Genomic DNA, 54,080 nt, shown 5'->3' with positions numbered 1-54,080 from the left:
GATCCTGCACGAGTGGACGGGCCTCGACACGGTCGACATGCGTACGTGCGCAAGGACCAGGCCGAAACGAGCGTGCTGTTCGAGCTGATTGCCGAGCGGTACGAGCGTCGCAGTCTGCTGATCACGGCCAATCAGCCGTTCTCGGGCTGGAACGACGTGTTCCCCGATCCGTCGATGACGGTCGCCGCGATTGACCGGCTGGTGCATCACTCCACCATCTTTGAACTGAACGTCGAAAGCTACCGCCGTCGCAATGCCAGCGACAACAAGCGTCCGCGGCGGCGACAATTACCCGAAACCGAACAGGAGGAAACGACAATTACAGAAACCTGACTAACGACAATTACCCCATCCAACCGGCCAAGGTAATTGACGCTCGACCGGCCAAAGTAGTTGACGATCTACAGCGATCGAACCGCGCTGCAGCAGCGGGGGATTTGCGCTACGCTTGCCGCTTGATCAACGTTCCAACAAGCACGCCGTTCAGGCGTCATCCCGCCATGAAATTTTCCGTTCCCCTTGCCGCGGCAGCGTTGACCGCGGGGCTGCTGGTCGTCGCTTCTCCGTTGGCGTTCGCGCAGAATTCTCCGGGTGTGCCCGGCGGCATCCTGAGCGAACAGTTCCGCCTGAACGAACATCCGCAGATGCCGTTCGCGGCGTCGGCGCCGTCGGAGAAATACCAGAGCGGCAAGAAGTCCGCATTGCGCCGCAAGGGTGACCTGGGCGACCCGAACGGCTGCAACCTGAAGTGCCCGATGGATACCCGGTAACGCGCAGGCAGCGTGTCGGCGCTCCGAGCGGGGCGTCTGTCTTCTGCGCCGCGACCTGATCAACTGACAGACGCTGCGTACGTTTCCTCCCCATCCCGCTCGATTCGAGCCCCGCGAAGCCCGTCGCTTCGCGGGGCTCGTGCTTTTCGGCGAGCGTTCGTGCCATGCAAGCATGGAGGAGGCCGCCGTTTGCCGACGCCGCGCCGAAAGCAATTCAGGGTTAACCCGTAAATCAGGAAGGCTGTCTTCCTGAAACCTGCCTTATTCTTAAGCATCCACCTACATAAACTTCGGTTTGTCGGCGCTGATCAAGGTGTTCACCGCCGAATCAGACAAATCTGGAGGTAGGTCATCATGAAATCGCTCGTTCAAGCCGTCGTCGTTGCTGCAGCTCTCGTTGCTCCGGTCGTGTCGTTCGCCCAGTCGGGTTCGACGATCACCCGTGCGCAGGTCCGTGCCGAACTGGTTCAACTCCAGCAGGCCGGTTACAACACCGCCCGCGGCGAGGATCCGCATTATCCGGAAGCCATCCAGGCCGCAACGGCGCGTATCGCGGAGCAGCAGCGCGGTGCGCTCGCACAAGCGCAAGGCGCCGACGCCAGTGGCTACGGTGCGCAGGCACAGGGCGCATCGGCGTCGGGTTCGCGAGCAATGGGCGTACGCCCGGCCAGCGCGGAAGAAATGAAGTCGCTGTATCGCGGCAGCTAAGCCGCACATCGCCCGGTATGGGCGGCGCGGGCGCGGCGACGCGTCGTGCGTTGCCCGAAGCCTGGCCGCCGGGCCGGCCGCCGCCCGCGCAATCGATGATGGCCCGGGCGCGGCAGAAACATCGGTCACCTCCGGCCGCCGATACCGGCGGCATTCCGCCCGGCCCATCCGCGGCTGGGCGCTTTTTCGGAAGGGGAGGAGGCAGGCGTGCGCGTTTCGCCGGCAACAAAAAACCCCGCAGACTGGCGTCATGCGGGGTTCGTGCGACGAGCGCGGAATTTGGTGGAGGCGGCGGGAATCGAACCCGCGTCCAGAAGCGCTCCACGACTAGTTCTACATGTTTAGTCCAGTCTTTTGATTTAACCGCAGCGACGCGGACGAACACGCTGCACTACGGCGATTCGCTAGATTTTCGACCCTGGCGTCGCGACGCCGACAGGGCTTAACTGACGTAAATGACCTCTGGCGGTATTGCTACCGGTCTTGCGACACTAGCCCGTCAGTGAACTAGGCAGAGGACGGCGGCCCTTAGGCTGCCAGTGCGAACGTATCGTCGTTTGCAGTTACGATTTTCCCATTGATTAACGAGGTGACGGGTCCTCGACATGCCCTAGCCGCTTCACAACCCCTGTCGAAACCAGGTCGCCCCCGCGGATAAGATCGATCATTATAGCCCAACATCGCGCAGCAGGGCCTGCAGTTCCTGCGTCGTGTCGACGAGGTGCTGGGCCTGCCAGTCGGCCGGCGCGACGCCGTCGCCGCAATAGCCGTACGCGGCCGCGACGGTGGCCATCCCGGCGGCGCTGCCGGCCTGAATGTCGCGCAGGTCGTCGCCGACGTAGACGATGCGCGCGGGCGCGAGCGTCAGCTGGTCGGCCGCATGCAGCAGCGGGGCCGGATGCGGCTTCGGGTGCGGCGTTGTGTCGCCCCCGACGATGCAGGCCGCGCGCGGCGCGAGGCCGAGCAGTTCGACGAGCGGCGCCGTGAGCCGCATTGCCTTGTTCGTGACGATGCCCCAGCGCACCGCGCGCGCATCGAGTTCGTCGAGCACGTCGCCGATGCCGGGAAACAGCGTCGTATGCACGCAGAGGTCGGCCGCGTAGTTGGCCAGGAACTCGTCGCGCATCGCCTCGTAGCCGGGCGTGTGCGGATCGATGCCGAACGCGCCGCCGAGCAGCCCGCGCGCGCCGGCCGAGGCCAGCGGCCGCAGCACGTCGATCGACGTTTCGGGCAGGCCGCGCTCGCGCTGCATCTTGTTGACGGCTGCCGCGAGATCGGGCGCCGTGTCGGCGAGCGTGCCGTCCAGATCGAACAGGACCGCATCGCAGTGCAACAGGCGCGGTTCGTCTGCGATCCGCGCGGTCGAAAGGGGAGTCGTCATGCCGGTCAAAAGGTCATGCGCCGCGTCGGCATGCGACGAGGTAGTTGATGTCGGTGTCGTTGGACAGCGCAAAGCGCTTGCCGATCGGGTGATACGTGATGCCCTTGATCTCGGCGATGTGCAGATCCGTCGCGCGCACGAAGCCGGCCAGTTCCGACGGGCGGATGAAGCGTGCGTAATCGTGCGTGCCCTTCGGCAGCATTTGTGCGATGTATTCCGCGCCGATCACCGCGAACAGGTAGGACTTCAGGTTGCGGTTCAGCGTCGAGAAGAACACCCAGCCACCCGGCTTCACGAGCGTCGCGCACGCGGCCACGATGTCGCCGGGCGACGGCACGTGCTCGAGCATCTCCATGCACGTGACGACGTCGTAGGTGCCCGGTTCGCGCGCGGCGATCGCTTCGGCGGCGATCGCCTCGTAATCGACCGAAATGCCGCTTTCGAGGCTGTGCAGGTCGGCTACGCCGAGCGCTTCGGTCGACAGGTCGATGCCTTTCACCTGGGCGCCGAGTCCGGCCATCGATTCGGACAGGATGCCGCCGCCGCAGCCGATGTCGAGCACGCGCTTGCCGACCAGGTGCGCATGCGCGTCGATCCAGCCGAGCCGGACCGGGTTCAGGTCGTGCAGCGGTTTGAATTCGGCATTCGGATCCCACCACCGGTGGGCGAGGTCGCTGAATTTCTGGAGTTCGTGCGGATCGGCGTTGGTCATGTCGGCAAACGGGCTACGAGAGGAGGGCGGTGCTTCGGTGCGTCAGCCCCGAGTATATAAGCGGGCGGACGACGAGGCCAGCGAGCGCCTGGACGGGCGTCAATGAAAAAGCCCCGCCGGAGCGGGGCTTTGAAGCAGTCGAAAACCGCGGCTTAGTTTGCCGGAACGGTCGTCTTCTGCACTTGCTGCGTACCAACCACTTCGACTTCCACGCGGCGATCCGGTGCGAGGCAGGCGATGAGTTGCTTGCGGTTCTTCTGGTTGCAGCCAGTCGTAACCGGGTTGCGCTTGCCCTTGCCTTCCGTGTAGATCTTGTTGGCCGGCACACCCTTGCTGACCAGGTACGACTTCACGGCTTGCGCACGGCGCAGCGACAGACGGTCGTTGTACTTGTCCGAACCGATGCGGTCCGTGTAGCCCGTTGCGACGACCACTTCCGTGTTCATGCCTTCGATCTTCGAAGCCAGTTCGTCCAGCTTTTGCTTGCCCAGCGGCTTGAGCGTTGCCTTGTCGAAGTCGAACAGTGCATCAGCTTGATACGTGATCTTCTGGCTCGTGATGGCCGGAGCGACCGGAGCGACCGGCGGCTGCGGTGCCTGGGCGACCAGTGCGCCATCGCACTTCGCGTTGGCGGTGGCCGGCGTCCAGAACGCATCGCGCCAGCAGAGCTCGTTCGTGCCGTTCATCCACACCCATTCGCCCGTGCCGTTCACCCAGTTGTCATTGACGGCTTGACGCGACGCCGGCACCGACTGTGCCGAAGCGGATGCAGCCATAACTGCGGTAGCTGCAATGAACGCGAGCTTTGAAAGTTTATTCATATTTCTCCTCTCGAAATTGAGATTACCGCAGGTTTACTGCGAGCCTGTTGACGGTGACAAGTCATACATTGCTCGAAGTATAACATTGGTGCGGCACAAAAAACGCGGCACCGCTCTGTGTAGACTTCGAGCAGCGTCTAACTTTCAGTGCGTTGGCATTTTGCCATATCGTTCCCTTCCTACGAAAAAAAATCCTCCCCACCCCAAGATCGCTTCAACTTTGTGGTGCATGCGCAACACCGGCCTGCCGTAACTTTTAGAGATTGTCAAGAGCAGGGCGGCGAAATCGCGCGATCGCGTGCAGTTGTTTACTCGTGCGCGGGAAACATGGCGGATGCGATCGCCTTCGACGTCGCGTCGCGTGCCATTTCGCCGGTGCGGATTCCGACCGATGATGTCGGCCGATTCGTCGCGGCCGCGATTTTTGCTGTTTACATATAGAGGGGGAGGCGGATTGGCGGCTGATGGGCGCATGTTAGAATCTCGCGTTGCGTTGCGCATGCAGCGCCCACGCGAAAGGCGTTCGCCGTCTTCGCTCCGAAACGATACGGATACATGGATCAATTCGCCAAAGAGACCCTGCCCACCTCCCTAGAGGAGGAAATGCGCCGTTCGTATCTCGATTACGCGATGAGCGTGATCGTCGGACGTGCCCTCCCGGATGTCCGCGATGGCCTCAAGCCCGTGCACCGGCGCGTGTTGTTCGCGATGCATGAACTGAACAACGACTGGAACCGCGCGTACAAGAAGTCGGCGCGTATCGTCGGCGACGTGATCGGTAAATACCACCCGCACGGCGATACCGCGGTCTACGACACGATCGTGCGGATGGCGCAGGATTTCTCGCTGCGCTACATGCTGATCGACGGGCAGGGCAACTTCGGCTCGATCGACGGCGACAATGCCGCGGCGATGCGTTACACCGAAATTCGCATGGCGAAGATCGGTCACGAGCTGCTCGCCGACATCGACAAGGAAACGGTCGATTTCGAGCCGAACTACGACGGCAACGAAATGCAGCCGTCGGTCCTGCCGTCGCGCATTCCGAACCTGCTGATCAACGGCTCGTCGGGCATCGCGGTCGGCATGGCGACCAACATCCCGCCGCACAACCTGAACGAAGTCGTCGACGCGTGCCAGCATCTGCTCGGCAACCCGGAGGCGACGATCGACGAGCTGATCGAGATCATCCCCGCGCCGGACTTCCCGACGGCCGGCATCATCTACGGCGTCGCCGGCGTGCGCGACGGCTATCGCACCGGGCGCGGCCGCGTCGTGATGCGGGCGGCCACGCACTTCGAGGAGATCGACCGCGGTCAGCGGATGGCGATCATCGTCGACGAGCTGCCGTACCAGGTGAACAAGCGCTCGCTGCTCGAGCGGATCGCCGAGCTCGTCAACGAAAAGAAGCTCGAAGGCATTTCCGACATCCGCGACGAGTCCGACAAGAGCGGCATGCGCGTGGTGATCGAGCTCAAGCGCGGCGAAGTGCCGGAAGTGGTGCTGAACAACCTGTACAAGGCGACGCAGCTGCAGGACACGTTCGGCATGAACATGGTCGCGCTGGTCGACGGCCAGCCGAAGCTGCTGAACCTGAAGGAAATCCTGCAGTGCTTCCTGTCGCACCGACGCGAAGTGCTGACGCGCCGCACGATCTACGAACTGCGCAAGGCCCGCGAACGCGGCCACGTGCTCGAAGGTCTCGCGGTCGCGCTCGCGAACATCGACGAGTTCATCGCGATCATCAAGGCTGCGCCGACGCCGCCGATCGCGAAGCAGGAGTTGATGGCCAAGCCGTGGGATTCGTCGCTCGTGCGCGAGATGCTGACGCGCGCCGAGAGTGAGAACGCGGCGGCCGGCGGCCGTTCCGCGTACCGTCCGGAAGGCCTGAACCCGGCGTTCGGGATGCAGACCGACGGGCTGTATCGCCTGTCCGACACGCAGGCGCAGGAAATCCTGCAGATGCGTCTGCAGCGCCTGACCGGCCTCGAGCAGGACAAGATCATCGGCGAGTACCGCGACGTGATGGCACAGATCGCCGACCTGCTGGACATCCTCGCGCGCCCCGAGCGGATCACGACGATGATCGGCGACGAGCTGACCTCGGTGAAGGCCGAATTCGGCGACGCGCGCCGCTCGAGGATCGAGCTGAACGCGACCGAGCTGAACACCGAGGATCTGATCACGCCGCAGGACATGGTCGTCACGATGTCGCACGCGGGCTACGTGAAGTCGCAGCCGCTGTCCGAGTACCGTGCGCAGAAGCGCGGCGGCCGCGGCAAGCAGGCGACGCAGATGAAGGAAGACGACTGGATCGAGACGCTCTTCATCGCGAACACGCACGACTACATCCTCTGCTTCTCGAATCGCGGCCGCGTGTACTGGGTCAAGGTCTACGAAGTGCCGCAGGGTTCGCGCAACTCGCGCGGTCGCCCGATCGTCAACATGTTCCCGCTGCAGGAAGGCGAGAAGATCAACGTCGTGCTGCCGGTCAAGGAATTCTCGGCCGACAAGTTCATCTTCATGGCGACGTCGCTCGGCACCGTGAAGAAGACGCCGCTCGAAGCGTTCAGCCGCCCGATGAAGAAAGGCATCATCGCGGTCGGCCTCGACGACGGCGACTACCTGATCGGTGCGTCGATCACCGACGGCGCGCACGACGTGATGCTGTTCTCGGACTCCGGCAAGGCCGTGCGTTTCGACGAGAACGACGTGCGTCCGATGGGGCGCGAGGCGCGCGGCGTGCGCGGCATGCAGCTCGAGGACGGGCAGCAGGTCATCGCGATGCTGGTCGCGGGCAGCGAGGAGCAGACCGTGCTCACCGCCACCGAAAACGGCTACGGCAAGCGCACGCCGATCACCGAGTACACGCGCCATGGCCGCGGCACCAAGGGTATGATCGCGATCCAGACGTCCGAGCGCAACGGCAAGGTCGTGGCCGCTACGCTCGTTGACGCCGAGGATCAGATCATGCTGATCACGACGGCCGGCGTGTTGATTCGCACCCGTGTTTCCGAGATACGCGAGATGGGTCGCGCCACGCAAGGTGTTACACTCATCAGTCTCGATGAGGGTACGAAGCTCTCTGGCCTGCAGCAGATCGCGGAGGCCGAAGAGGGAGAGGGCGAGGCCGACGAGGCGTCGGACGGCGAAGCCTGAAGAACGGATGAGACTCTGGCCGCCGCGGGCGCAAAGCGCCGCGGCCGGCGAGCAACCATTCATATTTCCAAAAGGGAGTGATGATGCAAAAGCAATTCAAGCAACTGGTTCTGCTGGCTGCACTGGTGCCGACGTTTGCGATGGCGCAAGCGCTGTCGAATTCCGCACCGGCTGCTCCGGCGGCAGCTGCGCCGATCGACGCCGACAAGAAGGCAGCGATCAAGGATCTGCTCGACGCGATCGACGCGCCGAAGCTCGTGTCGGCAATCGGCAACAGCGCCGAAATGCAGGCGAAGCAGCTCGTGCCGGCCATCTTGTCGGACGCGCTGTCGGAAAACAAGACGCTGAACGACAAGCAGAAGCAGGCTGCCGTTCCGACGCTGCAGAAGAACGCGGTGCCGAAGCTGGTCGACGGCGCGGGCAAGGTGTTCGGCACGCAGCAGTTCCAGAGCGACGCGATGTCGGCTCAGTACGACGCATACGCGAAGTACTACAGCACGTCGGAGATCAAGGATCTGACGACGTTCTACAAGAGCCCGACGGGCCGCAAGTTCATCCAGGTTCAGGATCAGGTCGGTCGCGACGTGGTCAACGGCCTGATGCAGAAGTACATGCCGCAAGCGATCCAGGCAACGCGTACGCAGGCTGACAAGGAAGTCGCAGCAGTCAAGCCGGGCAAGTAAGCTGTCCGGGCGCGCCCCCGGCCGTTCGGCCGGGTTTGGCGGGAGCCTGACGACAGTGCGATAATGGCCGTTTGCGCGCGAGCGCAAGCGGCCGTTTCTTTTCTGGCGCGGTCTGCCGGCGCAAGCCGGTCGCGTCCCTCCCGAGGTTTTCACGATGCGCGTCTTTAATTTCTCCGCCGGCCCTGCGGCGATGCCCGAGGAAGTGCTGCGGCAGGCCGCCGACGAAATGCTCGACTGGCACGGCAGCGGCATGAGCGTGATGGAGATGAGCCATCGCGGCAAGGAATTCATGTCGATCCACGAGGCCGCGCTGACCGACCTGCGCGACCTGCTCGACGTGCCGGCGAGCCACCGGATCCTGTTCCTGCAGGGCGGCGGCATCGCGGAAAACGCGATCGTGCCGATGAACCTGCTCGGCGCGCGCAAGACGGCCGACTTCGTCGTGACGGGTTCGTGGTCGCAGAAATCGTTCAACGAGGCGAAGAAGTTCTGCACGCCGCATCTGGCCGCGAGCGGCAAGACGGAAGACGGCTTCACGCGTGCGCCCGCGCGCGCCGAGTGGCAGCTGTCGGACGATCCGGCCTACGTGCATCTGTGCACCAACGAGACGATCGATGGCGTCGAGACGTTCGAGATCCCCGATCTCGGCGACGTGCCGCTGGTCGCGGACGTCTCGTCGCACATCCTGTCGCGCCCGATGGACGTCGCGAAGTACGGCGTGCTGTTCGGCGGCGCGCAGAAGAACATCGGGATGGCCGGCGTGACGGTCGTAATCGTGCGCGAGGATCTGCTCGATCGCGCGCTGTCGATCTGCCCGTCCGCGTTCGAATGGAAGACCATCGCCGCGAACAATTCGCTGTACAACACGCCGCCCACCTACGCGATCTACATCGCGGGCCTCGTGTTCCAGTGGCTGAAGCGGCAGGGCGGCCTCGAAGCGATCGAGGCTCGCAACATCGAAAAATCGAAGCTGCTCTACGACACGATCGACGCGAGCAGCTTCTATCTGAACAAGGTCGAGCCGGCAGCGCGTTCGCGGATGAACGTGCCGTTTTTCCTGGCCGACGAAACGCGCAACGAAGACTTCCTTGCCGGCGCAAAGGCGCGCGGGCTGCTGCAGCTGAAGGGCCACAAGTCCGTCGGCGGCATGCGGGCGTCGATCTACAACGCGGTGCCGCTCGAGGGCGTGAAGGCGCTCGTCGAGTACATGAAGGACTTCGAGCAGCGCGGCGCCTGACGGCGGCGCGGTTCAAACAGCACGGCAAAACGCATGGACGACGAACTGAATTCCCGCCTGAAACCGCTGCGCGACCGCATCGACGCGATCGACGCGCAGCTGATCGCGCTCCTGAACCAGCGCGCCGCGGTGGCGCTCGAGGTGGGCGAGGTCAAGAAGCATTTCAACGCGCCGGTGTTCCGGCCGGAGCGCGAGCTGCAGGTGATCGCGCGGCTGCAGGACATGAGCGCCGGGCCGCTCGCGAGCGAGCACATCAGCGCCATCTGGCGCGAGATCATGGCGGCGAGCCGCGCGCTCGAGCAGACGATCCACGTCGCGTTCCTCGGGCCGGTCGGCACGTACAGCGAACAGGCGATGCTCGAGTATTTCGGGCAGTCGATCGAAGGGCTGCCGTGCCCGTCGATCGACGAGGTGTTCCGCTCGGTCGAGGCCGGTGCGTCCGCGTTCGGTATCGCGCCGGTCGAGAATTCGACCGAAGGCGCCGTATCGCGCACGCTCGACCTGCTGCTGCAGACCCAACTGGTGATCAGCGGCGAACTCGCGCTGCCGATCCATCACAACCTGCTCACGCAGAGCGGCACGCTCGACGGCGTGAAGCGCGTCTGCGCGCATGCGCAGGCACTCGCGCAATGCCAGCAGTGGCTCGCGGCGAATGCGCCGCAGCTCGAGCGGCAGGCCGTGGCGAGCAACGCGGAGGCCGCGCGCCTCGCGGCGGCCGACCCGACCGTCGCGGCGATCGCCGGCGATCGCGCGGCCGCACACTATGGATTGCAGATCGCGTTCTCGCTGATTCAGGACGATCCGCACAACCGCACGCGCTTCGTGATCGTCGGCAAGCAGCCGGCCGGCCAGAGCGGTCACGACCAGACGTCGTTGATCGTGTCCGTGAAGAACGAGCCGGGCGCCGTGTTCAAGCTGCTCGAGCCGCTCGCGCGGCACGGCGTGTCGATGACGCGCTTCGAGTCGCGTCCGGCCCGCGTCGGCACGTGGGAGTACTACTTCTACATCGACATCGAAGGGCATCGCGACGATGCGGCGGTGGCGGCCGCGCTCGCGGAACTCGGCCAGAAGGCCGCGTTCCTGAAGATACTCGGTTCGTATCCTCGCGCACGCTGACGCGCGGCGGCCGTCGCATGCTTGGCGCAGGCGGGGCGGCCGGGCGGGCAGGGCAGGCCGATCGGCGCTGTCGAAGGCGGGTTCGGGCGGTATCTGGCGCAAGTTGCGCCGGGTGCGGGCCCGTTGCCCGGAATCTGGAATTCCGCGTGCGGGGCGTCGTTTCGCGCGCGTAACTTGGCTCTTGTCGTGTCAGGCTTTGCATTCAACAAACTGGTCATCTTCGGCGTCGGCCTGATCGGCGGATCGCTGGCCCGCGCGCTGCGCGAGCGCGCGCCGGGCGGCGCGGGCGAGATCGCCGGCGTCGGTCGTTCGCGTGCGTCGGTCGAGCGCGCGCTGTCGCTCGGCGTGATCGACCGCGCGGCGGCGCTCGACGACGACGCGCAGTTGCGCGACGCGCTCGCCGGCGCCGATTTCGTCCTGCTGGCCGCGCCCGTCGCGCAGACGGGCCCGTTGCTCGCGCGCATCGCGCCGTGGCTCGACGGCGCGACGATCGTCACCGATGCGGGCAGCACCAAGTCCGACGTCGTCGCGGCCGCGCGCGACGCGCTCGGCGAGCGGATCGCGCAGTTCGTGCCCGGTCATCCGATCGCGGGGCGCGAATCGAGCGGTGTCGAGGCAGCGTTGCCGGATCTCTACGTCGGCCGCAACGTCGTGCTGTGTCCGCTGCCGGAGAACGCGCCCGACGCGGTGGCCCGGATCGACGCGATGTGGCGCGCGACCGGCGCCGACGTGCGCATGATGAGCACCGAGCAGCACGATCGCGTATTTGCATCGATCAGCCATCTGCCGCACGTGCTGTCGTTCGCGCTCGTCGAGCAGATTCTCGGCGAGGCCGACGCGGAACTGAAATTCTCGTACGCGGCCGGCGGTTTCCGCGATTTCACGCGCATCGCGGCGTCGAACCCGGAAATGTGGCGCGACGTGTGCGTTGCGAACCGCGCGGCGCTGCTCGACGAACTCGACGGCTATACGCGCGTGCTCACGCGGCTGCGCGCGGCGATCGACGCCGGCGACGGCGCGGCGCTCGAAGCCGTATTCACGCGCTCGCGCGCCGCACGCAAGGCATGGCAGGAGCGCGGCGGCGCGCCCGCCGCCGAACCGGTCAAGAAATAACAGGACGATTCCCATGGACTACCTCGATCTCGGCCCGTACTCCAGCGCTTCGGGCACCGTGCGCCTGCCCGGCTCGAAGAGCATTTCGAACCGCGTGCTGCTGCTCGCGGCGCTCGCCGAAGGCGAAACGACGATCACCAACCTGCTCGACTCCGACGACACGCGCGTGATGCTCGACGCACTCGGAAAGCTCGGCGTGAAGCTCGCGCGCGACGGCGACACCTGTGTGGTCGCCGGCACGCGCGGCGCATTCACCGCGAAGACGGCCGACCTGTTTCTCGGCAACGCGGGCACGGCCGTCCGGCCGCTGACCGCCGCGCTCGCGGTAAACGGCGGCGACTATCGCGTGCACGGCGTGCCGCGCATGCATGAACGGCCGATCGGCGATCTCGTCGACGGCTTGCGCCAGATCGGCGCGCAGATCGACTACGAGCTGAACGAAGGCTACCCGCCGCTGCGGATCAAGCCCGCGACGATTTCGGTCGATGCGCCGATCCGCGTGCGCGGCGACGTGTCGAGCCAGTTCCTCACCGCGCTGCTGATGACGTTGCCGCTCGTGAAGGCGAAGGACGGCAGGACCGTCGTCGAAGTCGACGGCGAGCTGATCTCGAAGCCGTACATCGACATCACGATCCGGTTGATGGCGCGCTTCGGCGTGACCGTCGAGCGCGACGGCTGGCAGCGTTTCGTCGTGCCGGCCGGCGTTCGCTACCGCTCGCCGGGGCGGATCATGGTCGAGGGCGACGCGTCGTCCGCGTCGTACTTCCTCGCGGCCGGCGCGCTGGGCGGTGGCCCGCTGCGGGTCGAGGGCGTCGGGCGGGCGAGCATCCAGGGCGACGTCGGTTTCGCGAACGCGCTGATGCAGATGGGCGCGAACGTGACGATGGGCGACGACTGGATCGACGTGCGCGGCATCGGCCACGATCACGGCAAGCTCGAGCCGATCGACATGGACTTCAACCTGATTCCCGACGCGGCGATGACCATCGCGGTCGCGGCGCTGTTCGCGAACGGCACGAGCACGCTGCGCAACATCGCGAGCTGGCGCGTGAAGGAGACGGACCGCATCGCCGCGATGGCGACCGAGTTGCGCAAGGTCGGCGCGATCGTCGAGGAAGGCCCCGACTATCTCGTCGTCACGCCGCCGGAAAAGCTCACGCCGAACGCGGCGATCGATACGTACGACGATCACCGGATGGCGATGTGCTTCTCGCTCGTCAGCCTGGGCGGCGTGCCCGTGCGGATCAACGATCCGAAGTGCGTCGGCAAGACGTTCCCCGACTATTTCGACCGCTTCGCCGCGCTCGCCAAGGCCTGACCCGACTGACCCGATGAAATCGACCCGACCCTTTCACCCGACCCCCGTCATCACGATCGACGGCCCGACCGCTTCCGGCAAGGGGACCGTCGCGGCGCTCGTCGCCGCGCACCTCGGCTTCCACCTGCTCGACAGCGGCGCGCTGTACCGGCTCGCCGCGCTCGCGAGCGTGCGCTACGGGATCGCCGCGGAAGACATCGACGCGCTGGTGAAGCTGATCGACGATCTGCACATCACGTTCCGTGAAGGTTGCGCGCAGCTCGACGGCGTCGACGTGTCGAACGACATTCGTGCCGAAGCGGTCGGCAACCGCGCGTCGGCGATCGCCGTGCACGGCCCCGTGCGCACCGCGCTCGTCGCGCGCCAGCGCGCGTTCCGCAAGACGCCGGGCCTCGTCGCGGACGGGCGCGACATGGGCACGGTGATCTTCCCGGACGCCGTGCTGAAGGTGTTCCTGACGGCCAGCGCCGAGGCGCGCGCGGCCAGGCGGCATAAGCAATTGATGCAAAAAGGTTTTTCTGCTAATATAGATGACTTGCTCCGGGATCTTCGTGAACGTGACGCGCGCGACAGCAATCGCGCAGCCGCGCCGCTGAAGCCTGCGGCAGATGCCAAGCTGCTCGATACGTCGGCGCTTTCGGTCGATGAAGCCGTCGACCAGGTGCTGCAGTGGTACCGGGCGCTCGGCCAGCCCGCCTGAGAAGGCGGGCAGCGGTAGGTGCTCCGCGTCGCAAGCGCGGAGCGTGTTTCGAACCCTTAACCCCGTGTGGTCCTCGATCTGGCCCTTTCAGCCTGCCATTCCGGCCGGCGTGGCACAGCGAGCCATGCACAATCAGATTTTTATGTCCGACCTGCAAACCTCCACCCCGAATACCGAATCCTTTGCGGCTCTGTTCGAAGAGTCGCTGACCCGCCAAGACATGCGCGCCGGCGAAGTGATTTCCGCCGAAGTCGTGCGCGTCGACCACAACTTCGTGGTCGTCAATGCAGGCCTGAAGTCCGAGGCTTACATTCCGATCGAGGAATTCCTGAACGATCAGGGCGAGGTTGAGGTGCAGTCGGGCGATTTCGTGTCCGTCGCGATCGACGCACTCGAAAACGGCTACGGCGACACGATCCTGTCGCGCGACAAGGCAAAGCGCCTTGCATCGTGGCTGTCGCTGGAAAAGGCGCTCGACAACAACGAACTCGTCACCGGCACGATCACCGGCAAGGTGAAGGGCGGCATGACCGTGATGGTCAACGGCATCCGCGCGTTCCTGCCGGGTTCGCTGGTCGACACGCGTCCGGTCAAGGACACGACGCCGTACGAAGGCAAGACGCTCGAGTTCCGCGTGATCAAGCTCGATCGCAAGCGTAACAACGTCGTGCTGTCGCGTCGTGCAGTGATCGAGGCAACCCAAGGCGAAGAGCGCGCGAAGCTGCTCGAGACGCTGAAGGAAGGCGCGATCGTCAACGGCGTGGTCAAGAACATCACCGATTACGGCGCGTTCGTCGACCTCGGCGGCATCGACGGCCTGCTGCACATCACCGACATCGCATGGCGTCGCGTGCGTCACCCGAGCGAAGTCCTGTCGGTTGGCCAGGAAGTCACCGCGAAGATCCTCAAGTTCGACCAAGAGAAGAACCGCGTGTCGCTGGGCATCAAGCAACTGGGCGACGATCCGTGGGAAGGCATCTCGCGCCGTTACCCGTCGGGCACGCGCCTGTTCGGCAAGGTCACGAACATCACCGACTACGGCGCATTCGTCGAAGTGGAATCGGGCATCGAAGGCCTCGTCCACGTGTCGGAAATGGACTGGACCAACAAGAACGTTGCGCCGTCGAAGGTTGTCCAGCTGGGCGACGAAGTCGAAGTCATGGTCCTCGAGATCGACGAAGACCGTCGTCGTATCAGCCTCGGCATGAAGCAGTGCAAGCCGAATCCGTGGGATGACTTCAGCCGCAACTTCAAGAAGGGCGACAAGATCACGGGCGCAATCAAGTCGATCACCGACTTCGGCGTGTTCATCGGTCTGCCGGGCGGCATCGACGGCCTGGTCCACCTGTCGGACCTGTCGTGGAGCGAAGCCGGCGAAGAAGCCGTTCGCAAGTACAAGAAGGGCGACGAAGTCGAAGCGATCGTGCTCGGTATCGACGTCGAGAAGGAGCGCATTTCGCTCGGCATCAAGCAGCTCGAAGGCGACCCGTTCAGTAACTACGTTGCAATGAACGACAAGGGCTCGATCGTCGACGGCGTTGTGAAGACGGTCGATGCGAAGGGTGCGGTCGTCACGCTGACGGGCGACATCGAAGGCTACCTGCGCGCATCGGAAATCTCGCAGGATCGCGTCGAAGATGCACGCAACGTGCTGAAGGAAGGCGACAAGGTCAACGCGATGGTGATCAACATCGATCGCAAGTCGCGCGGCATCAACCTGTCAATCAAGGCGAAGGATTCGGCTGAACAACAGGAAGCGATCCGCGGCCTGCAGTCGGACTCCAGCGCTGCTGCGACCGGTACGACCAACCTCGGCGCGCTGCTGAAGGCGAAGCTCGACGGCCAGAACCAGTAAGCCTTACGAGGTCTGCTGAAGTATGACCAAATCCGAGTTGGTCGCGCAGCTGGCATCGCGATTTCCGCAACTTGTCCTCAAGGATGCGGATTTCGCGGTGAAAACGATGCTCGATGCGATGTCCGACGCCCTGGCGAAAGGGCATCGCATTGAAATTCGGGGTTTCGGCAGCTTCGGCCTCAATCGTCGCCCGGCGCGCGTCGGACGCAACCCGAAGTCGGGGGAGAAAGTGCAGGTGCCCGAGAAGTTCGTGCCGCACTTCAAACCGGGCAAGGAATTGCGTGAACGCGTCGACGGCCGCGCCGGTGAACCGCTGAAGGCTGACGATCCGGACGACGAGCATTGAGCGTCGTTCCGTGTGCCCGGAACCTGTCCGGCGAAGGCTGAAAAGAAAAGCGCCCCTTGCGGGCGCTTTTTTCATTTCCGGCGGCATGTCCGGCAACCGACCCGCAATGCTGCGCACAGGATGTGCGCAGCCGCGGAAACGCTTCCTTTACAATACGGGTCGATTCGGTGCGACGAAGGGGAGTCGCGCGCCGCGGCAAACCTCAACAAAGAGAGGGCTTCATGAAGTTTATCGTCTGGCTGATCCGGGTATTGGTGTTCGTCCTGCTGCTGGTGCTTGCGCTGGCCAATACACAAACCGCGACGCTGAATTTCGTTGCCGGCTACGCATGGCAAGCGCCGCTGATCCTGATCGGCCTGGCATTCTTCGCCGTGGGGCTGCTGGCCGGCCTGCTGTCCGCGCTGCCTTCGATCTTCCGTCTGCGTCTCGAGAACGGGCGTTTGAAGCGCGATTTGCGTGCGGCGCGCGAAACGCCTGCCGTTATCGATCAGCCGCCGATGCCGCCCGTCATTTAACCCGGACGCCGCGCGATCAATCGCGCGGTTTTCGTCTCTGCTTCGATATTTCGCATGGATCTGGATTTCTGGTGGTTGCTCGCGATTCCGGTCGCGTTCGCGCTCGGTTGGGCGGCGTCACGCTATGACCTGAAGAATCTCCTGTCGGAGAGCGCCAACCTGCCGCGCTCGTATTTTCGCGGCCTGAATTTTCTGTTGAACGAACAACCCGACAAGGCGATCGATGCGTTCATCGAGGTGGCCAAGCTCGACCCCGAAACGGTCGAACTGCACTTCGCGCTCGGCAACCTGTTTCGCCGCCGCGGCGAGACCGACCGCGCGATTCGCGTGCACCAGAACCTGCTGAGCCGTACCGATCTGCCGGTCAACGAGCGCGACCACGCGCTGTACGAACTGGGCCAGGATTTCCTGAAAGCCGGGCTGCTGGATCGCGCCGAAGAGGCGTTCCACAAGCTCGCGGACGGCGACTACGCGCTCGGCGCACAGCGGGCGCTGCTGACGATCTACGAAATCGAGAAGGACTGGAACAAGTCGATCGATACGGCGAAACGCATCGAATCGATGAGCGACAAGCCGCTTGGCATCGAAATTGCGCAGTTTCACTGCGAACTCGCGCAGGACGCGCTGCAGCGCAAGCATGCCGCGGCGGCGGCCGAGCAGTTGCGCCTTGCGCTGACCGTGAATCCGCAGAATGTCCGTGCGACGATCCTGTCGGGCGACGCGGCGCAAGCGGCGGGCGACCATGCGGCCGCGATCGAGCACTGGAAGCGCGTCGAAGCGCAGAACCCGGCGTATCTGCCGCTCGTTGCGGACAAGCTGATGAAGGCGTATGTCGCGCTCGGCAAGAACGTCGAAGGCGCCGAACTGCTGATGGGGTATGTCGATCGTTATCCGTCGAACGACCTGCTCGACATCGCCTATCAGCATATTGCCGGGTTGCGCGGCCAGGATGCGGCGCACACGCTCGCACGCACGCAGATGGAAAAGTCGCCGAACCTGTCGGGAATGCTGCACCTGCTCGATGCGCAGATCGCGGCGGCCGACGAACCGCGCCGTAAGGAGCTTGAAATGATGCGTGCGCTGATCAAGCAGCGCACGAAAAATCTGCCACGGTATACGTGCCAGAATTGCGGTTTCCGGGCACGCCTCTTCTACTGGCAGTGCCCCGGATGCAGCGGCTGGGAAACCTATGCGCCACGCCGCGTCGAACCCGCGATGCCGGGCTGATCCGGGCACGCGGAGCCAACGCGCTGCGGTTGCCGCCGGGTCCGGCCCGGCGGCCAAGTTAGTCAATTACCGGGAAGTCCGGAACATCTATGAAAATCACCATCATCGGCACCGGCTATGTCGGTCTCGTCACGGGCGCCTGCCTCGCGGAGATCGGTCACGACGTCTTCTGTCTCGACGTCGATCCGCGCAAGATCGACATCCTGAACAACGGCGGGATGCCGATTCACGAACCGGGGCTGCTGGACATCATTGCGCGCAACCGCACGGCGGGGCGCCTGCGTTTCTCGACCGACATCGAGGCGAGCGTCGCGCATGGCGAGATCCAGTTCATCGCGGTCGGCACGCCGCCCGACGAGGACGGCTCGGCCGACCTGCAATACGTGCTCGAGGCCGCGCGCAACATCGGCCGCCACATGACGGGCTTCAAGGTGATCGTCGACAAGTCGACGGTGCCGGTCGGCACCGCACGTCGCGTGCGCGGCGTGGTTGACGAGGCGCTGGCCGCCCGTGGGCTCGCGGGGAGCGTCGCGCATCGCTTCTCGGTCGTCTCGAACCCGGAATTCCTGAAGGAAGGCGCAGCGGTCGAGGATTTCATGCGCCCGGACCGGATCATCATCGGCGTCGACGACGACGAAACCGGCACGATCGCGCGCGAGAAGATGAAGAAGCTCTACGCGCCGTTCAACCGCAATCACGAGCGCACGATCTACATGGACGTGCGGTCGGCGGAGTTCGCGAAGTACGCGGCGAACGCGATGCTCGCGACGCGTATCTCGTTCATGAACGAGATGTCGAATCTCGCCGACAAGGTCGGCGCCGACATCGAGGCCGTGCGCCGCGGGATCGGCTCCGATCCGCGCATCGGCTACCACTTCCTGTACGCCGGCGTCGGCTACGGCGGCTCGTGCTTCCCGAAGGACGTGCAGGCGCTGATCCGCACCGCGGGCGAGAACGGCCAGCCGTTGCGCATCCTGGAGGCCGTCGAGGCCGCCAACCATGCGCAGAAGGACGTGCTGATCGGCAAGATCGAGCAGCGCTTCGGCGTCGACCTCACGGGCCGCGAGTTCGCGGTCTGGGGCCTGGCATTCAAGCCGAACACCGACGACATGCGCGAGGCGCCGAGCCGTCGCCTGATCGCCGCGCTGCTCGAGCGCGGCGCGACCGTGCGCGCCTACGATCCGGTGGCCGTCGACGAAGCGCGGCGCGTGTTCGCGCTGGATTTCGGCGACGATGCGACCGCGCTGGCGCGACTGCATCTCGTCGACACGCAGGACGCCGCGGTTACGGGTGCGGACGCCCTCGTGATCGTGACCGAGTGGAAGGAATTCCGCAGCCCCGATTTCACGCGCCTGAAGGCCGAGCTGAAGGCGCCGGTGATCTTCGACGGGCGCAACCTGTACGAGCCGGACGCGATGGCCGAACTCGGCATCGACTACTACGCGATCGGCCGGCCGTACGTCGATCCCCAGTCGTTTTCCCGTGGCTGAACGTACGATGAATACTCTTCGCGAAGTCGTTCCGGTGCCGCGCGAGCAACTCGCGCGTTCGCGTGTGCTCGTCGTCGGCGACGTGATGCTCGACCGCTACTGGTTCGGCAACGTCGATCGCATTTCGCCTGAAGCGCCGGTGCCGGTCGTGCACGTGCAGCGTCAGGAAGAACGGCTCGGCGGCGCGGCCAACGTCGCGCGCAATGCCGTGACGCTCGGCGGCCAGGCCGGGCTGCTTTGCGTCGTCGGTTGCGACGAACCCGGCGAGCGGATCGTCGAGCTGCTCGGCAGTAGCGGCGTGACGCCGCATCTCGAGCGCGATCCGGCGTTGCCGACCACGATCAAGCTGCGCGTGCTCGCGCGCCAGCAGCAACTGCTGCGCGTCGACTTCGAGGCGATGCCGACGCACGAGGTGCTGCTCGCGGGGCTCGCGCGCTTCGATGCGCTGCTGCCGCAGCACGACGTCGTGCTGATGTCGGATTACGCCAAAGGCGGCCTCACGCACGTCACGACGATGATCGAGAAGGCGCGTGCGGCCGGCAAGGCGGTGCTGGTCGATCCGAAGGGCGACGACTGGGCACGCTATCGCGGCGCCTCGCTGATCACGCCGAATCGCGCGGAATTGCGCGAGGTGGTCGGGCAGTGGAAATCGGAAGACGACCTGCGCGCACGCGTCGCGACTCTGCGTGCGGATCTCGGCATCGACGCGCTGCTGCTCACGCGTTCGGAAGAGGGCATGACGCTTTTTTCCGCGGGCGGCGAACTGCATGCGCCGGCGCTCGCACGCGAAGTGTTCGACGTGTCGGGCGCGGGCGACACCGTGATCGCGACGGTCGCGACGATGCTCGGCGCCGGTGTGCCGCTCGTCGACGCCGTGGTGCTCGCGAATCGCGCGGCAGGCATCGTGGTCGGCAAGCTCGGCACGGCCACGGTGGACTACGACGAACTGTTTCACTGAGCGCATTCGGCGGCGCGACGAGCGCGCCGCGCGAATGGCTCGCACTTTTCAGGCAGGACGATCATGACCCTCATCGTCACCGGCGCAGCCGGTTTTATCGGCGCGAACATCGTCAAGGCGCTCAACGCGCGCGGCGAGACGCGCATCATCGCGGTCGACAATCTGACGCGCGCGGACAAGTTCCGCAATCTCGTCGACTGCGAGATCGACGACTATCTCGACAAGACCGAATTCGTCGAACGCTTCGCGCGCGGCGATTTCGGCAAGGTACGCGCGGTATTTCATGAAGGCGCCTGTTCGGACACGATGGAAACCGACGGCCGCTACATGATGGACAACAACTTCCGCTACAGCCGCGCGGTGCTCGATACCTGCCTCGCGCAGGGCACGCAGTTCCTGTATGCATCGTCGGCCGCGATCTACGGCGGCTCGACACGCTTCGTCGAGGAGCGCGACGTCGAGGCGCCGCTGAACGTGTACGGCTACTCGAAGTTCCTGTTCGACCAGGTGATCCGACGCGTGCTGCCGAGCGCGACGAGCCAGATCGCGGGCTTCCGCTATTTCAACGTGTACGGCCCGCGCGAGACGCACAAGGGCCGCATGGCGTCGGTCGCGTTCCACAACTTCAACCAGTTCCGCGCGGAAGGCAAGGTGAAGCTGTTCGGCGAGTACAACGGATATGCGCCGGGCGAACAGACGCGCGATTTCGTGTCGGTCGAGGACGTGACCAAGGTGAACCTGTTCTTCTTCGATCATCCGGAGAAGTCGGGCATCTTCAACCTCGGCACGGGCCGGGCGCAGCCGTTCAACGATATCGCGTCGACGGTCGTGAACACGCTGCGCGCGCTCGACAACCAGCCGCCGCTGACGCTCGCGCAGCAGGTCGAGCAGGGCTTGATCGAGTACGTGCCGTTTCCCGATGCGCTGCGCGGCAAGTACCAGTGCTTCACGCAGGCGGACCAGACGAAACTGCGCGCGGCCGGCTACGACGCACCGTTCCTGACCGTGCAGGAAGGCGTCGACCGCTACGTGCGTTGGCTATCCGGCCAGGTTTAAACCGGCGCGTTGCATCGATAGACTGGGTCTCACGGTCGGCAGCCGCCGGCCGTTTTTCTTCGGAGATCCAGCACATGATCAGGAAATGGTTTGCCGCAGCGGTCATGCTCGGCGCAGTGGCGTCGGCGTGGGCGGCCGTCGACGTCAACACCGCGAACGAGGACGCGCTCGTCGGCATCAAGGGCATCGGCCCGGCGCGGGTGAAGGCGATTCTCGACGAGCGCGGCGCGCGCGGTCCGTTCAGGAATGCGGACGATCTCGCCGCGCGCGTGAAGGGCATGGGCGGGCATACCGTCGAGCGGCTTCAGCAGGAAGGGTTGACGATCGGTGCGGTGGCCAGTCCGGGTGCCACGCCGTCGACCGCAACCAAACCGGCGGCAGCGAAGCCTGCCGCCGCACCGGCCCGCACCGCGCAGAAATAACGGGTCGCGCGTACCCGACACAGGGCTCCTTCAGTCGCCGTCGTTGCGACGGCTTCCCGCGGCATGCCGCGGGTTTTTTGCGTGGGACCACGTGCGCGGCGAAACGCGAACCGCGAACCGCGCGGCACGCGTATTCCATCGTCGCAATGGGGTTGCCGGCGCGGGTGCCGGTGCTGGTTTACAATCGATCGATTGATCGGCCTCGCACTCACGGTATATCCATGGCTTACAAAACTATCGAAGACACGATCGGCAATACGCCGCTCGTGCAACTGGTCCGCCTGCCGGACGACGAGATTCGCGCGCGCAACAACGTGCTGCTCGCGAAGCTCGAGGGCAACAATCCGGCCGGTTCCGTGAAGGATCGCCCGGCGCTGTCGATGATCAGCAAGGCCGAGGCGCGTGGGCGCATCAAGCCGGGCGATACGCTGATCGAGGCGACGAGCGGCAACACGGGCATCGCGCTCGCGATGGCCGCGGCGATCCGCGGCTACAAGATGGTGCTGATCATGCCGGAGGATCTGTCGGTCGAGCGCCGCCAGAGCATGGCGGCGTACGGCGCCGAAATCATCCTGACGCCGGTGAAGGGCGGGATGGAGCTGGCGCGCGACCTCGCGGAGCAGATGCAGCGCGAAGGCAAGGGCGTGATCCTCGACCAGTTCGGCAACCCCGACAATCCCGTCGCGCACTACGAAGCAACGGGGCCGGAGATCTGGCGCGATACCGAAGGGCGTATCACGCACTTCGTGTCCGCGATGGGCACGACGGGTACGATCATGGGCACGTCGCGTTACCTGAAGGAACGGAATCCGGCGATCGAGATCGTCGGTGCGCAGCCGGAAGACGGCTCGCGTATCCCAGGCATCCGCAAGTGGCCGGAAGCGTACATGCCGACCATCTTCGATCGCAGCCGCGTCGACCGCGTCGAGAGCGTGAGCCAGGCAGCGTCGGAAACGATGACGCGCCGGCTCGCGGCGGTCGAAGGCATCTTCGCGGGCATTTCGTCGGGCGGCGCATGCGAAGTCGCGATGCGCATCGCGCGCCAGGTCGAGAACGCGACGATCGTGTTCATCGTCTGCGATCGCGGCGACCGCTACCTGTCCACGGGCGTGTTTCCCGCGTGAGCGACAGGGGTGCGCGATTCGCGCATCGATGAAAAAAGCGCCGCGTTCTATGAACTGCGGCGCTTTTGCTTTGGGCGTGGCCGGTGATTACTGCGGCTGCGCGTCGTCAACGGTGGGTTGCAGCGCGCCGCTCGCTTCCATCTGCGCTTTCACGGCTTCGCCGAGCTGGTACACGGTGAGTGCGTAGAAGAAACTGCGGTTGTAGCGCGTCAGCACGTAGAAGTTCTTCAGGCCGAGCATGTATTCGGTCGCGCGCCCCGGCGTCGGCAGGTCGACCACGGTCACCGGCGTGCCCGCTTCGGTCGTGATGTTGACCGTCGGCTCGTTCAGCGTCATGCCCGCGCGCAGCAGTTGCGACAGCGCCCAGTGCGGTTCGGGCTGGCCGTCGGCGGCGGCCTGTGCGATGCCCAGGCTGCCCGTGTCGGGCGTGATCTGCCAGACCACCGGGCGGTCGGTTTCCCAGCCGTGCTGTTTCAGGTAGTTCGCGACGCTGCCGATCGCATCGACCGGGCTGCTGCGCAGATCGACGTGGCCCGAGCCGTCGAAGTCGACCGCATATTCCCGGATGCTGCTCGGCAGGAACTGCGGAATCCCGATCGCGCCGGTGTACGAACCGAGCACGGTGGTCGGGTCGAGCTGGTTGTCGCGCGTCCAGACCAGGAAGTCTTCGAGGTTCTTGCGGAACGTGGCCTGGCGGCTGTCGCGGTTCGGCGTGTCCGGATAGTCGAACGTCAGTGTGGTCAGCGCGTCGAGCACACGGAAATTGCCCATGTAGCGGCCATAGATCGTCTCGACGCCGATGATGCCGACGATCACCTCGGGCGGCACGCCGAACTGCTCGGACGCGCGCTGCAGCGTCGCCTGGTTCGCCTTCCAGAACTTCACCCCCGCATTGATGCGGATCGGCTCGATGAAGCGCGAGCGATAGACGCGCCAGTTCTTCACCGAGGGCGTCGGGGCCGGCTTCACGAGCTTGACGGCCGTCGCCGAATAGCTGATGCGCGAAAACAGCGCATGCAGGCTCGCCGAATCGAAGCCGTTGCGGCTCACCATCTCGTCGATGAACGCGTCGACCTTCGCGTTGTTCGCGTAACGCTGCGGAACGATTTCCTCTTCGAAGGTCTGGCCTTGCGGGGTCGGCTGCTGCGGCTGCGACTGGGCGACGAGCATGCCGGCGGGCTTCGCCGGCTGCGTCTGCGCGACGGCAGGCGCGGTGCCGAGGGCAGCGGCGACGGCAGCGGCGACGAGCAGAGCGCGGACACGGAACAGCGCGGAGAGAAGGGCGGCAGGCTTGCTGGAATTCATGTCGAAGCGGGCGGACAGGGCGATGGTGTTCGGCGCAGTATACCCGACGCATCCGGCGCGCCGGGCCGAAGCCGGCCCCCGTTGTGGTAAGTTAGCGGCGAATTCGCGGCAGACGATGGACATCATTGAGGGAGACCTGCGACGCACCGCGCGCCGCGGATGACAGCTTATGGCAACCGCTTTCTATACGCACCCCGACTGCATGCTGCACGAAATGGGGGAATGGCATCCGGAATGTCCGGCCCGCCTGTCGGCGATCCAGGATCAACTGATCGCGAGCCGCATCGACGACCTGATCGTGCACGAAACCGCGCCGTTCGCGAGTGAGGTCGCGCTGGGCCGCGTGCATACGCAGGCGCACATCGACTACATCCGCAGCATGACGCCGGTCGACGGCTACGTCGAGATCGATCCCGATACGCTGATGAATCGCGACACGTGGCGCGCGGCACTGCGCGCGGCCGGCGCCGCGATCGCGGCGACCGACGCGGTGATCGAAGGCCGCTACGCGAATGCGTTCTGCGGCGTCCGCCCGCCCGGTCATCATGCGGAGCCGGCGCGTGCGATGGGCTTCTGCTTCTTCAACAACGTCGCGATCGCCGCGCGGCACGCACTCGACGTACACGGCATCGAGCGTGTCGCGATCATCGATTTCGACGTGCACCACGGCAACGGCACCGAGGCGGCGTTCGCGAACGACGAACGCGTGCTGATGTGCAGCTTCTTCCAGCATCCGCTGTATCCGTTCTCGGGCGTCGATCATCAGGCGCCGAACATGGTCAATCTGCCGATGCCCGCACGCAGCAACGGGATGGCGATCCGCGAAGCCGTCGACATGCTGTGGCTGCCGCGCCTCGACGCGTTCAAGCCGCAGATGCTGTTCGTGTCGGCCGGCTTCGACGCGCATCGCGAGGACGACATCGGCAATCTCGGTCTCGTCGAAGCCGACTTCGAATGGCTGACCGCGCGGATCGTCGACGTCGCGCGCCGACATGCGCAGGGCCGTATCGTCAGCTGCCTCGAGGGCGGTTACAACCTGTCCGCGCTCGGCCGCAGCGTCGTCGCGCACCTGCGCGTGCTCGCCGGGATCTGATTCCCGCTCGGCCGGCTGGGCCGGGTGCGCTCAGCGCGCCGGCGCGCGCGCGTGAATCCACGCGATCAGCGCGTCGATCACGCGGTCGCGTTCGAGATCGTTCATCGTTTCGTGGAAGCCGCCTTCGTACAGCGTCAGCGTACGATCGGGCGAGCCGACGTGCGCGCCGAACGCGCGGCTGCCGTCGGGTTCGGTCAGCTTGTCCTCGGTGCCGTGATAGACGAGCACCGGCACGCGCAGCGCGCCGCGGCCGGTTTCGATGCGCGCCATCGCGTCGAGAATCTCCGCGCCGGTGCGTGCGGGCACCGTGCCGTGATGCACGAGCGGATCGGCGCGATTGGCCGCGACGATGGCCGGATCGCGCGACAACAGGGCCGCATCGATCCTGATCGCGGGGAAAGTGGGCCACACACGGCTGATGACGCGGCTGAGCGCGAGCATCCAGCGCGGCACGTCGCGCCCGGGCGCAAGCGCCGGGCTCGACAGCACGAGGCCCGCCAGCGCGTGGCCGCGGGCCGTGGCGCGTTCGATCGCGTAGAGCGCCGCGACCGCGCCGCCCATGCTGTGCCCCATCAGGAACAGCGGCGCATCGCCGCGCGCGGCTTCGGCGACCAGCGCGTCCGCATCGTTCAGGTAGCCGTCGAAACGCTCGACCCACACGCGCTTGCCGGGCGACTGGCCATGCCCGCGCAGATCGATCGCCAGCACGTCGATGCCCGCTGCGTTCAGGCGGCCAGCGAGCGCGGCATAGCGGCCCGCGTGCTCGGCGAGGCCGTGCACCAGTGCGATCGTCGCGCGCGGCGGCGCGGTGCCGTCGCCCGCCGGCCAGCGGTACGACGCCAGTTCGAGCCCGTCCGCGGTACGCAGCCGGCCCATGCGCGGCGCGGGCGCCGAAGGCGCCGACCCGGTGGCGGCGGATGCGGTGGCCGGCGTGGTGGGGGTGCTCATCGGGCGTGTCTCCTGTTCGTTGGCATGTGCGTTTCGCGATCATAGTCGCGGCCTTCCGGCGCGAGCCCAGCCGCGCCCCTCTAATTTCGTCTGGTTATGAAAGGATCGAAATCGATTATTAAGGGGAATGAGGGGTTTGCGGTAAAATCGCCGGCTATTCCAGATGCATCGGCGGCCGACTGGCGGGCCCACTCGCCGGCCGGCCGCCGTTTTGTTTTTTACATGATCGAATTACGCAATCTCTCGCAGCGTTTCGCTGGCCCGGGCGGCTGGGTCGAAGCGTTGCACAACGTCAACCTGACGATCCCGCAAGGCGAGGTGTTCGGCATCATCGGCCGAAGCGGCGCCGGCAAGAGCACGCTCGTGCGCACCATCAACCTGCTGACGCGGCCGACCGAAGGCAATGTCGTCGTCGGCGGGCGCGATCTCACGCTGCTGTCGGCCGGCGCGCTGCGCGAAGCGCGCCGCGAGATCGGCATGATCTTCCAGCACTTCAACCTGCTGTCGTCGCGCACGGTGTTCGACAACGTCGCGCTGCCGCTCGAGCTGGCCGGCGCGAGCCGTGCCGACATCGAGGCCGCGGTGCTGCCGCTGCTCGACCTGGTCGGGCTGTCCGCGCAGAAGGACCGCTATCCGTCGCAGATCAGCGGCGGGCAGAAGCAGCGCGTCGGCATCGCCCGTGCGCTGGCGAGCCAGCCGAAGGTGCTGCTGTCGGACGAAGCGACGTCCGCGCTCGACCCCGAAACCACGCGTTCGATCCTCGATCTGTTGAAGCGCATCAACCGCGAGCTCGGCCTGACGATCGTGCTGATCACGCACCAGATGGAAGTGATCAAGCAGGTCTGCGATCGCGTCGCGGTGCTCGATGCGGGTCGCGTGGTCGAGGAAGGCCGCGTGATCGACGTGTTCCTGCAGCCGCATCACGAAGTGACGCGCGCGCTGATCGGCGACGTGATCGCGCAGGAACTGCCGCCCGCGCTGAAGGCGCGCGTGGCCGAGCGGCTGAAGACGGGCAGCGGGCATCTGCTGCGGCTCGCGTTCACGGGCTCGGGGGTCGACCAGCCGATCCTGTCGGAGACGATCCGCCGGTACGAACTCGATTTCAATATCCTGCACGGCCAGATCGACGAGATCCAGGGGCAGGCATTCGGTTCGCTCGCGGTGCTCGCGGGCGGCGAGCCGGGCAAGGTCGGGCAGGCGCTCGCGTTCCTGCGCGAGCAAGGTGTGGTGGTAGAGGAGCTTTCGTATGTTGAGTGAGATGTTCGATATGTTCGTGCAGTCGTTCTGGGAGACGCTGATCATGGTCGGCATCTCCGGGGCGGTCGGCGCGCTCGTCGGCCTGCCGCTCGGCGTGCTGCTCTACCTGACCGACCGCCAGGGCGTGCTGCAGAATCTCGCGGTGAACCGCGTGCTGGGCGGCATCGTGAATGCGGTCCGCTCGACGCCGTTCATCATCCTGCTGGTCGCGGTGATTCCGTTCACGCGGCTCGTCACGGGCTCGTCGATCGGCACGGCCGCGGCGGTCGTGCCGCTGACGCTCGCGTCCGCGCCGTTCATCGCGCGTCTCGTCGAGACGGCGCTGCGCGAAGTCGACCGCGGGCTGATCGAGGCCGCGCAATCGATGGGCGCGACCACGTCGCAAATCGTCTTCAAGGTGCTGTTGCCCGAATCGCTGCCGGGCATCGTCGCGGGCCTGACGATCACGTTCGTGTCGCTGGTCGGCTATTCGGCGATGGCGGGCGCGATCGGCGGCGGCGGGCTCGGCGATCTCGGGATCCGCTACGGTTACCAGCGCTATCTGCCGGAAGTGATGTGGACGGTCGTCGCGATCCTGATCGTGTTCGTGCAGATCGTGCAATCGTTCGGCGACTGGCTGGTGCGCCGGCTGAGCCACAAATAAGACCCAACCGATTCGACAGGGGAGAAACGATGCAACGACGCTTCATGCTGAAATTCGCGGCGGCGCTGGGCGCGGCCGCGCTGTTCGCGGGTGCGCATGCGCAGGCCGAAACCATCAAGGTCGGCGTGACGGGCGGCCCGCACGCGCAGATCATGGAAGTGGTGAAGAAGGTCGCGGCGAAGGACGGCCTGGAGATTCGCATCGTCGAATTCTCCGATTACGTGCAGCCGAACGCCGCGCTCGCGTCGGGCGATCTCGACGCGAACAGCTACCAGCACGATCCGTATCTGCAGGCGCAGGTGAAGGATCGCGGCTACAAGCTGATCAAGGTCGCGGACACCGTCACGTTCCCGATGGGCATCTATTCGAAGCGCGTGAAGTCGCTGGCCGAACTGAAGCCGGGCGCGCGCGTCGCGGTGCCGAACGATCCGACCAACGGCGGCCGCGCGCTGCTGTTGCTGCAGAAGCAGGGGCTGCTGAAGCTGCGCGCGGATGCCGGGCTGAAGGCGACGCCGCTCGATATCGTCGACAATCCACGCAAGCTGAAGATCGTCGAGCTCGACGCCGCGCAAATTCCGCGCTCGCTCGGCGACGTCGACGCGGCCGCGATCAACACCAATTACGCGATGGAAGCGGGGTTGAAACCGAAACAGGACGCGATCGCGATCGAGGGCCCGAACGGCCCGTACGCGAACGTCCTCGCGATCCGCGAGGCGGACCGGAACAAGCCGTGGGTCGCGAAGCTGATCGCGGCGTACCACTCGGCCGACGTGAAGCAGTTCATCGAAGGCAAGTTCGGCGGCGCGGTCATTGCCGCCTGGTAACGGGCAGAGCACGCACGTCCGGCGGGATTAGAGTCGATGATCGAAAACCCGGGCTTTGCGTCCGGGTTTTTTCTCTTTTAAAATAGAACGACCGTTCGCTATCATTGGCGCGTCGCCAAGAAGCGGTATCCTCGACAACCATCATGGTTGGGTCCGCCTGGCCGCGCAGTCATGAGGCCTCGCTTAAAATGGCCTCTGGTCGTATTCGTAACTTTGGAGCGTGTGCATGAAAATCCTGGTGCCAGTGAAAAGAGTGGTCGATTACAACGTGAAGGTCCGCGTGAAGTCGGACAACACGGGCGTCGACATCGCGAACGTGAAGATGTCGATGAACCCGTTCGACGAAATCGCGGTGGAAGAAGCGGTGCGCCTCAAGGAAGCGGGCGTGGCGACCGAAGTGATCGCGGTGTCGGTGGGCGTGACGCAAGCGCAGGAAACGCTGCGCACGGCGCTGGCGATCGGCGCGGATCGCGCGATCCTCGTCGAGTCGAACGACAGCGTGGAGCCGCTGGCCGTCGCGAAGATCCTGAAAGCACTGGTCGACAAGGAACAGCCGCAACTGGTGATCCTCGGCAAGCAGGCGATCGACGACGATTCGAATCAGACGGGCCAGATGCTGGCCGCGCTGGCAGGTCTGCCGCAAGCGACGTTCGCGTCGAAGGTGACGGTGGCCGACGGCAAGGCAACGGTCGCGCGCGAAGTCGACGGCGGCGCGGAAACGCTGTCGCTGACGCTGCCGGCGGTGGTCACGACCGACCTGCGCCTGAACGAGCCGCGCTACGTGACGCTGCCGAACATCATGAAGGCGAAGAAGAAGCCGCTGGAAACCGTGAAGCCGGAGGACCTCGGTGTGGACGTTGCGCCGCGCCTGAAGACGCTGAAGGTGGTCGAGCCGCCGAAGCGCGCGGCCGGCGTGAAGGTGCCGGACGTGAAGACGCTGGTCGAGAAGCTGAAGACCGAAGCCAAGGTGCTGTAAGAGGGAGCGGAAAGAAATGACGATTCTGGTGATTGCAGAACACGACAACGCGTCGATCAAGGCCGCGACGCTGAACACGGTGGCGGCGGCCGCGAAGATCGGCGGCGACATCCACGTGCTGGTCGCGGGCCACAACGCGCAGGCGGCGGCCGATGCAGCGGCAAAAATCGCAGGTGTCTCGAAGGTGCTGCTGGCCGACGCGCCGCAACTAGCCGAAGGCCTCGCGGAAAACGTCGAAGCGACCGCGCTGAACATCGCGAAGGACTACTCGCACATCCTCGCGCCGGCGACGGCCTACGGCAAGAACATCGCGCCGCGCATCGCCGCGAAGCTGGACGTCGCGCAGATCTCGGACATCACGGCAGTCGATTCGGCCGATACGTTCGAGCGCCCGATCTACGCGGGCAACGCGATCGCGACGGTGCAGTCGAGCGACCCGATCAAGGTCATCACGGTGCGTGCAACGGGTTTCGATCCGGTGGCGGCGGAAGGCGGCAGCGCATCGGTCGACAAGATCGAAGCAGCGGCGGACGCCGGCAAGTCGCAGTTCGTGAGCCGTGAAGTGACGAAGCTGGACCGTCCGGAACTGACGTCGGCGAGCATCATCGTGTCGGGCGGCCGCGGGCTGGGCAGCGGCGAGAACTACACGAAGGTGCTGGAGCCGCTGGCCGACAAGCTGTCGGCAGCGCTCGGCGCATCGCGCGCGGCAGTCGACGCCGGCTACGTGCCGAACGACTACCAGGTCGGCCAGACCGGCAAGATCGTCGCGCCGCAGCTGTACATCGCGGTCGGCATCTCGGGTGCGATCCAGCATCTGGCCGGCATGAAGGATTCGAAGGTGATCGTCGCGATCAACAAGGATCCGGAAGCGCCGATCTTCAGCGTGGCCGATTACGGCCTCGTCGGCGATCTGTTCTCGCTCGTGCCGGAGCTCGTGACCGAACTCGGCTGACGCGGCGTGACGCTTCAGCGGTAAGCACACGAGAAGAGGGGCGCGACGAGCGCCCCTTTTTCGTTGTGTCGTCGCCGAATGAGGAGCGGGTGTCGTTCGTCCAGACGATCCGCGCTCGTATCGTGGCGGGCGGAACATGTCGTCGCGTACGCGACCGGCAACGTCGATTCGTTCGACGGGCGATGAGCGCATGCGCCCGTCGCCCGAAGCCTCGTGCCGGGTCGCCACTCGCAGCCGCAGCCGCCGAAACGAGGAAAGCGCCCTCGGACACCTTTCTCGTTGATGCAACGGGCCCGCATCGCCGCGGGCCGTGCCGGTTTACGCATAGGCCGGGCGGGTCCGACCGGGCACGTCCTTCAGGTAACGATGCACCGACAGGTCGTCGGCCTGGATCGCGGGCATCTTGCCCGAGATCAGGTCCGCGAGCAGTTGACCCGAGCCGCACGACATCGTCCATCCGAGCGTGCCGTGGCCGGTGTTCAGGAACAGGTTCGACACCGGCGTGCGGCCGACGATCGGCGTGCCGTCCGGCGTCATCGGGCGCAGGCCCGTCCAGAACGTGGCCGTCGACGTGTCGCCGCCGCCCGGGAACAGGTCGTTCACGCACATCTCGAGCGTTTCGCGGCGCGCCGCGCGCAGCGTCTTGTCGAAGCCGACGATTTCCGCCATGCCGCCGACGCGGATGCGCTGGTCGAAGCGCGTGATCGCGATCTTGTAGGTCTCGTCGAGCACGGTCGATACGGGCGCGGCGGCTTCGTTGACGATCGGCGCGGTGATCGAATAACCCTTGAGCGGATAGACCGGAATCTTCATCAGGTTCGAGATGAAATTCGTCGAGTACGAGCCGAGCGCGACGACGTACGCGTCGGCACGCACCGTCTCGCTGCCGCACTGCACGCCGGCGATCTTGCCGCCCGCGATCGCGAGCGCGTCGATCGGCGTGTTGTAGCGGAACTTGACGCCGAGCGATTCGGCGAGCGCGGCGAGGCGCGTCGTGAACAGCTGGCAATCGCCGGTTTCGTCGCCCGGCAGGCGCAGGCCGCCCGTCAGCTTGTGCGAGACGGCCGCGAGCGCCGGTTCGGCATGCTTCAGTTCGGCCGGCGACAGCAGTTCGAACGGCACGTTCGCTTCCTGCAGCACGGCGATGTCCTTCGCCGCGCCGTCGAGCTGCTGCTGCGTGCGGAACAATTGCAGCGTGCCACCCGTGCGGCCTTCGTATTCGATGCCGGTATCGGCGCGCAGCGCCTGCAGGCAGTCGCGGCTGTATTCGGCGAGACGGACCATCCGGCCCTTGTTGACTGCATAGCGCTCGGCCGTGCAGTTGCGCAGCATCTGAACCATCCACTGGAGCTGGAAGCGCGTGCCGTCGAGGCGGATCGCGAGCGGCGCATGCTTTTCGAACATCCATTTGACGGCCTTCAGCGGCACGCCGGGCGCGGCCCACGGCGCCGCATAGCCGGGCGAGATCTGGCCTGCGTTCGCGAAGCTCGTCTCCAGCGCCGGGCCGGCTTCCCGGTCGATCACCGTGACTTCATGACCGGCGCGCGCAAGGTAATACGCGCTTGCCACGCCCACGACACCGCTGCCCAGAATGACGACTCGCATAGCTGCTCCAGATGGAAGGAACCAGGTCGAGGCCGGGCGCACCCGCGGCTCCGTGTAACCTCTAGCTGATCTAGTTTTTTGAGCTATGGTATTGTCGAATGTGCAGTTTTTGTTATTGTATTTTTCTGGTTTTCAGCATAAACAAATGAGAACGCAACGTCAGCCCGTACGCTCGCTCGACAAGCTCGACCGGCGCATCCTGAAACTGCTCCAGGACGACGGCCGGATGGCGATGAAAGACCTCGCGGAACAGGTCGGATTGACCGTCACGCCGTGCATCGAGCGCGTGCGGCGCATGGAGCGCGACGGCGTGATCACCGGCTATCACGCGCGAGTCGACCCGGGCCAATTGGGGGCCGCGCTGCTGGTTTTCGTCGAGATCACGCTCGGCCACAAGGGCGGCAACATGTTCGAGCAATTCCGCCGGGAAGTGATGAAGATCGACGAGGTGCTCGAATGCCACCTCGTCTCCGGCGATTTCGACTACCTGATCAAGGCGCGGATCGGCGAGATGGCCGACTACCGGAAGCTGCTCGGCGACATCCTGCTGCAGTTGCCGGGCGCCGTGCAGTCGAAGAGCTATGTCGTGATGGAAGAAATCAAGGAAACGCTGACGATCGCCGTCGGCGAGTGACGTGCCCGCGGCCCGTCGTCCGGCCCTTTATCCCGTGCTTGGCATGCTGCGCCCAATACTGTATAAATGTACAGTATTGGGCGCAGGCGAATGGGTGGGCACATGGACGATCGGTCCGACAACGAATTTCCGATAGCGCCGCCCGTGCCCCGCAAGGGGCGCGGTGCGGTCGACAACCTGCAGGGGCGGTATGAACTCGCGCAGCGCGAAGCGGTGGACGACGGCTGGACGCACGAGTCCGACGATGCCGATTTCCCCGCGCCGCTGCGCACGCAGGTCTTCGAGGAACGGGCGAAGAGCATCCTGACGCACAACCAGTCGCCCGATATTCCGTTCAGCGTGTCGCTCAATCCGTATCGCGGCTGCGAGCACGGCTGCATCTACTGCTTCGCGCGGCCGACGCACAGCTACCTCGGGCTGTCGCCGGGTCTCGATTTCGAAAGCCGCATCTACGCGAAGGTCAACGCAGCCGAACTGCTCGAGCGCGAGATTTCGCGCAAGCGCTACGTGCCGGAGCCGATCGCGCTCGGCGTCAACACCGACGCGTACCAGCCGGTCGAGCGCGACCTGCGCATCACGCGCAGCGTGATCCAGGTGATGCACGACCGCGGGCTGCCGTTCGCGGCGATCACGAAGTCATCGCTGATCGAGCGCGATCTCGACCTGCTCGCGCCGATGGCCGAACGCGGGCAGGTGATGGCGGCGGTCACGATCACGACGCTCGATGCCGAACTCGCGCGCACGCTCGAGCCGCGCGCGGCCACGCCGGCGCGGCGGTTGCGCACGATCCGTGCGCTGCGCGATGCGGGCGTGCCGGTCGGCGTGAGCATTGCGCCGGTGATTCCGTTCGTGACCGAGCCCGACATGGAGCGCGTGCTCGAAGCCTGCGCGGAAGCCGGTGCGACGCACGCGAGCTACATCATCCTGAGGTTGCCGTGGGAGGTCGCGCCGTTGTTCAAGCAGTGGCTTGCCGCGCATTTTCCCGATCGTGCGGAGCGCGTGATGAACCGTGTGCGCGACATGCGCGGCGGCAAGGATTACGACTCGGATTTCTCGAAACGGATGAAGGGCGAGGGGATCTGGGCCGACCTGTTGCGGCAGCGCTTCCGCCAGGCCGTCAAGCGGCTCGGGTTGAACGAGCGTACGAACGGCATCCTCGATCTGTCGCGGTTCCGCGCTGCGTCTGGCGCCGGGGTGCCGGCGCCGCGCGTCGCGGTTCGTGCAGCCGGCGCGAAGTCGCGCGACGACATGCAGTTGAACCTGTTCTGACCGGCGACCAACGCAGCCGTCGGTGGGCCGTATCGACCGTATTGGTCGTGCTTACTGCGAAATCTGCTTGGCTGCTTCGACCTGCGATTCGAAGTACGTCTGGAACGACAGCGCGAGGGCGGTCATCAACAGGAACGCGCCGATCAACAGCGAGAAGATCACGACGAAGATCACGGTCCAGCCCGACCGGCTGTGCTTGCCGGTGTCCGCGTTGAATTGCGCATCCCATTTTTCGTCGGGGCGCAGCCCGTAGACAAGTGCGGCGAGGAACGCCGCCAGCAGCGAGATGGCACCGGGTGCCGCGAGCCACCAGCCGAGGCCGGCGCTGCGTTGGGTTTCGGCGAGCAGGAGGAAGCCCGGGATGCCGACGATCGTCGCGAGCAGGTGCGCCCAGCCGTACACGTCGCGAAAGCCGTACAGATAGAAGCGGTGTGCGCCGAGCGATCCGAGCAGGAATGCGAGGGCGGCGGTGAGCGTCTTGGAGCGGAAGCGGCGGGGCGATGCGGTGCTGCTGGACATGGATGGCGGCGTATCGTCGTTGGCATGGGCGGGGCCGGCAGGCCGGCGCGGGCGCGCGGCCCGGCACGCATTCTACGATGCCCGGTCGGGGCCGGTCACCCCTCGCCTGCGTCAAGGTGCCGCATAAGTCACCCGGTAGATCGCGCCTGCGTAATCGTCGCTGATGAGCAGCGAGCCGTCTGGCAGCGGCAATACATCGGCCGGGCGTCCCCATGCCGTGCCGTCGGGCCGCAGCCAGCCCGTGACGAACGGCGTTTGATGAGCGTGGCCGCCGTCCGCGGAGGCGACCACGCGCGTCACGCGGTAACCGACCTTCGTGCTGCGGTTCCACGAGCCGTGTTCGGCAATGAAGACATTATTTCGATACGACGCGGGAAACATCGGCCCGGTGTAGAAGCGCATCCCGAGCGCCGCGACATGCGCGCCGAGTTTCAGGACGGGCGGCACATAACGTCGGCAGACGTCGGCGCTGCCGAATTCGGGGTCGGGCGTATCGCCGCCGTGGCAGTATGGAAAGCCGAAATCGAGGCCGGCGCGCGGCGCGCGGTTCAGCTTGTCGTCCGGTACGTCGTCGCCCATCATGTCGCGCCCGTTGTCGGTGAACCACAGCTCGCCCGAATCGGGGTGCCATGCAAAGCCGACCGTATTGCGTATGCCGCGAGCGAACACTTCGCGCCCGCTGCCGTCGGCGTTCATCCGCGCGATGATCGCGTAGCGGCCGCGATCCGCGAGGCACACGTTGCACGGCGCGCCGATCGGCACGTACAGCTTGCCGTCGGGGCCGAACGCGATGAATTTCCAGCCGTGATGGTGATCGGTCGGCAGGGCGTCGGTCACGACGACGGGCGCGGGCGGTTTCGCGAGCCGGTCGTCGATATGGTCGAGGCGCAGGATGCGCGACACGGCGGATATATAAAGGGAGCCGCCGCGGTAGGCCACGCCGACGGGTATGTCGAGTCCCGACGCGATGACGTAGCGTGCGCTGATCCGGCCCTCGTGCATCACCAGCGCATGGACGCGGCCCTCCCGCGAGCCGACATACAGGATGCCGCGCGGCGACCACGCCATTTCCCGTGCGGCCGGTACGGCGTCGGTCAGCACGTCCACATGGAAGCCGGGCGGAAGGACGAGTTCGTTCACCGGCAACGGCGCGGCAAACGCCGGGGCGCACGCGAGGCAGGCAAGGCCGGCAAGCAGCGCCGCGAACGGGTGCTGCACGCGGCGCATCGGGGTGGCGCGAAGGGATGGCATGACGGTCGGGAGCATCCTGGATACGACGATTGTATGCCCGGCGCACGGGCCGTCCGCGGATTTTTACGCGTAAGTGTTTGTTGTACCTCTGGTTTCCGGCTATAATCGCGTGTTTCAGTAGTTTCGAACCCGGTTTTCCCGAAGGACATCATATGGTTATCATCCGTCTGGCTCGTGGCGGCTCGAAGAAGCGCCCGTTCTACAACATCGTTGCTACCGATTCGCGCAACCGTCGTGACGGCCGCTTCATCGAGCGCGTCGGCTTCTACAACCCGGTCGCCACGAAGGGCGAATCGCTGCGTATCGCTCAGGATCGCCTGACGTACTGGCAAGGCGTTGGCGCGCAACTGTCGCCGACCGTCCAGCGTCTCGTGAAGGAAGCGCAAAAGGCGCAACCGGCTGCCTGACATGGCACGGTGTGCCGGTCGTGCCGGCTGTGAGGTGCATTGATGGCGGGTCACGATTCCGGTAATGCAAGGCGCGGGCGTGCGTCATTCGGCGCATTCGTCCGCAAGCCGGTCGAGCGCGACGCGGTCGCGAACGCCGGTCAGGCTGCCGAACGAGGCAGTCCCGAAGCGACGCAAGCCTGGCCCGACGATGCCGTCGAGGTCGGAGCGGTGGTCGACGCCTACGGCCTGAAGGGCTGGGTCAAGGTGGCGACGCATGCCGATGCCGGTCGCGGTGGCGACGCGCTGCTCAACGCGCGTCGCTGGTGGCTGGAACGCGGTGCGGAGCGGCTTTCCGTCCGCATCATGCAGTCGAAGACGCACAGCGACACTGTCGTTGCGCAACCCGCGGGCGTCAGCGACCGCGATGCTGCGCTGTCCATGCGCGGCTTTCGCGTGTTCGTGCGCCGGGAAGATTTCCCGGCACTGGCCGCGGACGAATTCTATTGGGTCGACCTGATCGGCCTCGAGGTCGTCAACGAGCAATCGGTGGCGCTCGGGAAGGTGAGCGGGATGATCGACAACGGCGTGCATTCGATCATGCGTGTCGAGTATCCGGCAACCGGCAAGGACGGTCAGCCGACCACCGACGAGCGGTTGATTCCGTTCGTCGGCGTCTACGTCAAAACGGTGGATCAGGCGGCGCGTCGCATCGTCGTCGACTGGGAAGCCGATTACTGAAATGAACCAGGTTACCGAGAGCGCGGTGCAGTTCGACGTCGTCACGCTCTTTCCCGAGATGTTCCGTGCACTGACCGACTGGGGGATCACCAGCCGGGCCGTGAAGCAGGGGCGCTTCGGGTTGCGCACCTGGAACCCGCGTGATTTCACGACGGACAACTACCGCACGGTCGACGATCGCCCGTACGGTGGCGGTCCGGGCATGGTGATGCTGGCCAGGCCGCTCGAAGCCGCGATCGACGCCGCGAAAGCGGCGCAGGCGGAGCAGGGCATCGCGAGCACGCGCGTCGTGATGATGTCGCCGCAAGGCGCGCCGCTCACGCACGATCGGGCGGTGCGGATGGCGCAGGAACCCGGCGTCGTCGTGCTGTGCGGTCGCTACGAAGCGATCGACCAGCGCCTGCTCGATCGTTGCGTCGACGAGGAAATCAGCCTCGGCGATTTCGTGCTGTCGGGCGGCGAATTGCCGGCGATGGCGATGATGGATGCCGTCGTGCGGTTGCTGCCCGGCGTGCTGAACGATTCGCTGTCGGCCGTGCAGGACAGCTTCGCGGACGGCCTGCTCGATTGTCCGCACTACACGCGTCCCGAGGAATACGACGGTGTGCGCGTGCCGGACGTGCTGCTCGGCGGGCATCATGCCGAGATCGAGAAGTGGCGGCGGCAGGAAGCATTGAGGAATACGTTGCGGAAGCGGCCGGACCTGATCGTCCGGGCGCGCCGCGAGAAGTTGCTGAGCCGCGCCGACGAGGCGTGGCTCGCGAACCTCGCACGCGAAGCGAAGGACGCCTCCTGAGGCGGCTGCGCGAGCGGGAATTGGCGGTGCCGCACATGCGTGTGCGGCGCCTGATGTGAATCCATCCTCTATCGGGGCCAGGCCTGGAAGCAGGCGGGTGTGAACGCCGACACGATGGCATAAGGAGTCAGTAATGAATCTGATCGCAAAACTTGAGCAGGAAGAAATCGAGCGCGCGCTCGCCGGCAAGACCATCCCCGATTTCGCCCCGGGCGACACGGTGATCGTGAACGTGAACGTGGTTGAAGGTAACCGCAAGCGCGTTCAGGCTTACGAAGGCGTCGTGATCGCGATTCGCAATCGTGGTCTGAACTCGAACTTCATCGTCCGCAAGATCTCGTCGGGCGAAGGCGTCGAGCGTACGTTCCAGACGTACTCGCCGCTGCTGGCAAGCATCGTCGTGAAGCGTCGCGGTGATGTGCGTCGTGCGAAGCTGTACTACCTGCGCGAGCGTTCGGGCAAGTCGGCTCGTATCAAGGAAAAGCTGGTGTCGAAGGATCGCGCCGCAGCAGCTTCCCAAGAGTAAGAGCTGTAAGGAAAAAGCACCCAACCGGGTGCTTTTTTCATTCTGGCGCGACAATATGCTCGATACGACACGAACCCGAGAGCCCCATTGAATCGCCGCCCCATCATCGATCCCGAAGTACTGCCGGTCGAAGGCACCGGTGCCGGCCTGCCTGTCATCGATTCCGGGCTGATGACGCCGTCCGGCCTGCGCGATCGCTTCGCGCGCACGCTCGAGTGGAGCGTCGAGCCCGGCGAAGCGAAGTTGCAGGAAGGCGTCGATCCACGCAGCGCCGCCGTCCTCATGCCGCTCGTCGTCCGCGAGTCGGGCCTCACCGTCCTGCTGACGCAGCGCGCCGATCACCTGAACGACCACGCCGGGCAAATCAGTTTTCCCGGCGGCCGTCGCGAGCCGTTCGACCGCGATGCGACCGCCACCGCTTTGCGCGAGGCGAAGGAGGAGATCGGGCTGGCCGCCGAACGCGTCGAGATTCTCGGTGCGTTGCCCGACTACCTGACCGGCACGGGTTTCTGCGTGACGCCGATCGTCGGCCTCGTGCATCCGCCGTTCACCGTGCAGGCCGACACGTTCGAAGTCGCCGAGATTTTCGAAGTGCCGCTCGCGTTCGTGATGAATCCCGCGAACCATCAGGTTCGCGTGTTCCGGTGGGAAGGCGGCGAGCGTCGTTTTTTTGCCATGCCCTATCCGAACGACGAATCGGAAGGGCATTACTTCATCTGGGGCGCAACTGCCGCCATGTTTCGCAATCTGTATCGCTTCTTGGTCGCCGGGTAGGCGGGCGCGCCGGCCGGTGCGCGCGAGCGCCCGCGCGGCGACCGCGCCGGCAGCCATGCGCGGCTGACGCTGTGCTATCGTTATGCAAAAAATGACATAACTCCGAAGACGGCGCCACGCATGACTTTCTTTTCGGTTCTCCTCGCTCTCATCATCGAACAGGTCCGCGCGTTGTCGCCGAGCAATCCGGTGTTCGCACTGTTCCAGTTTCATGCGGAAACCGTCGCGCATGGCCTCGACGCCGGCAAGCAGAAGCACGGGATCCTCGCATGGCTCGCGGTCGTGCTGCCGTGGGTGCTGATCGTCGCGCTGATCTATTTCCTGCTGTACAAGGTGAGTTTCGTGCTCGCGTTCCTGTGGAACGTCGCCGTCGTGTATTTCACGCTCGGCTTCCGCCAGTTCAGCCACTACTTCACCGATATCCATCTCGCGCTCAACAACGACGACGTGCCGCGCGCGCGCGAGATCCTGCACGAGTGGACGGGCCTCGACACGGTCGACATGCCGGTCGGCGAAATCGTCCGCCATACGCTGATCCACGCGGTCGTCGCGTCGCATCGGCACGTGTTCGGCGTGTTCTTCTGGTACGTGCTGCCGATCGGCCCGGCCGGCGCCGTGCTGTACCGGATTTCCGAATACCTCGCGCGTAGCTGGTCGACGCCGGGCGACGACCGCACGGCCGCGTTCTCGACGTTCGCGCAGCGCGCGTTCTTCGTGATCGACTGGATTCCGTCCCGACTGACGGCGCTCGGCTTCGCGATCGTCGGCAATTTCGAGGATGCGATCTATGCGTGGCGCAACCATACGCGCCAGTGGCCCGACCCGAACGACGGCGTATTGCTGGCTGCGGGCAGCGGTGCGCTCGGCGCGCGTCTCGCGGGGCCGCTCGCGGAACCGTCGAGCCTCGATCGGTCGGCGAAATCGTCCGCCATACGCTGATCCACGCGGTCGTCGCGTCGCATCGGCACGTGTTCGGCGTGTTCTTCTGGTACGTGCTGCCGATCGGCCCGGCCGGCGCCGTGCTGTACCGGATTTCCGAATACCTCGCGCGTAGCTGGTCGACGCCGGGCGACGACCGCACGGCCGCGTTCTCGACGTTCGCGCAGCGCGCGTTCTTCGTGATCGACTGGATTCCGTCCCGACTGACGGCGCTCGGCTTCGCGATCGTCGGCAATTTCGAGGATGCGATCTATGCGTGGCGCAACCATACGCGCCAGTGGCCCGACCCGAACGACGGCGTATTGCTGGCTGCGGGCAGCGGTGCGCTCGGCGCGCGTCTCGCGGGGCCGCTCGCGGAACCGTCGAGCCTCGATGCGCTGGCGGTCGGCGACAGCGGTCCGTTGACGGTCGGTGACGATTGCACGCCGCGCACGCTGCAGTCGGCGGTCGGCCTCGTGTGGCGCGCGGTGATCTTGTGGATGATCCTGCTGTTGATGCTGACGCTGGCCGTCTGGGTATCGTGACGTGCTAACCCAGCGCCCGATGAAATGAAAAGGCCGGCTCGATGCCGGCCTTTTCGCTGTGCGTCGGCGCGGTGCGTTCAGTCGTCGAGTGGATCGCGCACGGCGCCGCATTGCCAACACGCGGTGAATTGCGCTTCCAGCGCTTCGCCGCACTGCCGGCAGCGCCAAGGTGCCGCGCCGGCCGACGGGCCGTGCGACGCGGCGTCGAGGAGCCGACGGGCGAGCGCATCATCGCGTTCGTCGTTCAGCCACAGTTCGGGCGTGCACGCATCGGCGGGCAGGCCGCCGAGCGCGCCGGTCGCGTAGCAGTTGTGCAGCTCGCAGCCGATGCCGGCCACCTGGAGCACGTTGGCCCAATGCTGTGCGGTCGCGAGGTCGGGTGCCTTGAAACGCATCGCGGCTCCTGTCGATGAAGGCCGGCCCGGCTGGCGCCGGCCGGCCGTCGCACACGTCGCGCGATCAGCGCACGATCTGGTTTGCCTCGTGCACGAGCTGCGCGTACAGCGCGTGCCGGGACGGCGCGATGCGGCCGTCGGCGACGGCTTCGAGGATCGCGCAGCCGGGCTCGTGCAGATGATGGCAATTATAGAAACGGCAGTCCGCGAGCAGCGGCCGGAACTCCGGAAACGCGCGTTCGAGGCGGCCTTCGGTCAGGTGGTAGAGGCCGAATTCCTGGAAGCCCGGCGAATCGATCAGCGCACCGCCGCCTTCCAGCGGGTACAGGCGCGTGAACGTGGTCGTGTGACGGCCGCTGTTGAGCGCGGCCGAAATCTCGCGGGTCGCGGCTTCGGCGTCGGGCACGAGCAGGTTCACGAGCGTCGATTTGCCCATCCCGGACTGGCCGAGCAGGATCGTCGAATGCCCGGCGAGGTGCGGCATCAACTGCGCGCGCGCGTCGTCCGGCGCACCTTTCACGGAGAGCTCGAGCACGTCGTAGCCGAGCGCGCGGTACGGCGCGAGACGCTCGCGCGCAACCGGCAGCGCGGCCTCGACGTCGATCTTGTTGAGCACGACGAGCGGCTTCAGCTCGTTCGCCTCGGCCGCGATCAGCGCGCGGCCGAGCAGATCCTCGCTGAAATAGGGCTCGGTCGCGAGCACGATCAGCAACTGGTCGAGGTTCGCCGCGAACAGCTTCGACTTGAACTGGTCGGAGCGGTACAGCAGGTTGCGCCGTTCGCCGATTTCCACGATCACGCCCTGGTCGGCCGATGCGAGTTCGTACACGACGCGGTCGCCGACCGCGATGTCGCTCTTCTTGCCGCGCGGGAAGCATTGCAGCATCGGCCCGCCGTCGTCGGGCGCGACGATGTAGTGGCGGCCGTGCGCCGCGATCACGCGGCCTTCGGCCCGCTGCGCGCCCGAGGCGCGCGGGGCCGGCTGGCGGGAGGTCGGCCGGCTCATGCGTGCTGCAGCAGGCGGTCGATCCGCTGCGACGCAGGCGGATGCGAGTAGTAGAAGGCCGTGTAGACGGGGTCGGGCGTCAGCGTCGACGCGTTGTCCTCATAGAGTTTCACGAGCGCGCTGACGAGATCCTGCGCGTCGGTCTGGCTGGCCGCGAACGCGTCGGCCTCGAATTCGTGCTTGCGCGACGTGAGGCTGCTGAACGGTGTCGCGAAGAACAGGAACACCGGAATCGCGAGGAAGAACAGCACGAGTGCGGCGCCCGCGTTGCTGGTGTCGAGCGACGGCGTGACGCCGAGCCCCGTATAGAACCACGTGCGTTGCGCGAGCCAGCCGAGCAGCCCGAGCAGCACGAGGCTCAGCACGAACGACACGAGCATCCGCTTCATCACGTGGCGGCGCTTGAAGTGACCGAGTTCGTGCGCGAGCACGGCTTCGATCTCCTGGCCGGACAGACGCGCGAGCAGCGTGTCGAAGAACACGATCCGCTTCGATGCGCCGAAGCCCGTGAAGTACGCGTTGCCGTGCGCGGAGCGGCGGCTGCCGTCCATCACGAACAGCCCCTTGGCTGCGAAGCCGCAGCGCTTCATCAGGGACTCGATGCGCGAGCGCAGCGCGTCGTCCTTCAGCGGCTCGAACTTGTTGAAAAGCGGCGCGATGAAGGTCGGGTAGATCAACAGCACGAGCATCTGGAACGCGACCCACACGATCCAGGTCCACAGCCACCACAAGTTGCCGGCCTGGTTCATCAGCCACAGCACGACGAACAGCAGCGGCAGGCCGAGGACGGCGCCGAGCAACGTGTTTTTCAGCATGTCGGTGAAGAACAGCCGCTTCGTCATCCGGTTGAAGCCGAAGCGCTGCTCGATCCCGAACTGGCGGTAATACTCGAACGGGACGTCGATCACGCCCGTGATCGCGAGCACCGTGGCAACGAGCGCGACCTGCTGCCCGTAGCCGCGGCCGAGCCAGCCGGTCAGCAGCGTGTCGAGCGCGCCGACGCCGCCGAGCAGCGTGAGGCCGACCAGCACGGCCGCGCTGACGACGATCTCGAGCATCGTCAGCCGGGTGCGCTCGACCGTGTAATCGGCCGCGCGCTGGTGGGCGGTCAGCGGGATGGTGGCGCTGAACTGCGCGGGCACGCCGTTGCGGTGCGCGGCGACGAAGCGGATCTGCCGCGACGCGAGCCACAGCTTGGTGACGACCATCGCGAGTACGGCGATCGCGAACAGCAGGGTGAACGAAAAGGGTGACATCGAAGGCGCCAAAGGGTTCTATGCGAGAATTATATGTTCTTGCGGACCGGCCCCGCTGATGCGATGCCGGCCGCCCGGGCGGCGCCGCATCGGCGCGCCCGGTTCGCTATTTTCCAGGATGAATCATGACCGATACCGCCGCTTCCGCCAGCCAGCCCGCGCTCGTGCGCAACGAGTTGAACCTCGTCTGGCTCGACATGGAGATGACGGGCCTCGACCCGGATAACGACCGCATCATCGAAATCGCGGTCGTCGTGACCAATTCCACGCTCGACGTCGCCGTCGAGGGCCCGGTGTTCGCGATTCACCAGAGCGACGAGACGCTCGCGAAGATGGACGACTGGAACAAGTCGACGCACGGCCGCTCGGGGCTGATCGACCGCGTGCGCGGATCGACCGTGACCGAGGCGGAAGCCGCCGCGCAACTGCAGGCGTTCCTCGCGCAGTACGTGTCGCCGGGCAAGTCGCCGATGTGCGGCAACTCGATTTGCCAGGATCGCCGCTTCATGGCGCGCTGGATGCCGGAATTCGAGCGGTTCTTCCACTACCGCAACCTCGACGTCAGCACGCTCAAGGAGCTGTGCCGCCGCTGGCAGCCGGCCATCTACAAGGGTTTCCAGAAGCGGGCGATGCATACGGCCCTGGCCGACATCCACGAGTCGATCGACGAGCTGAAGTACTACCGCGAGCATTTCCTGATTCCGGCCGCGTCGGCGCCGACAGGCGATTCCGTGCCGGCGGCCTGAGCGGGCCGGCACGCGCGGGGCGCTCGGCAAACGCTCAGCGCCGCGCGCTTTTCGGCCGGAACGCCGCGACCACCGCGGCGTCGGTCTCGATATACGGGCCGCCGATCAGGTCGATGCAGTAGGGCACCGCGGCGAAGATGCCGGGCACGGTCGACTTGCCGTCGGCGTCGCGCAGCCCTTCCAGCGTTTCCCGGATCGACTTCGGCTGGCCGGGCAGGTTGATGATCAGCGCCGCATGGTCGGCCGTTTCGCGGATCACCGCGATCTGCCGCGACAGGATCGCGGTCGGCACGAAATTCAGGCTGATCTGCCGCATCTGTTCGCCGAATCCCGGCATTTCCTTCGTCGCCACGGCCAGCGTGGCTTCCGGCGTCACGTCGCGACGCGCGGGGCCCGTGCCGCCCGTCGTCAGCACGAGGTCGCAGCCGGCGACGTCGACGAGTTCGGTCAGCGTGGCCGAGATCGTCGGCGCGTCGTCCTGGATCAGGCGCGTTTCGGCACGCCACGGCGAAACCAGCGTGCCGGCGAGCCATTCCTGCAGCGCCGGAATGCCCTTGTCTTCGTAGACCCCCGTACTCGCGCGGTCGCTGATCGACACGAGGCCGACCACGAGCTCGTCCGGGTGGTTACGCTTCGTCGTCATGGTCGTCTCCGGCCTCGTCGGCCGCTTCGTCGTCGCTGTCGGACGCGCCGCCGGCCGCCTTGATCCACTGGAACAGCTCGCGGAAATAGCGCGGCGGCTTGCCTTGCTGCGCTTCCTTGCGGGCATTGCGGATCAGCGTGCGGCCTTCCTGGATGTCGGCGTCGGGGTGCTGGCGCAGGAATTCGGTCAGCGCGTCGTCGCTCGCGAGCAGCTGCTCGCGCGTGCGCTCGATCCAGTGCAGGCGGGCGGTGGCGGCCTTGTTCACGCCGCGTTGCGCGTCGAGGGCGGTGCGCAGCGCGGCCGTTTCGTCGTCGGTCAGCGAGCGCATCACGCGGCCGACGTACTGGAGCTGGCGGCGCTTGCCTTCGTGATCGGTGATCCGGCGCGCCTCGCGCACGGCGTCCGCGAGGCTTTCGGGCATCGGCATGCGCTTCAGTGCGTCTTTCGGCAGATCGACGAGCGCCTGGCCGAGCACCTGCAACTCGTGCATTTCGCGCTTCAACTGGGATTTGCTGGGGCGATCGTAGCCGTTGTCGTCTTCTTCGGCGACAGGCTCGATCGGCTGGATTCGGGTTTTGCGTGTCATGGGCCGCATTGTATCGCGGCGCGGACACCCCAAGCTTGTCTGTGCGCGGCCCCGGACCTTGCTATGATCGCGGGATACGCAACATTTTGACCATGCGGGCGCCCGCCCGCCACCGGATACCAAGACGATGGCAGCCAATCTCGACGTACAAGCGCGCTATTTCCCGCACACGCAGGACCAGCTCAAGGAAATCGCATCGGACATCCTTCGCCATGCGAAGGCGCTCGGCGCGACCGACGCCGCGACCGAAATCTCCGAGGGCGACGGCCTGTCGGTGTCGGTGCGCCGCGGCGAAGTCGAAACGATCGAGCACAACCGCGACAAGATGGTCGGCGTCACCGTGTTCATCGGCAAGAAGCGCGGCAACGCGAGCACGTCGGACTTCTCGCCGGCCGCGATCAAGGATACCGTCGCCGCCGCCTACAACATCGCGCGCTTCACGGCGGAGGATGAAGCGGCCGGCCTCGCCGAAGCCGAGCTGCTCGAAACCGATCCGCGCGACCTCGATCTGTACCACCCGTGGGCGCTGAGCGCGGACGAAGCCGTCGAGCTCGCCCGCCGCGCGGAGGACGCCGCGTTCGCGGTCAGCCCGCAGATCCGCAATTCGGAAGGCGCGAGCGTGTCGGCGCAGCATTCGCAGTTCGTGCTCGCGACGTCGCGCGGCTTCCTGGCCGGCTATCCGTACTCGCGCCACTACATCGCCTGCGCGCCGATCGCGGGCAGCGGCCGCCACATGCAGCGCGACGACTGGTATTCGTCGAAGCGCAGCGCGATCGATCTCGCCGCGCCCGAAGCGGTGGGCCGCTACGCGGCCGAACGCGCGCTCGCGCGGATGGGTGCGCGCCGTCTCGACACGCGCAAGGTGCCGGTGCTGTTCGAAGCGCCGCTCGCGGCCGGCCTGCTCGGCGCGTTCGTGCAGGCGGTGAGCGGCGGCGCGCTGTATCGCAAGACGTCGTTCCTCGTCGACAGCCTCGGCAAGCCGGTGTTCGCGCCGCACATCCAGGTGGTCGAGGATCCGCACGTGCCGCGCGCGATGGGCAGCGCGCCGTTCGACGAGGAGGGCGTGCGCACGCGTGCGCGCAGTGTCGTGAAGGACGGCGTCGTCGAAGGCTATTTCCTGTCGACCTATTCGGCACGCAAGCTCGGCACGCAAACCACGGGCAACGCGGGCGGCTCGCACAACCTCGCGCTGCGCAGCTCGAACACGCAGGCGGGCGACGACTTCGACGCAATGCTGAAGAAGCTCGGCACGGGCCTGCTGCTGACCGAGCTGATGGGGCAGGGCGTGAACTACGTGACGGGCGACTATTCTCGCGGCGCGGCGGGCTTCTGGGTGGAGAACGGCGTGATCCAGTATCCGGTCGAGGAAATCACCGTCGCCAGCACGCTGCAGGAGATGTTCCGCCATATCGTCGCGATCGGTGCGGATTCGATCGTGCGCGGTACGAAGGAAACCGGCTCGGTGCTGATCGAGCAGATGACGATCGCGGGGCAGTAAGCCGCGCGCGGCGCCGGCCGCCAGGAAGCGACAAAGCCCGACCGGCGCGAGCCGGTCGGGCTTTTTTCATCGTGCGAAGAAGATGTCAGCCGCGCTTGCGTTCGTAGACGACGAACGCATAGCCGAACGTGTTCGGCGCAGCAGCCTGATGCGCGTCGCGCGAGATCTCCTGCCAGTGCGCGGCGTCGGGCGCCGGGAACGACGCGTCGCCGTCGAAATCGGCATCGATCTCGGTGACGATCAGCTTGTCGGCGAGCGTGAGACCTTCCGCGTAGAGTTGCGCGCCGCCGATCAGGAATGCCTCGGGTACGCCGTCGTGCGCGGCCAGCGCCAGTGCGTCGGCGAGCGACGTGACGGTGTCGCAGCCGTCGAAACGGCGCGAGGCGTCGCGCGTGACGACGATATTGCGGCGGCCGGGCAGCGGCCGGCCGATCGATTCGTGGGTCTTGCGGCCCATCACGATCGGCGCGCCCATCGTCGTGCGCTTGAAGAACGCGAGATCCTCGGGAAGTTTCCAGGGCAACTGGTTGTCGCGGCCGATGATGCCGTTGCGGGCACGCGCGACGATCAGGGTCAACGTCGTCATGAAGGTCGGGGAAGAGGGAAGACGGAACGGGCCGATTTTACCGGAACGGCGGCGCGCGCCGGGTTCCGCGTGCCTGCACGGGCGCCCGCGTTGCTTGCGGCGTGCGCCGCGACGTGGGATGCTCGCGCGCCGCGGCGGCCGTCCGAATAAAAAGAGTGCCCGCCGGGGGACGGAGCACAAAAACTTTCGGTATCGCGAGATCGGCGATACCGGTTCCGCTCGATGGCGTCCCGTCCGACCGGATCGTCAGGTCGATACGCAATCCCGATCGAATCGAGGTGTCGAATGATCAGGGATGCGTATTGACTCGCGCGTCGCCTTCCATCGCATGTCGGATATCGCCCGGCAGCGGCAGCGGCAGCGGCACCGGCACCGGCAGCGGCGCCGGCAGCGGCAACTGGGGCGGCGGTGAAATCTCGTCCCACAGCGTCACGGAGGCTTGGCGTGCCGGCAGCGGTTGCGGCGCCGACACGGTCACGATGCCGAACCCGTTGTCGGGTTTGCCCGGCGTGTTTTCGGCAAGCAGCGTGGCGCGATGCGGCTGCATGCCTTCGTCCGCGCAGGCCGGTGCAGGCGGGCCGGCGGCCGACAGCACGAGCGTCATCGGCACGAAGGAAAGTAAAAAAAGTTTTCGCATGGCGACTGTCTCCGGTCGTCTCCGTATTCAGCGAAATACATGCCACCGTATCGGGACCGTTGCCGCCATTGCGATTCGTGCCCGAGCATTTCGAATGGCGGCCGAAAACGCCTGGGAATGTTTCAGGCCTGAAACGAGGCGGCTCGGGAATATTGCTGATTCAACCGATACGCTCGAAGGATGAAAATCGGCGCGTGTGTTGGTGACGAAGCTCTTCGTGCGCATCCATTATGTGCAGAGGATTGATCTGCATCGACCTCCTGAGCGATTTGGCCGCATCGCCATCGGTGCTGAAACGGGTTTGTCGTATTCAGCGCCTATAACCAAGTTGTCTTGTCAAAAATTATTGGACGCGAGATAAGCGCCATCATGCGAGGCTTTGTCGTTGCCGCGCATCGGCATGGCGAATCGAGCCACCTCTGGCTGACCCGATTCGATCCTTTTGCACGCGATTTGACGTGTGCGGCAATCGTTAGACGGTTGATGAACGGGGTGAGCATATGGGAGCCGATCAGCGGCACGTGATCTACTATTCGCGCGAACCGAACGACGCGTTGCGCGGCCATTTCGACGAACGCGGCTGGCGCGTCGATCTCGCCGAGACCGTGCGCGACGTACGGCGCGTCGTTCAGCACGGCGTGGCCACCGCCGGCCTGCTCGATTTCTCGCCGGGCTTCAAGCCGTCGGATTTGCGCGAACTCGAAGCCTGCCTGAGCATCCAGCACATCGGCTGGATCGCGGCGACGCGGCGCGGCCAGTTGCAGGACGCGATGCTGCGGCATCTCATCCGCGACTATTGCTTCGACTACGTGACGATGCCGTACGAAACGGCGCGGATCGTCGAGACCGTGGGCCATGCGCACGGCATGGTCGCCTTGACCGATCCTGTCGCGCCGCCGGTCGGCGCCGGGCGCAGCGAAGGCGAGATGGTCGGCACCTGCGATGCGATGCTCGGGCTCTTCAGGACGATTCGCCGGGTCGCGGCGACCGACGCACCGGTGTTCATCTCGGGCGAGTCGGGCACGGGCAAGGAACTGACGGCTGTCGCGATTCACGAGCGTTCGTCGCGCGCGCAGGCGCCGTTCATCGCGATCAATTGCGGTGCGATACCGTCGACGCTGCTGCAGGCCGAACTGTTCGGCTACGAACGCGGCGCGTTCACCGGTGCGAACCAGCGCAAGATCGGCCGCGTCGAGGCCGCCAACGGCGGCACGCTGTTTCTCGACGAGATCGGCGACCTGCCGCTCGAAAGCCAGGCGAGCCTGCTGCGTTTCCTGCAGGAAGGCAAGATCGAGCGGCTCGGCGCGCACGTGTCGATGCCGGTCGATGTCCGCGTGATCTGCGCGACGCACGTGGACATGGAAGCGGCGCTGCGCGAAGGGCGCTTCCGCGAGGATCTGTTTCACCGGCTGTGCGTGCTGAAGATCGAGGAGCCGCCGCTGCGCGCGCGCGGCAAGGACATCGAGGTGCTCGCGCGCCACATGCTCGAGCGCTTCAAGGGCGATGCGCATCGCCGCCTGCGCGGCTTTTCCCCGGACGCGGTCGCGTCGCTGTACGGCTATTCGTGGCCGGGCAACGTGCGCGAGCTGATCAACCGCGTGCGGCGCGCGATCGTGATGTCGGAAGGCCGGATGATCACCGCGGCCGATCTCGAGCTGAACGACTATGCGACGCTCGCGCCGGTGTCGCTGCTGGAGGCGCGCGAGGCGGCCGAACGGCAGGCGATCGAGCAGGCGCTGCTGCGCCATCGCGGCCGTTTTGCCGATGCCGCGCGGGAGCTCGGCGTGTCGCGCGTCACGCTCTACCGGCTGATGTGCGCGCACGGCATGCGCGATCGCGGCGACACGCTGGCAGGGTTTTCGGCGCCGTTGCCGGAGCTTCCGCGCCACGCTTGCTAAAATCGGCGGGTACGGCCGCCCCTCGCGGCCGAAGGAACCCGCATGAAACAGTATCTCGATCTCGTTCGTACCATTCTCGATACCGGCACCTGGCAGGAGAACCGCACGGGAATTCGCACCATCAGCATGCCGGGCGCGATGCTGCGCTTCGACCTGCAGCAAGGCTTTCCGGCCGTGACGACCAAGAAGCTCGCGTTCAAGTCCGCGATCGGCGAACTGGTCGGCTTCCTGCGTGCGTCGCGCAGCGCGGCCGATTTCCGCGCGCTCGGCTGCAAGGTGTGGGATGCGAACGCGAACGAGAACGCGCAGTGGCTCGCGAACCCGTATCGTCAGGGCGTCGACGATCTCGGCGACGTATACGGCGTGCAATGGCGCCAGTGGCCGGGCTACAAGGTGCTCGATGCGAGCGCCGACGCGCAGATCGCCGACGCGACGCGCCGTGGCTTCCGGATCGTCACGCGTTTCGACGAAGACGGCGCGCCGAAGGTGCTGCTGTACAAGGCGATCGACCAGTTGCGCCAGTGCCTGGACACGATCATGGAGAACCCGTCCGATCGCCGCATCCTGTTTCACGCGTGGAATCCAGCCGTGCTCGACCAGATCGCGCTGCCCGCGTGCCATCTGCTGTATCAGTTCCTGCCGAACGCGACGAAGCGCGAGATCTCGCTGTGCCTGTACATCCGCAGCAACGACGTCGGCCTCGGCACGCCGTTCAACCTGACGGAAGGGGCCGCGCTGCTGTCGCTCGTCGGCCGGCTGACGGGCTATACGCCGCGCTGGTTCACGTATTTCATCGGCGACGCGCACATCTTTGAGGAACCTAAAAAAGTACCAACCTACCACTGACATTAGGTTGCAGCCTAATTCCTCTCGGTACTTTCTCAAAAAGTACCAGCATGCGGGGCCTAGACGGCGGTCCGGTCGGTCCAGCACCTGTCCCCAGATATTTCTTCGACGCGATTGACGAAACTTCAGCTTTCAGGATGAGCCAGCTTACGTTCGGTCGGTAAACCCTTGAGGAGCGACGCGCGCCATAGTCGGTACCGAAGCCCCAAGCGCCACGCTGATGCTTAAGCGTCTATCTAAAATTTAAGCTCAGGCGCTAGATGTGGCATGCCAGATACCACCACTCCTGAGGCTTATCATTACCTCGACGCCATTGAGCTTGCAGACGTTCTCGGTATTTCCCTACGCGCGGTCGTCTTTCGAGCACGTCACCGCCCCTGGCTGCTTCCGCCGCGTGCTCAGCTGTACGACCGAGAGCTCTTGCGCTGGCGCGCAGATGTCGTTGACAGTTGGATGACTGGTACTCAGTTTTAGATGTTCCCTGTGACCTTAAGGCTCGCCCCTGACATCAGTTCTTTTCTTTCGGCCGGCCTTGATAGGTACCGGTTGCTCAGTAGGCTCGACAAGCAAGAGCGATTCTTGGACTCCGAGTGCATTGGCGAGCGAGACCAAATTGTCCAAAGTTACGTTCGCCGACCCTCGTTCAATCTGCCCCAGATGATTCCGGTGCAATCCCACGCGGTCAGCGAGCACCTCTTGCGAGAGCCCAAGTTTGCCTCGCAGCAGCTTTAGATTTGTAGCAAGCCGCAGCCGCGCGGCCTTCTGCTCTGGTGTTGTGGTGTCTTCCATATGCGACAGGAGCATCGCCTATCGCTTCCCGTGAATCCACCCTATATAAAGTGGCAATTTATAAATTGCCAATCTTTACAGTGCATATATTTCGTTTTAGACTTCACGTGATGAGCGCACACGTCTGAGTAGACGGCTTGCATGCGGGTCGGCTCAACAATCCCGGCGGGCGCTATGCCTTTGCGAGGCACGGCAGAGCGCGTTTTTGCGGGAGTGACGCGCCATCAACGTCACGCAATCGCCTGAGGATGCTGAAGATGCTAGTGAAGGTCCCGGATGCCGCCAATCTCATTGTGGCGGACACGACGGTGTCGCTCTGCGTCAGCGGCTGCCTCACTTTCGCGGTAGCAAGGTATGGGCGTTAGCAGTGAAAACACAGTCCGCGGCGAGCGAACGAGGCCACAAATGCAAGCGACGGAAAGCCTCCCCGACGACCAGACGAAGATTGATGCGACCCAACGACGTGGACAGTGCCTCGAATGCATACGTCCTCGGCTTCTTGCATGCGGGGCACTTCTGCGCGACGCCAAAACGGATTCGCTATCTCTGCACGCGCGCTTTTGCCTTGCCTTTGAGTGCATATATTTTTGTTGCCTTGAGCTAGCAGCCGCCAATGGGGTCATGCTCGAGACGCATCGGCATCCCAGTTTCGACGTTCTTGATGCCGCGGTTCCAACTTTGCCGGTCTCCGCTCAAGACAGCGTTACGGTGGATTTGCTGCTTTTTTGGATGGAGCGCGGGACGCCATTCTTGCCGGCAGTGCCGATAACCGAAGTTTGCGATGTGGCAGCACGGGTCCTCGATGCTACCTTCCGCCGGTTTGGGCACACGTAAGCAGATGGATTCGAGAGCGAATCGCCGCTCCCGGCTTATGAACAACCTACAGACCAGAGGACGGGCGATGAGCGAGGCTCTTGGCTTGTCGCCAGATGCCCCCTTCCTACAGACAGACGTTGCAGTGTATCTGGGCGACTGCACCGGTGACACCTTGTCCGTGGTGTGCGACGGCAGCTCAATCGAATCGCGAGGGTCGACGTGGCAGCGCGCGTTACTGGCTCTTGCCTGTCCAACGCCACGTGGCCCATATCCGGTGTGCGGGCGGTTCACAATTTTCGTTCACGAGACGTCCTACCATGCAACCATGGGCCCTCGCGCGGTGGTCACGTTTCGAATCGATGTTCGCTGCGAGGGCACATTGGCATACGCCAGCGTGCGAAGTGCTCAGTCCAGTGCGGACCTTCCGCCAATCCCGTATCTGATTGGCGACGACGTGGTCACTACTGCGCGTCGCGTGCTGGAGGCTTGGCAAGTGGCTCCCCAGACAGACGGCTATAGGCAATGCTAAAAGAACCTGCGGGGTCGACTATGAGATATCGCTCCGCTCGACCCGAGCCAGCCGGACACGGCGCTTGTTCTCAGCCTGCGCAATTGGGTGCGACACGTGGCGCCGCTTGAGCCGCTGTCAACTTCGCCGGAAGAGGCGATTGCTCCTGTGGAGCATGTTCACAAAGGTAACACGTCCACACGCCACTAACCAGAGGTCGCGGAAGAACATGAGTGAATTGTCAATCGCTTTCTACGACGGCGCCTTTGAGAAAGACCTCGCCGCAATGGTGCATCTGTGCGATGTAGAAGGCAGCGTGTTGCCCGATGACAGGCCTCCCTTTGCGCTCCTTGAGGAGGTGAGGCGCGTGCTCGAAATGTGTGGTGAAAAATATTCGGCGCCTCGTGCGTCCGGGGAGCACTTCACTGTATTCCTTGGTCGGAAGTCGGATGGGCCGGTTCAGCCGTTGGCAAGGTTTGACGTGGTGGCACATCGAACACAAGCTCGCGCAAGCTTGATGTACGCAGACGGCTCTCAGACTGACATCAACGGCGCAGTCTTTGAGGGTGACGACGACGTCGTCACAACACTCTTTAAGGTTCTGGAAGCGCAAACGGACGGCATGCGATAGGAACGTTGCCATGACGCGCATGCTGCATGTGCTATGGGAAAATAGGATGCTGCTAGCCGTACCAGCATGGTATGCGGTCTTTTAACGACGCCCATCAGAGGTTGGGAGTGGCAGGCATGCTCCATGGCATGAGGGCGGCATAGTCGTCGGCGGTTGCGGCGAGCGGCAACCTGGTGAACAGCCAGACCAGATAGCGATACGGCTCGACGCCGTTCGCCTTGCACGTCTCGACGAGGGAGTACAGGTTGGCGCTGGCCTGCGCGCCAGCGACAGTATCGGAGAACAGCCAGCCCTTGCGGCCGACGACGAACGGCCGGATCGCGTTCTCGCACAGGTTGTTCGAGATCGGCCAGTTGCCGTTACCGACGTATCGGACCAGCTTTGACCACTGCCCGCTCATGTACTGCAATGCCTTGCCGAGCAGACTCGACGGCACGACGCCTGGTAGATGCTCGACCAGCATGCGCTCGATGATGTCGAGCACGCGGGCGCTGTACCGGATGCGCAGTCGCTGCCGGCGTTCAGACTTCCACTTCGCGCTGCGCGCCTCGGCCGCGAACAGCTTG

General features: G+C 65.3%; 53 protein-coding genes, 1 other RNA gene and 3 pseudogenes. 39 read left to right on the top strand and 18 right to left on the bottom strand.

The window, feature by feature from the left end:
* From AC3IFE_RS26125 to AC3IFE_RS26115, 3 genes are all read left to right on the top strand, one after another.
* On the top strand, nt 1-333 hold a 333-nt coding region (locus AC3IFE_RS26125; protein ID WP_489192917.1), incomplete at its 5' end, for an ATP-binding protein.
* Between the two features lie 167 nt (nt 334-500).
* Nucleotides 501-770 (top strand): hypothetical protein, encoded by a 270-nt coding sequence (locus AC3IFE_RS26120; protein WP_011544877.1) that lies wholly within the window; start codon nt 501-503, stop codon nt 768-770.
* 354 nt (nt 771-1,124) lie between these two features.
* On the top strand, nt 1,125-1,478 hold the full coding sequence (locus AC3IFE_RS26115; RefSeq protein WP_489192915.1) for a DUF4148 domain-containing protein: 354 nt from the start codon (nt 1,125-1,127) through the stop codon (nt 1,476-1,478).
* A gap of 280 nt (nt 1,479-1,758) precedes the next feature.
* On the opposite strand, the gene ssrA is transcribed toward AC3IFE_RS26115, so the two are convergent.
* From ssrA to ompA, 4 genes are all read right to left on the bottom strand, one after another.
* Nucleotides 1,759-2,128: a transfer-messenger RNA gene (ssrA, locus tag AC3IFE_RS26110) on the bottom strand.
* 17 nt (nt 2,129-2,145) lie between these two features.
* Nucleotides 2,146-2,859, bottom strand: coding sequence for a phosphoglycolate phosphatase (gene gph / locus AC3IFE_RS26105; RefSeq protein ID WP_489192913.1), 714 nt, complete (start codon nt 2,857-2,859; stop codon nt 2,146-2,148).
* Between the two features lie 13 nt (nt 2,860-2,872).
* Nucleotides 2,873-3,571 carry a bifunctional 2-polyprenyl-6-hydroxyphenol methylase/3-demethylubiquinol 3-O-methyltransferase UbiG gene (gene ubiG, locus AC3IFE_RS26100; protein WP_301739505.1) on the bottom strand — a complete coding sequence of 233 codons (699 nt, stop codon included), beginning with the start codon at nt 3,569-3,571 and terminating at the stop codon, nt 2,873-2,875.
* Between the two features lie 152 nt (nt 3,572-3,723).
* Nucleotides 3,724-4,392 (bottom strand): outer membrane protein OmpA, encoded by a 669-nt coding sequence (gene ompA, locus AC3IFE_RS26095; RefSeq protein WP_006476579.1) that lies wholly within the window; start codon nt 4,390-4,392, stop codon nt 3,724-3,726.
* A gap of 555 nt (nt 4,393-4,947) precedes the next feature.
* Here ompA and gyrA point away from each other — a divergent pair.
* The 16 genes from gyrA to cysM all read left to right on the top strand — a co-directional run bounded on the left by gyrA (nt 4,948) and on the right by cysM (nt 22,711).
* Complete coding sequence (gene gyrA / locus AC3IFE_RS26090) at nt 4,948-7,551, top strand: DNA gyrase subunit A (RefSeq protein ID WP_489192910.1); 2,604 nt, start codon at nt 4,948-4,950, stop codon at nt 7,549-7,551.
* Between the two features lie 83 nt (nt 7,552-7,634).
* The gene (locus AC3IFE_RS26085; protein ID WP_006486966.1) at nt 7,635-8,234 is read left to right on the top strand and encodes a DUF2059 domain-containing protein; all 600 of its coding nucleotides are present in this window, start codon (nt 7,635-7,637) and stop codon (nt 8,232-8,234) included.
* A 154-nt stretch (nt 8,235-8,388) separates the two neighbouring features.
* Nucleotides 8,389-9,471 (top strand): 3-phosphoserine/phosphohydroxythreonine transaminase, encoded by a 1,083-nt coding sequence (gene serC / locus AC3IFE_RS26080; protein ID WP_489192907.1) that lies wholly within the window; start codon nt 8,389-8,391, stop codon nt 9,469-9,471.
* Between the two features lie 33 nt (nt 9,472-9,504).
* The gene (pheA, locus tag AC3IFE_RS26075; RefSeq protein WP_034206715.1) at nt 9,505-10,587 is read left to right on the top strand and encodes a prephenate dehydratase; all 1,083 of its coding nucleotides are present in this window, start codon (nt 9,505-9,507) and stop codon (nt 10,585-10,587) included.
* 186 nt (nt 10,588-10,773) lie between these two features.
* Nucleotides 10,774-11,700 carry a prephenate dehydrogenase gene (locus tag AC3IFE_RS26070; protein ID WP_489192905.1) on the top strand — a complete coding sequence of 309 codons (927 nt, stop codon included), beginning with the start codon at nt 10,774-10,776 and terminating at the stop codon, nt 11,698-11,700.
* 13 nt (nt 11,701-11,713) lie between these two features.
* Nucleotides 11,714-13,018 (top strand): 3-phosphoshikimate 1-carboxyvinyltransferase, encoded by a 1,305-nt coding sequence (gene aroA / locus AC3IFE_RS26065; RefSeq protein ID WP_089466931.1) that lies wholly within the window; start codon nt 11,714-11,716, stop codon nt 13,016-13,018.
* 13 nt (nt 13,019-13,031) lie between these two features.
* Nucleotides 13,032-13,718, top strand: a complete 687-nt coding sequence (cmk, locus tag AC3IFE_RS26060; RefSeq protein WP_044844836.1) for a (d)CMP kinase — start codon at nt 13,032-13,034, stop codon at nt 13,716-13,718.
* A gap of 142 nt (nt 13,719-13,860) precedes the next feature.
* Complete coding sequence (gene rpsA / locus AC3IFE_RS26055) at nt 13,861-15,573, top strand: 30S ribosomal protein S1 (protein ID WP_011544885.1); 1,713 nt, start codon at nt 13,861-13,863, stop codon at nt 15,571-15,573.
* Nucleotides 15,574-15,595: 22 nt separating this feature from the next.
* Nucleotides 15,596-15,919 carry an integration host factor subunit beta gene (locus tag AC3IFE_RS26050; RefSeq protein ID WP_089466932.1) on the top strand — a complete coding sequence of 108 codons (324 nt, stop codon included), beginning with the start codon at nt 15,596-15,598 and terminating at the stop codon, nt 15,917-15,919.
* Between the two features lie 221 nt (nt 15,920-16,140).
* Complete coding sequence (locus AC3IFE_RS26045; RefSeq protein WP_012328123.1) at nt 16,141-16,434, top strand: lipopolysaccharide assembly protein LapA domain-containing protein; 294 nt, start codon at nt 16,141-16,143, stop codon at nt 16,432-16,434.
* A 54-nt stretch (nt 16,435-16,488) separates the two neighbouring features.
* Nucleotides 16,489-17,661 (top strand): lipopolysaccharide assembly protein LapB, encoded by a 1,173-nt coding sequence (gene lapB / locus AC3IFE_RS26040; protein ID WP_089466933.1) that lies wholly within the window; start codon nt 16,489-16,491, stop codon nt 17,659-17,661.
* Nucleotides 17,662-17,750: 89 nt separating this feature from the next.
* Nucleotides 17,751-19,151: a UDP-glucose dehydrogenase family protein gene (locus tag AC3IFE_RS26035; RefSeq protein ID WP_301739507.1), complete on the top strand. Its 1,401-nt coding sequence runs from the start codon at nt 17,751-17,753 to the stop codon at nt 19,149-19,151.
* Between the two features lie 7 nt (nt 19,152-19,158).
* A complete protein-coding gene (rfaE1, locus tag AC3IFE_RS26030; protein WP_089466935.1) occupies nt 19,159-20,109 on the top strand; it encodes a D-glycero-beta-D-manno-heptose-7-phosphate kinase in 951 nt (316 codons plus the stop codon).
* A 63-nt stretch (nt 20,110-20,172) separates the two neighbouring features.
* Nucleotides 20,173-21,165: an ADP-glyceromanno-heptose 6-epimerase gene (gene rfaD / locus AC3IFE_RS26025; RefSeq protein ID WP_089466936.1), complete on the top strand. Its 993-nt coding sequence runs from the start codon at nt 20,173-20,175 to the stop codon at nt 21,163-21,165.
* Between the two features lie 74 nt (nt 21,166-21,239).
* The gene (locus AC3IFE_RS26020) at nt 21,240-21,587 is read left to right on the top strand and encodes a ComEA family DNA-binding protein (RefSeq protein WP_489192899.1); all 348 of its coding nucleotides are present in this window, start codon (nt 21,240-21,242) and stop codon (nt 21,585-21,587) included.
* A 221-nt stretch (nt 21,588-21,808) separates the two neighbouring features.
* On the top strand, nt 21,809-22,711 hold the full coding sequence (gene cysM / locus AC3IFE_RS26015) for a cysteine synthase CysM (protein WP_089466938.1): 903 nt from the start codon (nt 21,809-21,811) through the stop codon (nt 22,709-22,711).
* Nucleotides 22,712-22,798: 87 nt separating this feature from the next.
* Here cysM and mltB read toward each other — a convergent pair whose 3' ends face one another.
* Complete coding sequence (gene mltB, locus AC3IFE_RS26010; protein WP_489192896.1) at nt 22,799-24,142, bottom strand: lytic murein transglycosylase B; 1,344 nt, start codon at nt 24,140-24,142, stop codon at nt 22,799-22,801.
* A 43-nt stretch (nt 24,143-24,185) separates the two neighbouring features.
* Between mltB and AC3IFE_RS26005 the strand changes: the two genes are divergently transcribed.
* Nucleotides 24,186-25,109, top strand: coding sequence for a histone deacetylase family protein (locus tag AC3IFE_RS26005; RefSeq protein ID WP_089466939.1), 924 nt, complete (start codon nt 24,186-24,188; stop codon nt 25,107-25,109).
* Nucleotides 25,110-25,139: 30 nt separating this feature from the next.
* On the opposite strand, the gene AC3IFE_RS26000 is transcribed toward AC3IFE_RS26005, so the two are convergent.
* Nucleotides 25,140-26,057: an alpha/beta hydrolase gene (locus AC3IFE_RS26000; protein ID WP_489192894.1), complete on the bottom strand. Its 918-nt coding sequence runs from the start codon at nt 26,055-26,057 to the stop codon at nt 25,140-25,142.
* A 222-nt stretch (nt 26,058-26,279) separates the two neighbouring features.
* Here AC3IFE_RS26000 and AC3IFE_RS25995 point away from each other — a divergent pair, with 222 nt between their 5' ends.
* The 5 genes from AC3IFE_RS25995 to AC3IFE_RS25975 all read left to right on the top strand — a co-directional run bounded on the left by AC3IFE_RS25995 (nt 26,280) and on the right by AC3IFE_RS25975 (nt 30,709).
* Nucleotides 26,280-27,314, top strand: a complete 1,035-nt coding sequence (locus AC3IFE_RS25995; RefSeq protein ID WP_089466941.1) for a methionine ABC transporter ATP-binding protein — start codon at nt 26,280-26,282, stop codon at nt 27,312-27,314.
* Nucleotides 27,304-27,957, top strand: a complete 654-nt coding sequence (locus AC3IFE_RS25990) for a methionine ABC transporter permease (protein WP_006476559.1) — start codon at nt 27,304-27,306, stop codon at nt 27,955-27,957. The genes AC3IFE_RS25995 and AC3IFE_RS25990 overlap by 11 nt, the downstream gene beginning before the upstream one ends.
* Before the next feature lie 29 nt (nt 27,958-27,986).
* On the top strand, nt 27,987-28,781 hold the full coding sequence (locus AC3IFE_RS25985) for a MetQ/NlpA family ABC transporter substrate-binding protein (protein WP_489192891.1): 795 nt from the start codon (nt 27,987-27,989) through the stop codon (nt 28,779-28,781).
* A 226-nt stretch (nt 28,782-29,007) separates the two neighbouring features.
* The gene (locus tag AC3IFE_RS25980; protein WP_006496532.1) at nt 29,008-29,757 is read left to right on the top strand and encodes an electron transfer flavoprotein subunit beta/FixA family protein; all 750 of its coding nucleotides are present in this window, start codon (nt 29,008-29,010) and stop codon (nt 29,755-29,757) included.
* 16 nt (nt 29,758-29,773) lie between these two features.
* Nucleotides 29,774-30,709, top strand: coding sequence for an electron transfer flavoprotein subunit alpha/FixB family protein (locus AC3IFE_RS25975; protein WP_011544897.1), 936 nt, complete (start codon nt 29,774-29,776; stop codon nt 30,707-30,709).
* A gap of 318 nt (nt 30,710-31,027) precedes the next feature.
* Here the strand turns inward: AC3IFE_RS25975 and AC3IFE_RS25970 are convergent, their stop codons facing one another.
* Nucleotides 31,028-32,314, bottom strand: a complete 1,287-nt coding sequence (locus AC3IFE_RS25970; protein WP_089466945.1) for a D-amino acid dehydrogenase — start codon at nt 32,312-32,314, stop codon at nt 31,028-31,030.
* Nucleotides 32,315-32,459: 145 nt separating this feature from the next.
* Between AC3IFE_RS25970 and AC3IFE_RS25965 the strand changes: the two genes are divergently transcribed.
* Nucleotides 32,460-32,948, top strand: a complete 489-nt coding sequence (locus AC3IFE_RS25965; RefSeq protein WP_012492860.1) for an Lrp/AsnC ligand binding domain-containing protein — start codon at nt 32,460-32,462, stop codon at nt 32,946-32,948.
* A 90-nt stretch (nt 32,949-33,038) separates the two neighbouring features.
* Nucleotides 33,039-34,217, top strand: a complete 1,179-nt coding sequence (locus AC3IFE_RS25960; protein ID WP_489192887.1) for a PA0069 family radical SAM protein — start codon at nt 33,039-33,041, stop codon at nt 34,215-34,217.
* 51 nt (nt 34,218-34,268) lie between these two features.
* Here the strand turns inward: AC3IFE_RS25960 and AC3IFE_RS25955 are convergent, their stop codons facing one another.
* Nucleotides 34,269-34,736, bottom strand: a complete 468-nt coding sequence (locus AC3IFE_RS25955; protein WP_301739517.1) for an NINE protein — start codon at nt 34,734-34,736, stop codon at nt 34,269-34,271.
* Between the two features lie 111 nt (nt 34,737-34,847).
* The gene (locus AC3IFE_RS25950) at nt 34,848-35,987 is read right to left on the bottom strand and encodes a PQQ-dependent sugar dehydrogenase (RefSeq protein ID WP_489192885.1); all 1,140 of its coding nucleotides are present in this window, start codon (nt 35,985-35,987) and stop codon (nt 34,848-34,850) included.
* 152 nt (nt 35,988-36,139) lie between these two features.
* Here AC3IFE_RS25950 and rpsP point away from each other — a divergent pair, with 152 nt between their 5' ends.
* The 7 genes and pseudogenes from rpsP to AC3IFE_RS25915 all read left to right on the top strand — a co-directional run.
* Nucleotides 36,140-36,394: a 30S ribosomal protein S16 gene (gene rpsP / locus AC3IFE_RS25945; protein WP_006476550.1), complete on the top strand. Its 255-nt coding sequence runs from the start codon at nt 36,140-36,142 to the stop codon at nt 36,392-36,394.
* A gap of 42 nt (nt 36,395-36,436) precedes the next feature.
* Entirely contained in the window at nt 36,437-37,114 is a 678-nt protein-coding gene (rimM, locus tag AC3IFE_RS25940; RefSeq protein ID WP_301739519.1) for a ribosome maturation factor RimM, read from the top strand.
* A 1-nt stretch (nt 37,115) separates the two neighbouring features.
* A complete protein-coding gene (gene trmD, locus AC3IFE_RS25935; protein WP_006476548.1) occupies nt 37,116-37,910 on the top strand; it encodes a tRNA (guanosine(37)-N1)-methyltransferase TrmD in 795 nt (264 codons plus the stop codon).
* 133 nt (nt 37,911-38,043) lie between these two features.
* The gene (gene rplS, locus AC3IFE_RS25930) at nt 38,044-38,436 is read left to right on the top strand and encodes a 50S ribosomal protein L19 (RefSeq protein WP_006486838.1); all 393 of its coding nucleotides are present in this window, start codon (nt 38,044-38,046) and stop codon (nt 38,434-38,436) included.
* A gap of 87 nt (nt 38,437-38,523) precedes the next feature.
* The gene (locus AC3IFE_RS25925; protein ID WP_489192880.1) at nt 38,524-39,210 is read left to right on the top strand and encodes a CoA pyrophosphatase; all 687 of its coding nucleotides are present in this window, start codon (nt 38,524-38,526) and stop codon (nt 39,208-39,210) included.
* Nucleotides 39,211-39,330: 120 nt separating this feature from the next.
* Nucleotides 39,331-40,128 (top strand): annotated as a pseudogene (locus tag AC3IFE_RS25920) (CobD/CbiB family protein); the annotation flags it as partial.
* Nucleotides 40,122-40,673, top strand: a pseudogene (locus tag AC3IFE_RS25915) (CobD/CbiB family protein); the annotation flags it as partial. The pseudogenes AC3IFE_RS25920 and AC3IFE_RS25915, both read left to right, overlap by 7 nt.
* Before the next feature lie 77 nt (nt 40,674-40,750).
* On the opposite strand, the gene AC3IFE_RS25910 reads toward AC3IFE_RS25915, so the two are convergent.
* From AC3IFE_RS25910 to AC3IFE_RS25900, 3 genes are all read right to left on the bottom strand, one after another.
* The gene (locus AC3IFE_RS25910; protein ID WP_489192878.1) at nt 40,751-41,068 is read right to left on the bottom strand and encodes a putative signal transducing protein; all 318 of its coding nucleotides are present in this window, start codon (nt 41,066-41,068) and stop codon (nt 40,751-40,753) included.
* A gap of 64 nt (nt 41,069-41,132) precedes the next feature.
* A complete protein-coding gene (gene rsgA, locus AC3IFE_RS25905) occupies nt 41,133-42,074 on the bottom strand; it encodes a ribosome small subunit-dependent GTPase A (RefSeq protein WP_489192876.1) in 942 nt (313 codons plus the stop codon).
* On the bottom strand, nt 42,071-43,330 hold the full coding sequence (locus AC3IFE_RS25900) for a M48 family metallopeptidase (protein WP_489192874.1): 1,260 nt from the start codon (nt 43,328-43,330) through the stop codon (nt 42,071-42,073). Before AC3IFE_RS25900 ends, rsgA begins: the two co-directional genes overlap by 4 nt.
* A 125-nt stretch (nt 43,331-43,455) precedes the next feature.
* On the opposite strand from AC3IFE_RS25900, the gene orn reads away from it, so the two are divergent.
* Nucleotides 43,456-44,076 (top strand): oligoribonuclease, encoded by a 621-nt coding sequence (orn, locus tag AC3IFE_RS25895; protein WP_489192872.1) that lies wholly within the window; start codon nt 43,456-43,458, stop codon nt 44,074-44,076.
* 34 nt (nt 44,077-44,110) lie between these two features.
* Here orn and mog read toward each other — a convergent pair whose 3' ends face one another.
* Nucleotides 44,111-44,719, bottom strand: coding sequence for a molybdopterin adenylyltransferase (mog, locus tag AC3IFE_RS25890; protein WP_089466952.1), 609 nt, complete (start codon nt 44,717-44,719; stop codon nt 44,111-44,113).
* Complete coding sequence (gene yjgA / locus AC3IFE_RS25885) at nt 44,703-45,305, bottom strand: ribosome biogenesis factor YjgA (protein WP_277603196.1); 603 nt, start codon at nt 45,303-45,305, stop codon at nt 44,703-44,705. The genes mog and yjgA overlap by 17 nt, the downstream gene beginning before the upstream one ends.
* Before the next feature lie 127 nt (nt 45,306-45,432).
* On the opposite strand from yjgA, the gene pmbA reads away from it, so the two are divergent.
* Entirely contained in the window at nt 45,433-46,803 is a 1,371-nt protein-coding gene (pmbA, locus tag AC3IFE_RS25880; RefSeq protein WP_059574040.1) for a metalloprotease PmbA, read from the top strand.
* An 85-nt stretch (nt 46,804-46,888) separates the two neighbouring features.
* Here the strand turns inward: pmbA and AC3IFE_RS25875 are convergent, their stop codons facing one another.
* Both AC3IFE_RS25875 and AC3IFE_RS25870 read right to left on the bottom strand, forming a co-directional pair.
* Entirely contained in the window at nt 46,889-47,389 is a 501-nt protein-coding gene (locus AC3IFE_RS25875) for a dihydrofolate reductase (protein ID WP_089466955.1), read from the bottom strand.
* A 289-nt stretch (nt 47,390-47,678) separates the two neighbouring features.
* Nucleotides 47,679-48,026, bottom strand: coding sequence for a hypothetical protein (locus tag AC3IFE_RS25870; RefSeq protein ID WP_489192868.1), 348 nt, complete (start codon nt 48,024-48,026; stop codon nt 47,679-47,681).
* A 500-nt stretch (nt 48,027-48,526) separates the two neighbouring features.
* Here AC3IFE_RS25870 and AC3IFE_RS25865 point away from each other — a divergent pair, with 500 nt between their 5' ends.
* Both AC3IFE_RS25865 and AC3IFE_RS25860 read left to right on the top strand, forming a co-directional pair.
* Entirely contained in the window at nt 48,527-49,924 is a 1,398-nt protein-coding gene (locus AC3IFE_RS25865) for a sigma-54 dependent transcriptional regulator (protein ID WP_089466958.1), read from the top strand.
* Nucleotides 49,925-49,966: 42 nt separating this feature from the next.
* Nucleotides 49,967-50,740, top strand: a pseudogene (locus AC3IFE_RS25860) (thymidylate synthase); the annotation flags it as partial.
* A 519-nt stretch (nt 50,741-51,259) separates the two neighbouring features.
* On the opposite strand, the gene AC3IFE_RS25855 reads toward AC3IFE_RS25860, so the two are convergent.
* Nucleotides 51,260-51,559 (bottom strand): helix-turn-helix domain-containing protein, encoded by a 300-nt coding sequence (locus AC3IFE_RS25855; RefSeq protein WP_489192919.1) that lies wholly within the window; start codon nt 51,557-51,559, stop codon nt 51,260-51,262.
* 1,553 nt (nt 51,560-53,112) lie between these two features.
* On the opposite strand from AC3IFE_RS25855, the gene AC3IFE_RS25850 reads away from it, so the two are divergent.
* Nucleotides 53,113-53,514, top strand: a complete 402-nt coding sequence (locus AC3IFE_RS25850; RefSeq protein ID WP_489192866.1) for a hypothetical protein — start codon at nt 53,113-53,115, stop codon at nt 53,512-53,514.
* 94 nt (nt 53,515-53,608) lie between these two features.
* Here AC3IFE_RS25850 and AC3IFE_RS25845 read toward each other — a convergent pair.
* Nucleotides 53,609-54,080 (bottom strand): IS66 family transposase (locus tag AC3IFE_RS25845; protein WP_489192864.1); only part of this gene is annotated, 472 nt, incomplete at its 5' end.

The sequence above is a fragment of the Burkholderia sp. APQ4-4ca genome, from assembly GCF_057837105.1.
The sequence above is the reverse complement of the archived record's forward strand: the minus strand, read 5'-3'. Positions and strand labels throughout refer to the sequence as shown.

What these genes read in the sequence shown, in the direction of transcription:
- AC3IFE_RS26120 (WP_011544877.1), top strand. Translation starts at nt 501, where the DNA reads ATGAAATTTTCCGTTCCCCTTGCCGCGGCAGCGTTGACCGCGGGGCTG.
- AC3IFE_RS26115 (WP_489192915.1), top strand. Translation starts at nt 1,125, where the DNA reads ATGAAATCGCTCGTTCAAGCCGTCGTCGTTGCTGCAGCTCTCGTTGCT.
- gph (WP_489192913.1), bottom strand. Translation starts at nt 2,859, where the DNA reads ATGACGACTCCCCTTTCGACCGCGCGGATCGCAGACGAACCGCGCCTG.
- ubiG (WP_301739505.1), bottom strand. Translation starts at nt 3,571, where the DNA reads ATGACCAACGCCGATCCGCACGAACTCCAGAAATTCAGCGACCTCGCC.
- ompA (WP_006476579.1), bottom strand. Translation starts at nt 4,392, where the DNA reads ATGAATAAACTTTCAAAGCTCGCGTTCATTGCAGCTACCGCAGTTATG.
- gyrA (WP_489192910.1), top strand. Translation starts at nt 4,948, where the DNA reads ATGGATCAATTCGCCAAAGAGACCCTGCCCACCTCCCTAGAGGAGGAA.
- AC3IFE_RS26085 (WP_006486966.1), top strand. Translation starts at nt 7,635, where the DNA reads ATGCAAAAGCAATTCAAGCAACTGGTTCTGCTGGCTGCACTGGTGCCG.
- serC (WP_489192907.1), top strand. Translation starts at nt 8,389, where the DNA reads ATGCGCGTCTTTAATTTCTCCGCCGGCCCTGCGGCGATGCCCGAGGAA.
- pheA (WP_034206715.1), top strand. Translation starts at nt 9,505, where the DNA reads ATGGACGACGAACTGAATTCCCGCCTGAAACCGCTGCGCGACCGCATC.
- aroA (WP_089466931.1), top strand. Translation starts at nt 11,714, where the DNA reads ATGGACTACCTCGATCTCGGCCCGTACTCCAGCGCTTCGGGCACCGTG.
- cmk (WP_044844836.1), top strand. Translation starts at nt 13,032, where the DNA reads ATGAAATCGACCCGACCCTTTCACCCGACCCCCGTCATCACGATCGAC.
- rpsA (WP_011544885.1), top strand. Translation starts at nt 13,861, where the DNA reads ATGTCCGACCTGCAAACCTCCACCCCGAATACCGAATCCTTTGCGGCT.
- AC3IFE_RS26050 (WP_089466932.1), top strand. Translation starts at nt 15,596, where the DNA reads ATGACCAAATCCGAGTTGGTCGCGCAGCTGGCATCGCGATTTCCGCAA.
- AC3IFE_RS26045 (WP_012328123.1), top strand. Translation starts at nt 16,141, where the DNA reads ATGAAGTTTATCGTCTGGCTGATCCGGGTATTGGTGTTCGTCCTGCTG.
- lapB (WP_089466933.1), top strand. Translation starts at nt 16,489, where the DNA reads ATGGATCTGGATTTCTGGTGGTTGCTCGCGATTCCGGTCGCGTTCGCG.
- AC3IFE_RS26035 (WP_301739507.1), top strand. Translation starts at nt 17,751, where the DNA reads ATGAAAATCACCATCATCGGCACCGGCTATGTCGGTCTCGTCACGGGC.
- rfaE1 (WP_089466935.1), top strand. Translation starts at nt 19,159, where the DNA reads ATGAATACTCTTCGCGAAGTCGTTCCGGTGCCGCGCGAGCAACTCGCG.
- rfaD (WP_089466936.1), top strand. Translation starts at nt 20,173, where the DNA reads ATGACCCTCATCGTCACCGGCGCAGCCGGTTTTATCGGCGCGAACATC.
- AC3IFE_RS26020 (WP_489192899.1), top strand. Translation starts at nt 21,240, where the DNA reads ATGATCAGGAAATGGTTTGCCGCAGCGGTCATGCTCGGCGCAGTGGCG.
- cysM (WP_089466938.1), top strand. Translation starts at nt 21,809, where the DNA reads ATGGCTTACAAAACTATCGAAGACACGATCGGCAATACGCCGCTCGTG.
- mltB (WP_489192896.1), bottom strand. Translation starts at nt 24,142, where the DNA reads ATGATGTCCATCGTCTGCCGCGAATTCGCCGCTAACTTACCACAACGG.
- AC3IFE_RS26005 (WP_089466939.1), top strand. Translation starts at nt 24,186, where the DNA reads ATGGCAACCGCTTTCTATACGCACCCCGACTGCATGCTGCACGAAATG.
- AC3IFE_RS26000 (WP_489192894.1), bottom strand. Translation starts at nt 26,057, where the DNA reads ATGAGCACCCCCACCACGCCGGCCACCGCATCCGCCGCCACCGGGTCG.
- AC3IFE_RS25995 (WP_089466941.1), top strand. Translation starts at nt 26,280, where the DNA reads ATGATCGAATTACGCAATCTCTCGCAGCGTTTCGCTGGCCCGGGCGGC.
- AC3IFE_RS25990 (WP_006476559.1), top strand. Translation starts at nt 27,304, where the DNA reads ATGTTGAGTGAGATGTTCGATATGTTCGTGCAGTCGTTCTGGGAGACG.
- AC3IFE_RS25985 (WP_489192891.1), top strand. Translation starts at nt 27,987, where the DNA reads ATGCAACGACGCTTCATGCTGAAATTCGCGGCGGCGCTGGGCGCGGCC.
- AC3IFE_RS25980 (WP_006496532.1), top strand. Translation starts at nt 29,008, where the DNA reads ATGAAAATCCTGGTGCCAGTGAAAAGAGTGGTCGATTACAACGTGAAG.
- AC3IFE_RS25975 (WP_011544897.1), top strand. Translation starts at nt 29,774, where the DNA reads ATGACGATTCTGGTGATTGCAGAACACGACAACGCGTCGATCAAGGCC.
- AC3IFE_RS25970 (WP_089466945.1), bottom strand. Translation starts at nt 32,314, where the DNA reads ATGCGAGTCGTCATTCTGGGCAGCGGTGTCGTGGGCGTGGCAAGCGCG.
- AC3IFE_RS25965 (WP_012492860.1), top strand. Translation starts at nt 32,460, where the DNA reads ATGAGAACGCAACGTCAGCCCGTACGCTCGCTCGACAAGCTCGACCGG.
- AC3IFE_RS25960 (WP_489192887.1), top strand. Translation starts at nt 33,039, where the DNA reads ATGGGTGGGCACATGGACGATCGGTCCGACAACGAATTTCCGATAGCG.
- AC3IFE_RS25955 (WP_301739517.1), bottom strand. Translation starts at nt 34,736, where the DNA reads ATGTCCAGCAGCACCGCATCGCCCCGCCGCTTCCGCTCCAAGACGCTC.
- AC3IFE_RS25950 (WP_489192885.1), bottom strand. Translation starts at nt 35,987, where the DNA reads ATGCCATCCCTTCGCGCCACCCCGATGCGCCGCGTGCAGCACCCGTTC.
- rpsP (WP_006476550.1), top strand. Translation starts at nt 36,140, where the DNA reads ATGGTTATCATCCGTCTGGCTCGTGGCGGCTCGAAGAAGCGCCCGTTC.
- rimM (WP_301739519.1), top strand. Translation starts at nt 36,437, where the DNA reads ATGGCGGGTCACGATTCCGGTAATGCAAGGCGCGGGCGTGCGTCATTC.
- trmD (WP_006476548.1), top strand. Translation starts at nt 37,116, where the DNA reads ATGAACCAGGTTACCGAGAGCGCGGTGCAGTTCGACGTCGTCACGCTC.
- rplS (WP_006486838.1), top strand. Translation starts at nt 38,044, where the DNA reads ATGAATCTGATCGCAAAACTTGAGCAGGAAGAAATCGAGCGCGCGCTC.
- AC3IFE_RS25910 (WP_489192878.1), bottom strand. Translation starts at nt 41,068, where the DNA reads ATGCGTTTCAAGGCACCCGACCTCGCGACCGCACAGCATTGGGCCAAC.
- rsgA (WP_489192876.1), bottom strand. Translation starts at nt 42,074, where the DNA reads ATGAGCCGGCCGACCTCCCGCCAGCCGGCCCCGCGCGCCTCGGGCGCG.
- AC3IFE_RS25900 (WP_489192874.1), bottom strand. Translation starts at nt 43,330, where the DNA reads ATGTCACCCTTTTCGTTCACCCTGCTGTTCGCGATCGCCGTACTCGCG.
- orn (WP_489192872.1), top strand. Translation starts at nt 43,456, where the DNA reads ATGACCGATACCGCCGCTTCCGCCAGCCAGCCCGCGCTCGTGCGCAAC.
- mog (WP_089466952.1), bottom strand. Translation starts at nt 44,719, where the DNA reads ATGACGACGAAGCGTAACCACCCGGACGAGCTCGTGGTCGGCCTCGTG.
- yjgA (WP_277603196.1), bottom strand. Translation starts at nt 45,305, where the DNA reads ATGACACGCAAAACCCGAATCCAGCCGATCGAGCCTGTCGCCGAAGAA.
- pmbA (WP_059574040.1), top strand. Translation starts at nt 45,433, where the DNA reads ATGGCAGCCAATCTCGACGTACAAGCGCGCTATTTCCCGCACACGCAG.
- AC3IFE_RS25875 (WP_089466955.1), bottom strand. Translation starts at nt 47,389, where the DNA reads ATGACGACGTTGACCCTGATCGTCGCGCGTGCCCGCAACGGCATCATC.
- AC3IFE_RS25870 (WP_489192868.1), bottom strand. Translation starts at nt 48,026, where the DNA reads ATGCGAAAACTTTTTTTACTTTCCTTCGTGCCGATGACGCTCGTGCTG.
- AC3IFE_RS25865 (WP_089466958.1), top strand. Translation starts at nt 48,527, where the DNA reads ATGGGAGCCGATCAGCGGCACGTGATCTACTATTCGCGCGAACCGAAC.
- AC3IFE_RS25855 (WP_489192919.1), bottom strand. Translation starts at nt 51,559, where the DNA reads ATGGAAGACACCACAACACCAGAGCAGAAGGCCGCGCGGCTGCGGCTT.
- AC3IFE_RS25850 (WP_489192866.1), top strand. Translation starts at nt 53,113, where the DNA reads ATGAGTGAATTGTCAATCGCTTTCTACGACGGCGCCTTTGAGAAAGAC.